This window comes from Flavobacterium ranwuense, assembly GCF_004349315.1.
Lineage (GTDB): Bacteria > Bacteroidota > Bacteroidia > Flavobacteriales > Flavobacteriaceae > Flavobacterium > Flavobacterium ranwuense.
This window is the reverse complement of sequence record NZ_SMLH01000005.1, coordinates 1-57671: the sequence shown is the minus strand read 5'-3', so window position 1 is coordinate 57671 and position 57671 is coordinate 1. Positions and strand designations below refer to the sequence as shown.

53 protein-coding genes and 1 tRNA gene (1 of these 54 running past the window's edge) are annotated in these 57671 nt (G+C 33.6%); 12 read left to right on the top strand and 42 right to left on the bottom strand.

Annotated elements, in window-relative coordinates:
• The 17 genes from E0I61_RS10135 to E0I61_RS10055 all read right to left on the bottom strand — a co-directional run.
• A protein-coding gene (locus E0I61_RS10135; protein WP_131994848.1) for an AMP-dependent synthetase/ligase crosses the window boundary here: on the bottom strand, positions 1–1747 show its 5' portion. 29 nt of this gene lie to the left of the window's left edge; 1747 of the gene's 1776 nt are visible here — the first part of the coding sequence; its start codon is at positions 1745–1747; the stop codon falls past the left edge of the window.
• A gap of 158 nt (positions 1748–1905) precedes the next feature.
• Positions 1906–2559 (bottom strand): hypothetical protein, encoded by a 654-nt coding sequence (locus E0I61_RS10130; protein ID WP_132071197.1) that lies wholly within the window; start codon positions 2557–2559, stop codon positions 1906–1908.
• Positions 2560–2582: 23 nt separating this feature from the next.
• A complete protein-coding gene (locus tag E0I61_RS10125; RefSeq protein WP_132071195.1) occupies positions 2583–2996 on the bottom strand; it encodes a hypothetical protein in 414 nt (137 codons plus the stop codon).
• Positions 2997–3910: 914 nt separating this feature from the next.
• The gene (locus tag E0I61_RS10120; protein ID WP_132071193.1) at positions 3911–4429 is read right to left on the bottom strand and encodes a hypothetical protein; all 519 of its coding nucleotides are present in this window, start codon (positions 4427–4429) and stop codon (positions 3911–3913) included.
• Between the two features lie 84 nt (positions 4430–4513).
• Positions 4514–4957 carry a hypothetical protein gene (locus E0I61_RS10115; RefSeq protein WP_131994860.1) on the bottom strand — a complete coding sequence of 148 codons (444 nt, stop codon included), beginning with the start codon at positions 4955–4957 and terminating at the stop codon, positions 4514–4516.
• Positions 4958–5001: 44 nt separating this feature from the next.
• Positions 5002–6030: a PEGA domain-containing protein gene (locus tag E0I61_RS10110; RefSeq protein ID WP_132071191.1), complete on the bottom strand. Its 1029-nt coding sequence runs from the start codon at positions 6028–6030 to the stop codon at positions 5002–5004.
• Between the two features lie 183 nt (positions 6031–6213).
• On the bottom strand, positions 6214–6747 hold the full coding sequence (locus tag E0I61_RS10105; RefSeq protein WP_131994865.1) for a hypothetical protein: 534 nt from the start codon (positions 6745–6747) through the stop codon (positions 6214–6216).
• A 112-nt stretch (positions 6748–6859) separates the two neighbouring features.
• The gene (locus E0I61_RS10100; RefSeq protein ID WP_132071189.1) at positions 6860–7303 is read right to left on the bottom strand and encodes a hypothetical protein; all 444 of its coding nucleotides are present in this window, start codon (positions 7301–7303) and stop codon (positions 6860–6862) included.
• A 173-nt stretch (positions 7304–7476) separates the two neighbouring features.
• Positions 7477–7995 carry a hypothetical protein gene (locus tag E0I61_RS10095; RefSeq protein WP_131994871.1) on the bottom strand — a complete coding sequence of 173 codons (519 nt, stop codon included), beginning with the start codon at positions 7993–7995 and terminating at the stop codon, positions 7477–7479.
• A 218-nt stretch (positions 7996–8213) separates the two neighbouring features.
• The gene (locus E0I61_RS10090; protein WP_131994874.1) at positions 8214–8585 is read right to left on the bottom strand and encodes a hypothetical protein; all 372 of its coding nucleotides are present in this window, start codon (positions 8583–8585) and stop codon (positions 8214–8216) included.
• Positions 8586–8698: 113 nt separating this feature from the next.
• A complete protein-coding gene (locus E0I61_RS10085) occupies positions 8699–9094 on the bottom strand; it encodes a hypothetical protein (protein WP_132071187.1) in 396 nt (131 codons plus the stop codon).
• Between the two features lie 9 nt (positions 9095–9103).
• On the bottom strand, positions 9104–9514 hold the full coding sequence (locus E0I61_RS10080) for a hypothetical protein (RefSeq protein ID WP_132071185.1): 411 nt from the start codon (positions 9512–9514) through the stop codon (positions 9104–9106).
• A 33-nt stretch (positions 9515–9547) separates the two neighbouring features.
• Positions 9548–10633 (bottom strand): outer membrane protein assembly factor BamB family protein, encoded by a 1086-nt coding sequence (locus E0I61_RS10075; protein ID WP_132071183.1) that lies wholly within the window; start codon positions 10631–10633, stop codon positions 9548–9550.
• A gap of 81 nt (positions 10634–10714) precedes the next feature.
• Positions 10715–11476, bottom strand: coding sequence for a LuxR C-terminal-related transcriptional regulator (locus E0I61_RS10070; RefSeq protein WP_132071181.1), 762 nt, complete (start codon positions 11474–11476; stop codon positions 10715–10717).
• Positions 11477–11841: 365 nt separating this feature from the next.
• Positions 11842–14136 carry a GH92 family glycosyl hydrolase gene (locus tag E0I61_RS10065; RefSeq protein WP_132071179.1) on the bottom strand — a complete coding sequence of 765 codons (2295 nt, stop codon included), beginning with the start codon at positions 14134–14136 and terminating at the stop codon, positions 11842–11844.
• A 220-nt stretch (positions 14137–14356) separates the two neighbouring features.
• Positions 14357–14941, bottom strand: coding sequence for an HD domain-containing protein (locus E0I61_RS10060; RefSeq protein ID WP_132071177.1), 585 nt, complete (start codon positions 14939–14941; stop codon positions 14357–14359).
• 87 nt (positions 14942–15028) lie between these two features.
• Positions 15029–15916, bottom strand: coding sequence for a YitT family protein (locus E0I61_RS10055; RefSeq protein WP_132071175.1), 888 nt, complete (start codon positions 15914–15916; stop codon positions 15029–15031).
• 175 nt (positions 15917–16091) lie between these two features.
• Here E0I61_RS10055 and E0I61_RS10050 point away from each other — a divergent pair, with 175 nt between their 5' ends.
• Positions 16092–16535, top strand: coding sequence for a hypothetical protein (locus E0I61_RS10050; RefSeq protein ID WP_131994901.1), 444 nt, complete (start codon positions 16092–16094; stop codon positions 16533–16535).
• Between the two features lie 101 nt (positions 16536–16636).
• Complete coding sequence (locus E0I61_RS10045) at positions 16637–18355, top strand: adenylate/guanylate cyclase domain-containing protein (RefSeq protein ID WP_235832103.1); 1719 nt, start codon at positions 16637–16639, stop codon at positions 18353–18355.
• A gap of 447 nt (positions 18356–18802) precedes the next feature.
• On the opposite strand, the gene E0I61_RS10040 is transcribed toward E0I61_RS10045, so the two are convergent.
• The 14 genes from E0I61_RS10040 to E0I61_RS09970 all read right to left on the bottom strand — a co-directional run bounded on the left by E0I61_RS10040 (position 18803) and on the right by E0I61_RS09970 (position 37183).
• Positions 18803–19330, bottom strand: a complete 528-nt coding sequence (locus tag E0I61_RS10040; protein WP_132071171.1) for a DinB family protein — start codon at positions 19328–19330, stop codon at positions 18803–18805.
• Between the two features lie 110 nt (positions 19331–19440).
• The gene (locus E0I61_RS10035; protein WP_205728755.1) at positions 19441–20019 is read right to left on the bottom strand and encodes a hypothetical protein; all 579 of its coding nucleotides are present in this window, start codon (positions 20017–20019) and stop codon (positions 19441–19443) included.
• A gap of 117 nt (positions 20020–20136) precedes the next feature.
• Complete coding sequence (locus E0I61_RS10030; RefSeq protein WP_132071169.1) at positions 20137–20379, bottom strand: two-component regulator propeller domain-containing protein; 243 nt, start codon at positions 20377–20379, stop codon at positions 20137–20139.
• A gap of 42 nt (positions 20380–20421) precedes the next feature.
• Entirely contained in the window at positions 20422–20679 is a 258-nt protein-coding gene (locus tag E0I61_RS10025) for a two-component regulator propeller domain-containing protein (RefSeq protein ID WP_132071167.1), read from the bottom strand.
• A 227-nt stretch (positions 20680–20906) separates the two neighbouring features.
• On the bottom strand, positions 20907–22022 hold the full coding sequence (locus tag E0I61_RS10020; protein WP_132071165.1) for an alpha/beta hydrolase family protein: 1116 nt from the start codon (positions 22020–22022) through the stop codon (positions 20907–20909).
• Positions 22023–22178: 156 nt separating this feature from the next.
• Positions 22179–23186, bottom strand: a complete 1008-nt coding sequence (locus E0I61_RS10015; protein ID WP_235832102.1) for a helix-turn-helix domain-containing protein — start codon at positions 23184–23186, stop codon at positions 22179–22181.
• Between the two features lie 515 nt (positions 23187–23701).
• Positions 23702–24268, bottom strand: coding sequence for a hypothetical protein (locus E0I61_RS10010; protein WP_131994925.1), 567 nt, complete (start codon positions 24266–24268; stop codon positions 23702–23704).
• 815 nt (positions 24269–25083) lie between these two features.
• Complete coding sequence (locus E0I61_RS10000; RefSeq protein ID WP_131994928.1) at positions 25084–26550, bottom strand: serine hydrolase domain-containing protein; 1467 nt, start codon at positions 26548–26550, stop codon at positions 25084–25086.
• 151 nt (positions 26551–26701) lie between these two features.
• The gene (locus tag E0I61_RS09995) at positions 26702–27841 is read right to left on the bottom strand and encodes a helix-turn-helix domain-containing protein (protein WP_131994931.1); all 1140 of its coding nucleotides are present in this window, start codon (positions 27839–27841) and stop codon (positions 26702–26704) included.
• 208 nt (positions 27842–28049) lie between these two features.
• A complete protein-coding gene (locus E0I61_RS09990; RefSeq protein ID WP_131994934.1) occupies positions 28050–28925 on the bottom strand; it encodes a hypothetical protein in 876 nt (291 codons plus the stop codon).
• 172 nt (positions 28926–29097) lie between these two features.
• A complete protein-coding gene (locus E0I61_RS09985; protein ID WP_132071161.1) occupies positions 29098–29601 on the bottom strand; it encodes a DUF6882 domain-containing protein in 504 nt (167 codons plus the stop codon).
• Between the two features lie 237 nt (positions 29602–29838).
• Positions 29839–33492 carry a phosphoribosylformylglycinamidine synthase gene (gene purL, locus E0I61_RS09980; protein WP_132071158.1) on the bottom strand — a complete coding sequence of 1218 codons (3654 nt, stop codon included), beginning with the start codon at positions 33490–33492 and terminating at the stop codon, positions 29839–29841.
• A 91-nt stretch (positions 33493–33583) separates the two neighbouring features.
• Complete coding sequence (locus E0I61_RS09975; protein WP_132071156.1) at positions 33584–35422, bottom strand: endonuclease; 1839 nt, start codon at positions 35420–35422, stop codon at positions 33584–33586.
• A 234-nt stretch (positions 35423–35656) separates the two neighbouring features.
• On the bottom strand, positions 35657–37183 hold the full coding sequence (locus E0I61_RS09970) for a hypothetical protein (protein ID WP_132071154.1): 1527 nt from the start codon (positions 37181–37183) through the stop codon (positions 35657–35659).
• Between the two features lie 137 nt (positions 37184–37320).
• Between E0I61_RS09970 and E0I61_RS09965 the strand changes: the two genes are divergently transcribed.
• The 5 genes from E0I61_RS09965 to E0I61_RS09945 all read left to right on the top strand — a co-directional run bounded on the left by E0I61_RS09965 (position 37321) and on the right by E0I61_RS09945 (position 41344).
• Positions 37321–37755 carry a PaaI family thioesterase gene (locus E0I61_RS09965; protein ID WP_131994949.1) on the top strand — a complete coding sequence of 145 codons (435 nt, stop codon included), beginning with the start codon at positions 37321–37323 and terminating at the stop codon, positions 37753–37755.
• 40 nt (positions 37756–37795) lie between these two features.
• Entirely contained in the window at positions 37796–38875 is a 1080-nt protein-coding gene (locus E0I61_RS09960) for an isochorismate synthase (protein WP_132071152.1), read from the top strand.
• A gap of 94 nt (positions 38876–38969) precedes the next feature.
• Positions 38970–39686 carry a bacillithiol biosynthesis deacetylase BshB1 gene (bshB1, locus tag E0I61_RS09955; RefSeq protein ID WP_132071150.1) on the top strand — a complete coding sequence of 239 codons (717 nt, stop codon included), beginning with the start codon at positions 38970–38972 and terminating at the stop codon, positions 39684–39686.
• Positions 39687–39760: 74 nt separating this feature from the next.
• Positions 39761–39836: transfer RNA gene (locus tag E0I61_RS09950), tRNA-His, on the top strand.
• Positions 39837–40147: 311 nt separating this feature from the next.
• Positions 40148–41344 (top strand): PAS domain-containing sensor histidine kinase, encoded by a 1197-nt coding sequence (locus E0I61_RS09945; protein WP_132071147.1) that lies wholly within the window; start codon positions 40148–40150, stop codon positions 41342–41344.
• A gap of 194 nt (positions 41345–41538) precedes the next feature.
• Here the strand turns inward: E0I61_RS09945 and E0I61_RS09940 are convergent, their stop codons facing one another.
• From E0I61_RS09940 to E0I61_RS09920, 5 genes are all read right to left on the bottom strand, one after another.
• Positions 41539–42552 (bottom strand): M28 family metallopeptidase, encoded by a 1014-nt coding sequence (locus E0I61_RS09940; protein ID WP_132071145.1) that lies wholly within the window; start codon positions 42550–42552, stop codon positions 41539–41541.
• Between the two features lie 5 nt (positions 42553–42557).
• The gene (locus E0I61_RS09935; RefSeq protein WP_132071143.1) at positions 42558–43571 is read right to left on the bottom strand and encodes a DUF3667 domain-containing protein; all 1014 of its coding nucleotides are present in this window, start codon (positions 43569–43571) and stop codon (positions 42558–42560) included.
• A gap of 101 nt (positions 43572–43672) precedes the next feature.
• Positions 43673–44443 carry a dienelactone hydrolase family protein gene (locus E0I61_RS09930; RefSeq protein ID WP_132071141.1) on the bottom strand — a complete coding sequence of 257 codons (771 nt, stop codon included), beginning with the start codon at positions 44441–44443 and terminating at the stop codon, positions 43673–43675.
• Positions 44444–44558: 115 nt separating this feature from the next.
• On the bottom strand, positions 44559–46760 hold the full coding sequence (locus tag E0I61_RS09925) for a penicillin acylase family protein (protein WP_235832101.1): 2202 nt from the start codon (positions 46758–46760) through the stop codon (positions 44559–44561).
• Positions 46761–46777: 17 nt separating this feature from the next.
• On the bottom strand, positions 46778–47230 hold the full coding sequence (locus E0I61_RS09920) for an Lrp/AsnC family transcriptional regulator (protein ID WP_131994970.1): 453 nt from the start codon (positions 47228–47230) through the stop codon (positions 46778–46780).
• Positions 47231–47460: 230 nt separating this feature from the next.
• Between E0I61_RS09920 and rocD the strand changes: the two genes are divergently transcribed.
• Positions 47461–48711 carry an ornithine--oxo-acid transaminase gene (gene rocD / locus E0I61_RS09915; RefSeq protein ID WP_131994972.1) on the top strand — a complete coding sequence of 417 codons (1251 nt, stop codon included), beginning with the start codon at positions 47461–47463 and terminating at the stop codon, positions 48709–48711.
• Between the two features lie 10 nt (positions 48712–48721).
• Positions 48722–49684: an arginase gene (locus tag E0I61_RS09910; protein ID WP_131994975.1), complete on the top strand. Its 963-nt coding sequence runs from the start codon at positions 48722–48724 to the stop codon at positions 49682–49684.
• Between the two features lie 172 nt (positions 49685–49856).
• Here the strand turns inward: E0I61_RS09910 and E0I61_RS09905 are convergent, their stop codons facing one another.
• On the bottom strand, positions 49857–50660 hold the full coding sequence (locus E0I61_RS09905) for a ferritin-like domain-containing protein (protein ID WP_131994978.1): 804 nt from the start codon (positions 50658–50660) through the stop codon (positions 49857–49859).
• A 29-nt stretch (positions 50661–50689) separates the two neighbouring features.
• A complete protein-coding gene (locus E0I61_RS09900) occupies positions 50690–51466 on the bottom strand; it encodes a ferritin-like domain-containing protein (RefSeq protein WP_131994981.1) in 777 nt (258 codons plus the stop codon).
• A 730-nt stretch (positions 51467–52196) separates the two neighbouring features.
• On the opposite strand from E0I61_RS09900, the gene E0I61_RS09895 reads away from it, so the two are divergent.
• Positions 52197–53492 carry a TIGR00341 family protein gene (locus E0I61_RS09895; RefSeq protein WP_132071139.1) on the top strand — a complete coding sequence of 432 codons (1296 nt, stop codon included), beginning with the start codon at positions 52197–52199 and terminating at the stop codon, positions 53490–53492.
• Positions 53493–53614: 122 nt separating this feature from the next.
• On the opposite strand, the gene arsB is transcribed toward E0I61_RS09895, so the two are convergent.
• The 4 genes from arsB to E0I61_RS09875 are packed head-to-tail and all read right to left on the bottom strand — an operon-like array spanning position 53615 to position 56162.
• Complete coding sequence (arsB, locus tag E0I61_RS09890) at positions 53615–54688, bottom strand: ACR3 family arsenite efflux transporter (RefSeq protein WP_132071137.1); 1074 nt, start codon at positions 54686–54688, stop codon at positions 53615–53617.
• Entirely contained in the window at positions 54688–55323 is a 636-nt protein-coding gene (locus E0I61_RS09885; RefSeq protein WP_205728754.1) for an arsenate-mycothiol transferase ArsC, read from the bottom strand. The genes arsB and E0I61_RS09885 overlap by 1 nt, the downstream gene beginning before the upstream one ends.
• 15 nt (positions 55324–55338) lie before the next feature.
• Positions 55339–55809, bottom strand: coding sequence for a DUF6428 family protein (locus tag E0I61_RS09880; RefSeq protein WP_131994990.1), 471 nt, complete (start codon positions 55807–55809; stop codon positions 55339–55341).
• 20 nt (positions 55810–55829) lie between these two features.
• Positions 55830–56162, bottom strand: coding sequence for an ArsR/SmtB family transcription factor (locus E0I61_RS09875; protein WP_131994992.1), 333 nt, complete (start codon positions 56160–56162; stop codon positions 55830–55832).
• Positions 56163–56682: 520 nt separating this feature from the next.
• Here E0I61_RS09875 and E0I61_RS09865 point away from each other — a divergent pair.
• Both E0I61_RS09865 and E0I61_RS09860 read left to right on the top strand, forming a co-directional pair.
• On the top strand, positions 56683–57048 hold the full coding sequence (locus tag E0I61_RS09865; protein WP_132071135.1) for a hypothetical protein: 366 nt from the start codon (positions 56683–56685) through the stop codon (positions 57046–57048).
• Between the two features lie 43 nt (positions 57049–57091).
• A partial coding sequence (locus E0I61_RS09860) for a DNA polymerase ligase N-terminal domain-containing protein (protein WP_317126170.1) occupies positions 57092–57671 on the top strand: 580 nt, incomplete at its 3' end.

Below are 57671 nucleotides of genomic sequence, written 5' to 3'. Positions count from 1 at the left end.
TGTATTTCTCCATCACTATTTTTCGTTTTAGTTTTAAAGTTGGAGTCAATTGTCCGCCTTCAATCGACCAAGCGTCCGGAGTCAATTCAAAACGTTTTATTTTCTCCCAATTTCCAAATTTTTCATTTAAGGTATCTATTTCTTCTTGAATTCTTGCAATAACTTTTTCATTTGCAATGATTTCTTCATTGCTTTTTCCAACATCAATCCCATGAATATTTGCCCATTCTTTAATGAAGTCAAAACTTGGCTGAATAATGGCTGCCGGCATTTTTTGTCCGTCACCAATCACCATTATTTGTTCAATGAAACGGGATTGTTTCATCGTGTTTTCGATTAACTGTGGTGCAATGTATTTTCCTCCAGATGTTTTGAACATTTCTTTCTTACGATCCGTAATTTTCAAGAAACCTTCTTCATCAAATATTCCGATATCACCCGTGTGGAAATAGCCATCTTGAAGTGCTTCCGCCGTTTTTTCGGGATCTTTGTAATATCCCATCATCACGTTAGGTCCTTTACAAAGAATTTCTCCGTCTTCGGCAATTTTTACTTCTACATTATCGATTACTTTCCCTACAGTTCCTATTTTGAAACCGTGATTTCTCGTGTCGTTTACAGATATTACAGGAGAAGTTTCGGTTAAGCCATAGCCTTCCATTACCGGAATTTCTGCGGCAGCGAAAATTCTGGCTAATCTAGGTTGTAAAGCGGCACTTCCTGAAACCATCAGATCTAAATTACCTCCCAAACCTTCTTTCCATTTGCTGAAAATCAATTTGCGGGCAATTTTGAGTTGGAACTCATACCAAAATCCATTTTTGCCATAAGGCTCATAGATTAATCCTAAATCAATGGCCCAAAAGAAAAGTTTCTTTTTGATGCCTGTTAATTCGGTACCTTTTGCATAGATTTTATCGTATACTTTTTCAAGAAGTCTGGGAACCGCAGTAATAACATTTGGTTGTACTTCTCTGATATTGTCACCAACTTTATCTATGGATTCGCCAAAATAGACGGCAACACCATAATATTGGTATAAATACAAAATCATTCTTTCAAAAATATGACAAATTGGAAGGAAGCTCAAGGCACGACTATTTCCTGCTTCAAAAGGAATTCTCGAAGCACTGTCCAAAACATTGGATACAATGTTTTTATGCGAAAGCATGACTCCTTTAGGTCTTCCTGTTGTTCCCGAAGTATAAATAATGGTTGCTAAATCTTCCGTTTTTACATTATTTTTACGCGCTTCAACTTCATTTTGATTGCTTTGGTCTTCGCCAAGGGTAAGCAATTCAGACCAGTTTTTACAACCTTCGATTTCGTTGAACGAATAGACTTCTTTCAAATTTGGAACATTATGTTTTATCAAATTTACTTTTCGTAATACTTCAGCATCCGAAACAAAACAATAAATGGCACCGGAATGATTCAGGATATATTCGTAATCTTCTTCGGAAATAGTAGGGTAAACAGGGACGTTTTGTGCACCAGTTTGCAAAATACCAATATCCATAATATTCCATTCGGTTCTATTATTAGAAGAAATAATGGCAATTTTATCGTCTTTTTGAACGTTCATTCTTAAGAACGCTCTCGAAATGGCATTGGCTTTGGCAATATATTCTTCGGTAGAAGTTTTTATCCAAACGCCATTTTGCTTTGTTGATAAAGCATCAGGAATTGAAGTATATTTATCTTGCTGATAATAAGGAAAATCAAAAAGTCTAGTTATTGGAGTCATTATTCGAATATTGAATTGACTCGCAAATTAGAAAAAAATCGCGGTATTTTTAATTTTTTTGAAATTAATTGGAAAAATTTAATTTCCTATTTGAAAATATTGTTATTTAAATAGACATTGTATGAATTTATAATAAACCTTGCAAGGTGCTTTTCGAATTAATCGAGATGATGCAATCTATATTGAACACATATTTCCAAGTCACCCATTTTAAAACCGGCATTTTTTGCGGCTTCGTGAATGCGTTTTTGATACATTTCCTGAAAATTGAGATGGAGGTTTCCGTCATCGCAAAGGCGTAGCGAAAGCGGTACTTCACCATTGGCTGTAATCAGGAAAATAACAGGAACGTCATATACGCCGGAAAAAAAGAACAACTGAATACCTTTGTGCAAATCAGAAACTTTTATTTGGTATCCCAGGTTTTCCGTTTTTCTTCCACCATATAATTTAAACAGGTTTCGTTTTCTGAAATTTTCGAATTCAAATTGGAACAGGTTTTTTTTATTAAAGTAGGTAAGATAAACATCCTGAATACCCAAATCCGTTAAAAACCTTTGCAAGACCAAGGGAAATGTTGCGATATAATCTTTTTTATTGTCGGCATCATACGCCAACACGCAATGACTGTTTATGGGCGGGTCAATGGGCTGGAAAGGTTTCAGGTGATCGTAATACTGTTTCAACATATAGGCTTCCTTTTTTACGGACAAATCAATGTCTGAAGTATAGCTTTGCTGAAATTCGGCAATTAAATTATCGGCAAATACCGAAGAGTTAAATATTTCTCGGCGTGTAATGGGTTTGAACATAACGTAATTGTTTTAATTCCATCTTAATTATTTTCGAGCCATTGGGCATAAATAAGAATGCCGCTCAATATAATATTATCTATATCTTTTGAACTTTTAGCCTTAAATTCATCGCCGGCAATCTCATATTTTTTTGTTTCGAAATCATAACTAAGCGAATTGCCACTTTTATCATCATCCTTTATATTGAGAGTCATGGTATCTTTTTCCATTTGCATAGTTGAAAACTTCTGATTTGCAATTTGTTCACCACTTTTTTCAATAGTATAGTTGCCAATATATTCTTTAACATTTTTTATTTCACCAAAAACATCTTGGGTGTAACTCCGTGATTTGATATTACTAATGGTGATGGTGTAATTACCGGAGGTAAGTTTTTGTGCGAATGTACTGCTAGTAATTAGGGCTAAAAGTACAATTAGTAAGTATTTTTTCATAATTTCAAGATTTTATTTTTATTAAAGATAGTGTTTTATTCGGGTCTTAAATCTTCAGTATCTCTGGCAATAGGAGCTCTATTCGACTCGAGAATCATAGCTTCTAAATGACTTTTTTTTGAAGGGTAGCAACGCTTACAATCATTTTACAACCATTTTTATATCCAGTAAAATCCCCGCTAGGCAAAATTATCTTTGTTTATTGTTGAAGTTCCCAGGAAATTACTTTTTTGTTATAGATTATTTAATTTGTGTTTTTATATATTGGATTATTTTAAATAAAATCAATTCTTTATTTAAGTGCTATTTCTTCTTTTCTACACAAAGTTGTCAGTTTGTCAAACTGTTCCTTCAGTTTGTATAAATTTGCTTTTTGAACACCTATAATTCTGCCAATAGTTTGGTTATTTCTATCTTTTAAATAGGTGTATGGAAATTAAATATCCCATTTTTTTATCGCAAACAAATCAAGGGTTCTTGTTGTTTTTTTAGGACAGCAATCAGGTAGAAGCTTATGCTTTTTGCCAGTTGTTGTATTTTCGGCTTTAGGGATGCTGTCTGTAAAGCTGATAATGCCTTTTCGGTTAAGCTGATTTTTTTTATAAAAGTATCATATTTTTTATTGTCTATATAATAAGCAAGAGGGTTTGCTTTGATAATAACATTGATACTATCGGCCGTTTTATAAAATTCTGATTTAGGATATTATGCAAATACCGATAGAGAAAAGAATAGTAAGCAACTGGCAATTTTCATTTTTTAGTTTTTAAATTATTCCCAAATTTCATCAATCAAACGATGAACAATATTTTAGATTCGTATCGTAATGTAAGTACTCAGTCAAATGAATTTATTTTCAAAGATTTAGATGGATCAAAGTTCATTAATCAAACAAAGGTTCAAGGATTATTGTCCTAATAGGTTTTTATCCGTTCTCCTAAAATATATATTTTGTTTTCATCGGTATGAACAGAAAACGATACCACGTCCCAAGCGTCTATTTCTCCAGATTCCCAGCTTGCTCCTTTGTGTTTTGCTTTTATTTGGTACCAAAGATTATACATAAAACCCCAATCGGCTTTAATTTTTTTGGGAGTGCCGTCCATGTCACACTCGATACCCCAAACCATAGGTGTTCTGGACATTTGATGATTTTGAAACAGGCCGGTTCCATCAGAATTGAGTTGTACTATAGGGTCTTTTTTGCTTTCAAACAAATAATCTCCCGTAATAGGATAACCGATTTCTTTTGTAAGGAAATAGGCTTCGTTTTTAATTTTTATTTCTTGAACATTTTTACCCAATTTTGGAGCTGCAGGTTTTGCAGCAACAGTTGTAGTTTTTTTTGGACTGTTTAAATTTGTCTTTTTTTGAGCCTGTGTGCTGGTAATAAAAAGACTTAAAACAATAATCATTAGATTTTCAGTTTTCATGGGTAGTTATTTATTAGTAATTGATCAGTGTATCGCCAATTCTGTATTCTTAATCTTGATATGGAATCAAGTTAATCTCATAAATTATTTTTTTGTTTTCAATTTTGTTACAATTTTTAATAAACCTTCCCTGTTTTTTGCTTCGTGATAAAATTTAGGCAGTTTTTCTAGTAAAGTAAAACCTGTTCGATCTTTATGTTCCCGCAAGGTGGCACCAATATAGCGTTCCAGATACTCCAGATGTTTGTCGTTGTACGCCCAAAAAACATCATTTTTGAAAGGCGCTTTTAGCCATAATTCCGACTCAAAATACCAATTTGCCGACATATCTACAGTGCCTTTTGGAATTAAGGCCGTGGTAGTTTCCTTGTTATAGCCGCAATGAGCACAAAGCAAGCGAGCTTTTTTAGCCTCAAAATTTACTGTGGCAATTGCTTTTTTGGCACAAGAAGGACACACAACCCAGACTTCTTTGTAAAAGTCGTAACGGGTTAAGTTTTCGTCTTGAAAGCGGTTGGGTTGGTTCATATTTGAGGTCTCATGTATTGTAATGACTAGTCATTTCCGGGAGCTTATTCCAAGGCTTCAAAAAATATAAAAAACTTTTTGTTGCTCACGGAAAATTTAACACGTACATCTTCGTCAGTAACCATAGCCCCTTCATTTCCAAAGGACCTGTTTTTTTCGGGAAAATTTTTAAGTTGTGCCACAATTTTATTGTAATGCTCGGTAACTTCAAGCTTGTTTTTTTTTGTAATATTAATGCTATATCCATAATTTACTAGTTCATCATTCTTGTCAAAACTAACTTGTGTTGGGGCATCAGCCTTTGCTGTTTTTGGATTAAAAGCAATCATCCCCAAAATCAAATTGCCTGCTAATTGTTGCTTTAAAAGACTTGAAGCTTGAGGATTGTAGTTTTTAAAATCCTCTTTTTTCATTTTTGGATTGAATTTGTATACCGTCGAAATACTATCAATAAAATGGGTTACTTTAATTTTTTCGTCAATGGTGTTTTTTGTTTTAAAATTGCCATTCATCATATTTACAAAAACATTGGTGGTTTCGCCTCCAATTATTTCAATGTTCTTTTTTATAATTTTTTTATTAAAAATAAACGTGACGTCAAGATTTCCGGCAGTAATGTTGTCAACTACCCATTCGTCTTTGGTTTTTGGACTGTTGGTTACACCTTCAATAGAGGGCATGGTAATTTTTATGTTTATGGGAACGGATTGAATTATTAGTTTCCCGGTTGACACGGCTGCTTTTTTTTCTGTTTCACCTGAGTTACCATTTTCGGTGATATAAACGGTGTTTTTGACAAAAGGTTTAACTTTATAAGAAAAAACCTCTCCTTTTTTTAGGGTTATTGTTTCTTCGAAAGCGATATATCCCTCTTTGACGATTTTGATCAGGTTTTTACCAGGGGTGACATTTTCAATGATACAGCCACCGTATTCGGCCGTTGTTTTTGCCTTGAATTTATTGTTTAAGAACACGGAGAGGTCAGGTTCTCCATTTACTTGTATATAAGCAGTTTGTCCTAATAGTATCGTGCTAGTCAACATTAGTAGGGAGAAAAGAATTGTTTTTTTCATTTTCAGGTAATTTTTAAATGAGAGATTTGGTGAATTATATTTATTAATAATTACGCAAGTTAAATAATGGTTATTTCATAATCAAAAAATATTTGATTCTTATTTTGGACACGGAATTTCTCAATTGCGACTCGTGAATCTTTGTTGTCATAAGCACTCCGGATTTTAACTATAACCTTGTTTTTAACGCTCAGCATTAAGGTGATAAGTGATACCTGCTTTTTCGTCATTTAGCGTTAAATCATATCCACCACCATATCCTTTATTTACTTTCAGGTCATAAACAAACACTTGTTTGGGGATTGTATTCAGGGTAATCTCATTTTCAGTTATTTCATATTTTTCCCCATCACTTTTAGCTTCTGCAGCCGATTTTTGTTCGGGAGTAATATACATATAAGCAGTACCGTCAGTTTTAAATACCCAGGATAATCCCGACCATTCGCGTGGCATAAAATTTCCCTCCTGATCTTTTTTAGTCATTTGTCCTAATGCCCATTCGCGGGAAGAAATAATTTGTTTAGACTCCGTAAGCGTAAGTGTTTTGGTTCCAAATATATTTTTAGCATCCTTACTAGACAATGAATAGATCGCTTTCTCTCGAGTAGTAATTTTATAGTTTTTATCATAATAGTAAATTTTTTCTTGGTCTTGACTAAATACGTCGCTTGCTGATGTGATAAGTATTAAAAGAACTAAAATTTTAAAAGTCTTCATATTATATTTGTTTGATTATTAATTAGCGTATAATTATAATTATTTTGGTTCGAAAGCATCAAATTTTCGCCCTGAAAGCGGTTGGGTCGTGTCGTTTTAAATTTCTAAATTATTAATCGCATTTGAATTTGGGATTTTGTTCAGAATATAAACGACATATAAACTGTAATTTATACAATTCCTTTCTGAGTGCTTGTCTTTCTTCTGGACTACCTAGGAAAATTGTGACTATTGTTTCTTGGTTTTGATCCAAAGCCTTAATCTCATCTTCTTTTATAACAAACGATTGTACCTTCAACAAATTGAAAATGAAGCCATTCTCTTTTGGGCCTAACCAGGTTGAGCTTTCGATACAAAACACATCTCCCTGCAGATTGGCATTTATTTTTGTGGGATAAAATAGAGCGTAATCCTGATGTGTAAAAGACGTATTTCTGTCTTGCTGCAGCATAACGTTGATGGTGTCTATCGTTTTTATCAAATTTGATTTATAAGATTGCGCTTCCGACGATAAGGTGAATAATATCAGTATGCAAAGGATTTGGATGGTTTTCATATTATAAATTATATATCAGAAATTTTGGCAATCAATTCAATTCCTTCATAATTATCGTAGCTCATGAATAGATAAGGCTAGTCTTTTAGGATATTTTGTTGCGCATTTTCGTATGCTTTTTTTTTGTTTTTTAGAATTTATTTTCCCATCGTCTGTTGGGAAAAAGCAAAAACCTATTTTATATAATCAGGGTGGATTGGGCTGATAAACATTAAGCGATGTATTTTTTCATCTGACCCATCAGTTCCAATCTGATATTTATAGGAACTTTTAGACCATAGTTTTCCATCCTCACTTTCATCTATAATTTTAAAATTTTCATCTTTCAATTGTATTTCACAAAAAACAGTATTTATGGCAGCTATTTGATTAAAAACACCTATTAAAGCTTTGTCTTTTTTATCATAACATGCCGCAATAGTATTTCCTATCGGCCCCTTAAATTCTAAATATACAACTTCTAAAAACGCATCATTTGGTAATTCTATTTCATTTTCATTCTCTTCTTGAAAAGAATAATTATTCTCCTTCATAAAACCTTTAATAGTTTTGTAGCTAGTGGTAAATGCAACTTTTTCCAGTATTGCCAGGTTTCTATCTTCGAAATTTATTTGTGCATAACTAGCCGTGTTTACTATGCAAAAAAAGATAACTAAAAACCAATATTTTTTTTTGTTCTTGCTGTTTTTCATGTTTTTTTTATATAGTTATTATTAATTATTACCCTCAAACCTCCTGCGGTTAAAAAACCTTCATAGTTAGATCTGCACCAGTATCAAAGGTTTTCTCTTATATTTCATTCATAATTCATGCGAGCACAAAGTCGGGAGACTTTGCACAGCACAAGCCGAATACATTTTGCAGTGCTGGAGATATGAGTTACAAAATACTACAATAGATAAAGGTGATTTTAGTCTTTGCATTTTTTATTAAATTCTTTTACATCCTTATTAAATCTACTAATTTTATCGGTTAACTCTTTTTGCAATGTGTTAGAGCGTTCAACGATTATGTCATATGCTTTACCAATTTTTTCATATCTATCCTTTAAATCCTGATACCCATAGCTATCGGTATGCATATTGCTAAGCTGCTTAGTTATAGAATTAACCTCACTTAATAGACTAGCACCCTTTTCATAGCTTTTATTATGGGCATCATGCAGTTCTTTTAGAGATGCTTCTTCTGTGTCAAGGTATTCACCTCTTTTATCACAGTCAAAGTTCTGTGAGTAAAGGTTACTAGTTAAAGTAATGATTAGTAATAATAATAGTCTTTTCATTTTTAAAATTTATTTAATTATTTTAATATACTCTGGGTCTTCTTTCTCCCTTTTGTACGTTTACTGAACAGATAACGAGTAGGATCGCTGCAACACTAATTTTTTTTAAAAAATTATTTATTCAATATTTTTTTTAAATCCTCTAATGCTTGATAAACAGTTGCCGCATTTTCTGAATAAAATGTGATGTCTATTCTAGGTGTAGCTTGATAGATTTGAATCCTGGAATCATTATCATATCTTATTGTTGCGTCTTTTATATAAAAAGTCACATTACATCCTTTTTCACTGCCTGAAATGGCTATTTCTCCAGTTTCTGAGATCGCTATTTTAGTCATATCATAACATGGCGGATCATACATTCCTCCAAGAAAAGGTTTTCCAACTAAATTTTTTTCGAGTGTGATTGCAATTTTTGAAAAATCATTAGTTTGTCCGTAGGTGATATGACTCAGTAAGCAAAAACTGGCTATAAGAAAGGCATTTCGGAATTTGTTTGCTTTTTTCATGGATTAAAATTAATGGATTAATGATTTACGTGAATAGGTAAAACCGCCACAGTTGAATGCAGATTTATCTTTATTCATCGTCATGGTTACATTACCTGAGGATTGCCAAGTGCTTGTTCCTTTTGAATAAGCCTGGTTTCCTGCATTCCAGGTATTGTCTCCATTGTGTGTAATGTTTTTGAACTTAAAATTATATTGAATAGAATTTGTTGGCCAGCCACTGTTTCCTACGGCAAATATCAAGGCTTTGCTACCTTCGGCAAATACAGCGGTACCATCAATACTGATTCGCACACCATCGTTACGTTCCCACATCCCATCCATATCTTTGGCCTTGAAAGTTTGAGCTTGGAGATTGTTGATGTTAATTACTCCCATAAGGAATACTAAAAGGGCCAAATACTTTTTTTTTGTTTTCATAATTATTTTAATTTATTGTTAGATATTGTTCAGTCAATATCTATTATCCAATTCCAACTTAACCAACTGCCCGTCATTCCTTGAAATCAACCATAAGTTGTTATCCTCTAAAATGGCTTGGTGTACATTCCATTGGATTAAATCAAAAGTTTTTACCGTTTTGTTTTTTTTTAAATCATAAATGACAAGAGTGTCTAAATAGATAAGCCAAACAGTATTCGCTTCTGCCTTTAGAATTTCAGTATAATTACTCACTCGATTTTCAGTAAGTGGAACGATTTCTTCCAGTTTTACTTCATTTTCTATTTTGTTCTTGTTGTTAATAATTAGCATTTTGTTTTCTCCTAAAACAATTGTCTTGTCTTTGGTGTATTTTAATTTTAAAACTTCGTCTATGTCAAAATAACTTACGGACAGTTCTTTTTGATTGTGGATCAAATGCCTGAAATTTCTTATACATTTTATGTCTTCGGCAAAAAGGGTTGCTTTGTGTTTGCATTTGGTATCCAGTAACTTACCGCTATAGTTCAGCTCAAACCAATTGTTTTCTTCGGCATTGGCAATGATTTTATCTTTCAAATAATAGGGTTGCTTGTCAACACCATGTGCTATAAATTTTTTCCAAATCACTGCATTTTTTTTTAGATCATACGCCAAAACAATGCCACCAGTTTCTGTATCAATAGCAGTGCAATACATTATATTACCTTTGAAAACGGGTTGGGTGTTTATTGACACTATGGATAATGTTTGAATCGTATCACCTGTTTTGACATTGAGTTGTATGCATTTATCTACATATTCACTAATATGTTTTTCTATAAAAACATTGTCTTGATATAATTTTGGAGCATTATTCGATTTGTTGGCCACATAATAGGACCAATTTAATGCCCCCGTTTTTTTATCGTAGGCATAAATTTTATAATCATTGGCATTAAGATAAACTTGAGAACTATCGATGCTAATGGAAGAATAAAAATTAGATAATTGATTTTCTGAAAAAGGGATTTTCGAATTGAAAAATTCGGTTTGTGCAACAGCGATATTGCCTAATAATAAACCAACACAAAAAACTAGTATGCTAACTGTTTGTGTAATGTTTTTTTGGTTATACATTTACTTTGGTTTAATTACGTTAACAAAATACGAATAATATATAGTGCAGTACAATACCCATAAATGGGTATTTTTATGAATTTATAATAAACCTTGTAAGGTGCTTTTTCGAATTAATTGGGCAGTATTTCTAGAGTTGGATTTTTTTAAAATATTTTTGCGATGCGTTTTTACAGTATCAACACTGATAAAAAGTTCATTGGCAATTTTATTGTTGTCAAAACCTTCTGCAATTAACTTAATAATATCAATTTCTCTTTTTGAAAATTCTGAAAAACAGTGCTCACCTTCAAAAATATCAATATTCATATAGGAAGGTTCCCCTTTTAGCCCAATCATGGAATATTGATAGGTATTGTTTTTGGTCAAATGATCAATTCTGGTATGAATATTCAATGATTTTCCAAATCCGCCTTTTGGATCTAATGTCAGTATTATGGCTTGATGATTGAGCATGCAATACTCCCCATTTTTCATTCGACTTCTAAAACTGTAATTCATTTTATAGTTAGTCAATTTTTCCGGACCTATATTCGTATAAAAAAAATTAAGTATTGAAGCTTCGGCTCTTGATATAAAGTCAATATCATCAGGATGTATCGTTCCAAGAATATCATTAAAACATACAGTGTCTGGATTAAATCCATGAATGTCAGCTATCGCTGGACTAATGTTTGATAAAGACATATCATAAAAATCAATAATATAAAAATAGAAAGGTCCAGTACTTATTATTGAACTGGCAATTTCATCAAACTTTATTTGTGGTAATAAAGTGTTTTCGTTGGCTTTTTTTTGAGTATCAATCCAAACCGAATGAAGTTTTTGTAGTTCTTGAATCATAAAAACTATTGTATTTTTAATTTGAAACGTTGTTAAAAATACAATAGTTTTTATGATTCAATGAATAACAAATAAAATTTGTTAAAAAAATGTAAAAACATACTAAAATTCTTAAATTTTAACAATATTAATTTTTATTTATCAATAATAAAAGCGCTCACCATAGGCGAACGCTTTTATGAAATCTATAGCAATCTAATTAATTTTTGTCCATCCATCTTCTGACATTGACAAAAGCTTCATGCCACTGAGAAACTTCATTGTCTCTGTATTTTGGATAATGTGCTCGGTTCCATTGGAAGGTGGAATGCTCCATATGGGACAACATCACTAAATGTATTTCAATGGGATTAAGTAAGATGGTTCTATTTAATCAAATATTTTTTGGGTTTTGAACCCATATAAAAAGTCAATTTCGAACCATTAGTGATAGCACTATGTTTTATAAATAAACTGTTTAAGGGCTTTCCATTAAGAAGCACTTTTTGTACATAAACATTTTTATCACTTTGGTTAATTGCTTCTATGGTAAAGTTTTTTCCGTTTTCTAAAGTTAGAGTTGCATTATTTACGAGTGGTGATCCTAAACTATATTCATCAGAACCAGGCGCTACAGGATAGAAACCTAAAGAGGAAAAAAGATACCAAGCACTCATTTGTCCGCAATCATCGTTTCCACCTAAACCATCGGGAGTTGGTTTGTATTGCATTTTCAGAATTTTACGTACTTGGGATTGGGTTTTCCAAGGCTCGTCAGTCCAATTGTAAAAATAAGCCACATGATGCGCCGGCTCATTGCCATGAACGTAGCCACCAATAATTCCTTCTCGGGTGATATCTTCTGTTTCTGCAAAAAAGGAATCTGGCAAATACATTGAAAACAGCGTGTCTAAGCGCGATGCAAAAGATTTTTTGCCTCCCATTTGAGTCACTAATTTAGTTGGGTCTTGCGGTACAAAAAAGCTGTAGTTCCAGCTATTACCTTCTATGAAACCTTGTCCGTGGGTGCTTAAAGCGTCAAATTCTTTTTTGAACGTTCCGTCGGCCAATTTTGGACGCATAAAACCAGTTGTTTTATCAAAATTGTTTTTCCAATTTTCGGAGCGTTTTATAAATTCATTGTATACATCAGTTCGGTTTAATTTTTTGGCTATTTGTGCAATACACCAATCGTCGTAAGCATATTCTAATGTGTTTGAAACAGAAATACCACTTTTTTCGGCAGGAATGTAACCTAAATCAATATAACTGCCAATACCTTCATAATTGCGGTGGTTTGCTGTTGTGATACAGGCTTCTAAAGCTTGGTTTTCATCTCCATTGTAAATTCCTTTTATAATCGCATCCGAAATCACGGAAACACTATGATAGCCACTCATGCACCAGTTATCATTGGAATAATGAGACCAAATGGGTAACATGTGCAAGGCACTTTGATTGTAATGTGCCAGCATGGACTTTACCATATCATTATTACGTGAGGGTTGGATTATATTGAAAAATGGATGCAATGCCCGATAGGTATCCCAAAGTGAAAAAGTGCTGTAATTGGTAAAGCCGTCAGCTTGATGTATTCCTTGATCCAGCCCTTTATATTGCCCGTTTACATCCGTGTAAGTCGTTGGATTTATGAAAGTATGATACATGGCGGTGTAAAAATTCACTTTAGTATCTTCTGATGCAGTGATATTAATTTTATTCAATTCTTTGTTCCAAATTGCCTGTGCTTGGTTTTTTACTTTTTCGAAATCCCAATCCTTAATTTCCGCCTGCATATTTTGTAATGCATTTTCTTGGCTAACCGAGGATAAAGAGAATTTTATTTTTATTTTTTCAGCTTCTTCTGTTTTGAAATCAAAATACATCCGTATTTTTTTTCCGGCTATTTCAGGAAAATTTTTGTTTTGGTCGAACTTGCCCCAAAATCCTCTATAAGGCTGTTTAGTATCATAATTCTTTTGACCATATTCTTTGAAAGGTTTCGAAAATGACATGGCAAAATAAACCGTTCGGGTTCTTGCCCAGCCATTCGTTTGTCGATAACCAGTAATCAAAGTGTCATTAATCACTCTTACATAGGTCCAAACGTCTTTTTGATCGTAATTATAAATTCCGGCCATTAAATCTAAAATAATGTGACTTTCATCCGATTTTGGAAAAGTATATTGATGCATACCAACCCGTGTTGTAGCAGTCATTTCGGCTAAAATACCATCATCATCCAGCTTGACTTTATAATAACCGGCTTCGGCTTTTTCGTTAGCATGAGAAAACGCTGAACGATACCCACTTTTTGGATTTGCAGCGGTTCCGGGATTCAATTGTAATTTCCCTTGTGTTGGCATAATTAGAAAATCCCCAAGATCAGAATGCCCTGTTCCGCTTAAATGGGTATGGCTAAAACCTACAATATTCTTGTCTTCATATTTATAGCCGGCGCAATACTTATACACTTCTCCATTGTATTTTCCATTAAGTTCGTATGAAATAGTATCTGTTTCCGGGCTTAGTTGTACTGCTCCAAAAGGAACTGTAGCTCCTGGATAAGTATGTCCCATTTTTTCGGTACCAATGATTGGCTTAACATATTTCACTAAATTTTGCTGTGCATGGGTAAAATAAAAACTGTAGAGTAGGGCAAAAAGGAATATTTTTTTCATGGAATAACTGCTAAATTAGTTTTGGAAGTTTCTGCGAATTTAGTATTGCATTCAAATCTAATTAATCGTAAGTTTTTAAGCAAATATTAGCACAGTTTTGACAACAAAAACTTCGTCAGCCAGTGATAAGATTCTTTCAGAATTGTTTTTAAACATGCATTTAAAATAAAATTACAGCCATTCATTTAGGAACTCCAACAAAGTCAATTTTTGCCCTTTTCTAATTTTTTCGTTTAATAAGTAGCTTAAGATTTTTTTCTTTTACTGCAGTTCTATTTTGAATGCAATAGTCGGTATGATAAAAGTGCGATTGAAGAAAATTAATTTGCATGTCGTTCCAATCCTCCAAGCTGAGATTTGGATTATAATGTTTTAGTTCCAGATAGAGTTTATTTCCTATGCGTTCAAAATTGTCGGTACCCAAGTATTCGACATCGGCATCAGCAAGGATACATTCTAGTTTGGTTTTTGGTTGCTGCGGTATTATAGTGGCTCTGATCATGCCGGCAATGATTTCAATTTCTTTTTTGGTGTATCCAAATTCCGGTAACTTTTTTTCAGCAAACCTAATGCTTTCTTCTTCATGTCCTTCATTGGTACCATTGATAAATCCGGCATCATGAAACAATGCTGCGGTTTTAATGAGCAGAATATCTTTCTTAGTTATATTTTCTTGCAGCGCAATATATTCTGCTGCTTCCAATACATGTTGCGTGTGTTTCCAATGGTGATAAATGAGAAAAGGAGACAATTGTGTTTTTAAACAATCCATGACATCAGTATACAAAAGATTCCAGTTTTTCATATTTTAAGCTACAATTAAATTTAAAAATAGGGTATACGCCATGAGAAGTTATCTTTTATGAGATTTTCATTTCATGGATTTTAGATACTAGTGTTTTTGTTTGTTTCTTAAAATTCCGCCGCTGGCTTCTTTGATGTATTGGATATACATAAAAGCATTAGGGTCTAATTTTCTTATCTCATCTTTGATTCTAAGCAATTCAAGTCGCGTTACTACAGTGACGATAATGTCACAGTCTGTTTTTAAATCGAAAGTATCAGGTAAATAACCCCGTTCCCCTTTAATTATTGTGATTCCTTTTCCGAATTTTTTCACAATTAAAGATTTAATAATTTCGCTTTTGGATGAAATGATATGTAAGGAAGTATATTGTTCTAAGCCGTGCGCTATATAATCGAGTGATTTTATGGCTGAAAAATAAGTGACTATAGAATACAATGCTGTGCCAATACCAAAAGACCATGCAGCTGCCAAAAACAATAGGGTATTCATGCCAAAGATAACTTCGGATACATTGAGCCCGATTTTTCGGGTAGTTAATAAAGCCAAAATTTCTACACCGTCAGCTGTTGATCCGCTTCGAATGCACAAACCCATCCCGATACCAATAAGGCAACCGCCAAATAAGGCAATTAAAAGTCGGTCTGTGGTAACAGCATCAATATGAATAAAAGTCATACTGGCGGCTAGTAATAAAAAAGTTATCAAACTTTGTATTGCAAATGTTTTTCCCAGCAACCTTTTCCCTAAAAGCAAGAACGGTATGTTTAAGCCCAAGACAAGAATTCCAAATGGCAGATGAGTGATTTCATGGATAAGTATCGAAATGCCGATAATACCGCCATCCAAAAATTTATTGGGTATCATGAATCCCTTTAATGCCAATGTAATGAATACTACGCCCACTAAATTTAAAATAATATTTTTTGGATGAAATATTTCTTTCCAGTCAATCGGTAGATGATCAATATTCATAGGAATGAATTTGGATTAAAATCCATTAAATATACTACTTTATTTTAAAAAATAAATATTATATTTACCTAATAATTAGGTTGTTACCTCAAATATCGATTCTTTGGTTTCCCCAGCCATTTTTAAATTAATAGTTTTCTGAATCAGAATTTATTAACCTTTAAATATAGTAATCATGGCAAAGCCTGTAGTAATCACATTGACTGTTCAAACCGCTAACCTTTATGGAATGAATATTCCATCACAAACTCAAGTTGATGGTTGTTGCGCATTATCGGATGATAATTCCGGAAGTTCTCCAAATGGAACTTTAGAGGATTTTCAATCAAATGTATTTATTAATAATAATGTAAGGTGGGTTGGTGTTTCAAATGACTCAGGATATTCAGTGGCAATCGACAGTATTGTTTACGAACCCGAATCCAATGATGTGAATTTTTTTGACAATGCGACCATTAATGGAACTGGTGGAAGATCTGGAAACGCATCAGCAAATGTCAAAAATGATCCTAATTTGGTCAACCAGTCCGATATTTACACAATCAATTTTAGTGTTTATAACTCTGGTAATTCGTATAAAGCGTTTAGTATTGATCCAAAATTAGCCATAAATCCATAATGGAATTAAGTTGTTTTAAATATTCTTTTAAAGTCTCTCTTTTTGTTTTTTTTGTGCACTTAAGTATTTTATCCCAGGAGCAAAAAGTCGCGGACAGCCTTGTGAAAATTTATCAGAAAGGGAATATTGAAAATTTTGAAAAATTAGAATTACTTAGGAATTTATCTTTTAATGAAGTGAATAATCTCCGATTATCGCTAAGATATGCTGAGGAACTTATTACGTTGTCAAAGTTAGAAAACAACAATTTATACCTGCACAGAGGGTATTTTCAAAAAGGAAATAAACTCAGACTTATAGGAGATTTGAATAAATCCTTAGATGCTTTTTTTAAAAGCGCAGCGGCAGCAAGCAAAGCAAAATATAGTGTTGGTCAAGGAACCACATATTCCTCTATTGCCGATGTATATTCGGTTATGGGGAATTCTAAAAATGCCTATGTATATTACAACAAAGCCATCAAATTATTAAGAAAAACGGATAATTCCATAGGGTTAGCGTCAGCTTTATTAAATGCTGGAGATGAATATTTTAAAAATAAGAAATATGATTTAGCATTAAGGAATTTTAAAGAGTCCGGTGAAATTTTCAAGAAAGCCGATTACTTAATTGGCACTGCCTATAACTTAGGAAACATAGGAATGGTCTATGCTGAGCAGGGAAAGGATGTCTTAGCCATGAAATATATAAGTAAATCCATAAAAATTCTGGAAGAACTAAAGGATTATTATGCGATTTCAGATTACCTGACCTACATGTCAGCTATTTATTTGAAACAAAATAATCAGACTACTGCGCTCAACTATGCGCTGCGAAGTCTTGAATTAGCTCAAAAATATGGATTGAAAGACCAAATCAGTAACTCAAATCTGAAACTTTCAGAACTGCATCAAAAAATAGGGAATACTGCTGAATCCTTTAAATATTATAAGAACCATATAGCGTATAGGGATAGCGTTACTAATCTTAAATCGGTCCAGCAAATGGCAGATTTGCGAACTGATTATGAAGTTTCACAGAAACAGGCCGAAGTCGATTTACTCAACCAAGGAAAAAAAAATCAACAGATTATTGCCATCTCATCCGCTATTTCATCGGGACTTGTTTTTTTACTCGCTTTTGGAATGTTTAGGCGCTATAAATTTATAAAGAAAACCAATGTCATTATTGAAGAAGAAAAGAATCGGTCAAACAGCTTGTTACTTAATATTCTTCCTGAGGAAACGGCTCTTGAGTTAAAACAAAATGGTAAAGTACGAGCCAAAAAGTTCGAATCGGTCACTGTTTTATTTGCTGATTTTGAAGGATTTACCCAGTACGCAGAAATACTATCACCAGAAAAATTGGTAGAAAGTGTGGATTACTATTTCTCTAAATTTGATGAAATTATGGAAAAGTATAACTTAGAAAAAATCAAAACAGTAGGTGATTGTTATATGTGCGCGGGAGGTTTGCCTTTTTCAACAGAAGATCATGCTTTTAAAATGATACAAGCCGCTTTTGAAATTGCCACATTTGTTAGAGTCTCAAAAAATAATAATCCTCTAAATGATACCCGTTTTGAAATTCGCATCGGAATTAATTCCGGTCCGGTGGTGGCTGGAGTTGTTGGAACCAAAAAATTTGCTTATGACATTTGGGGAGATACCGTAAATATTGCTTCCCGCATGGAATCTAATTCAGAGCCCGGGAAAATTAATGTATCCGAAAACACGTATGAATTGATTAAAGACACTTTTGATTGTGATTATAGAGGTGAAATTGAAGTTAAAAATAGAGGGATGATGAAAATGTATTTTGTAAATAATCCTACAGCATAAAGTAAAGGGGGATTGTTTAAGTGAGAAATCCAGTTACTCAATATATCGTATTTTTGTAATATATAAATTCTGTTTAGTAGTATTGTTACTAGTTTGATAGGTTGGCGCAATGGCATCAAATACATAGAGGTTTTCCAACCTTCCGTCTATGACCAACGAAAAGGTACACGAGTTTGATACCCATTGATTAGTTTATAAAAAGGTATTCCTAAACAGAATTTTGTTGTTTTATCAAAATAATGCCAACTTCAATTCGAGCCGCTAACACATTCCTTCACAATAAATTTTCTTGACTTTGTGGGTACGTAATGCAATTCTGTGATATTTGGCGTTATTCAAAATGGCACACAACAGTATTACGCTTGGTGAGTAATAGTAGAGTATTTTCTAAAGAATAACAGAATTAAGCCATTGATGCAAACCGTTTTTGTGCGTTCGTTGTTTTCTTTATAGATATTTTTCTTTGACAAAGTTTATATGATGAAGTTCATGTCCAGCGATGTGATAAGCCAATGCTCTAACTGTTGCGTCATTTCCTGTTCCTGTTCCGTGCCCCATCCTGTCAAATGATTCTTCAGGAAGACCATTAAAAAGGGCAATTGTAGAATTTCTTACCGCCTCATATTCTTCAAAAATAGTGTCCAAATTTCTTTTGTCGGCTTCTGAATAAGTGGCATAAGAGTCTTGGTCAAATCCAATTAAATTTAATTTTTCATTTCGTGCAAATCTTAGAGCTCTGTATGAGAAAATACGTTCGTCATCAATTATATGAACTAATATTTCTTTTATACTCCATTTTCCTTTTTCATAACGATAAAATAATTTTTCTTCTGGTAAAGAATATATTAATTTTTTTACCATTAAAAAGTTGTCCTTAAGATGATTTAAAATCAAACCGTCGTCAGGTAATAATTTCATATACATTTCAGCATATTCAGGGTAGTCATCTTTTTTTGCTTTGGCAATTATTCTCATTTTTTTACATAGAATGTCTAAGTTATTCAAATCTTCATATTTCTTCAAATGACGCACAACGCTGCCTTGCTACAAGAAGTTCGGGACTAAATTAAGTTTTATTTTTCTGTTTATCCTGCTGACACAATAATTGTCATATAGTAATTTATGCAGTGCAATATTGTAAGTAATAATAATTCCTTTTTATCAAAGTTGTCAAAATTTTTGGTTGTTTCAATATTATAGTCATAGTTAAGTTTATCCCATTTAAAATCAGTTTCAGCGACCAGTAACTCATTTTTTTCTGTGTCAATTAGAACAAACTTACTACTCAAAAGTCCGTTCAGTTTCAGTAAAAAAGTATCTTCTGTGTTGTCGAAAAAGGATTTGATAATTATTCCTTTCCAACCCATTTTAAATTCTAGTAAAGTTTTTGTGTCGTCTTTCAATTCGATTTTAGAGTCCCAAAATCCTTTGGGTTCAAGTTGATATTTTGTACCGTCAGACATTAGAATTTCAGCGTTGAAAGAACACCATTTTTTATAAATTAATTCTCCAATTTTTTGATTATCAAAAGTTAAATTGAAATTTTGAGAATTTGTTGAGTTTGCTTTGTATTGTCCCATTGATGTTACTTGATTAAATTGTTGAGTTCTGTTTACCTGACCACCAACGGTCCGGGGGGGTGCGATGGCGGGGTGTTTTAGCACTAAACTTCATTCGGAGCACTGAACTTCCACCTACTACAAATGTGTCTGCGAAACACGGAAACCCCCGCTATCGGAAACCCCTTGTTAGCGGCTGCCATATTTTTAGGTCGTTTTGGTCTATTGCGAGAAAGTAGTAAATATTTTTCCATCATAGCGATATAGTCCACAGTTTCGTGTTCCAATCCAAATGTTGCCGTTGCTGTCTGCAAGCATACTACAAACAAAATATTTACTCAAACCGTCATTAGTGTTATAGTTTTTAAATGTCTTTCCATCGTAGCACCAAATTCCTCTTTCACTTTCTACTGTTAAGATTTTTTCTTCTCCAGTAAACCAAATATTGCCTAATTTATCTGCCAAAATAGGATTTCCAATTCCAACCTTTTCTGTAAACTGGGTAAATTATTTTCCATCAAAGCGATAAACACCTTCGCCTGTTGTGCCAAACCAAAGGTTGCCATTTTTGTCTTGTAGGCTACAATGTACGTTTTGATGTTCTGTTGTGCCTTGCGTTTTTGTCAGCTTTGTATTTTTACTTGTAAATGATTGTTGTTCAACTATGGTATTATTTGGTTGATTTGTTTTTGTCTGTCCGTTACAAGATGTAAAAATTATAGACGCTAACAGTAAAGAGAAGATTGAATTTTTAAGATTATACATTGTCAAATTATTTCTGTTAGTATTTTTAAGTCGTTTTGAGTTTACACGCTGTCGTCAATGGTTTGAGCTAACGTCTTGATGTTACAAGTGGCTTGGGACTAAATTAGCGTTATTTTTCGGTTCAACCAAATTCTTACAAATACAAACCAATTTCCAAATTAAGCCTAAAACCCCATTTTCCCCAAACGGCCGTTGTAGTCAGTACTTGATTTTTTTCGGTTTTTAATTTACAAAGTTTTTATGCTTCTAAATATTTTATATTGTGTTTCTACAACAGATTTATTAAAACCATGAGCTGCTTTTGGTAACAAATAATATTCTTTTTTAGGTGCTTTAATTTCATCGAAATATTTTTTTGAATTTTCTTTTGGTGTCAAAATATCTTCATTACCCTGTATTAAATATACAGGAATTTTAAAATCTAAATTATCTCTCATTAAGTTAATGGTTGCAGTCATAGATTGCACTCCCAATTTATCATCTCCAACAAAATTTACAAACGAATAGTCGTCTCCATCTTCTCTGTTTTTATTATCTGTGTTGTTATCGTAAGCAGGAGAAAGTTGAAACCAATTCTCTGGAGCAGGTGTTGAATTTGCTCTTTCATATTTTTTTACAATTCTAAATAACAAGCCTACATTTTTTGCGCTGCTATAAGGAGGTTTACCTATAGAATTTAATATTTCCAGAGCCTCTTTGTCATTTTTGCCCTCGGCCATTTTATAAATTTTAGTGTAAGCTTCTATATCAATAGTAGGATTAACAATTTGAGAATGTCCAACATAAGCATAAAAAAGGTCTGGTCGTTTTGTAGCTATTTTTACTCCAAGTGCTGAACCCCAAGATGTACCAGAAAGTATCATTTTTTGTTTTCCTAAATATTCCAAAAGATATTTTGACACCTCAACTCCGTCGCTAGTCATTTGTTCCAGTGTTAAAGGATTTGCTTTTAAATATTCAGGAGTTAATTCCTCAGGAGGCGTGTTGCGTCCATAAGTTCTTCCAGTTCCTCGTTGATCCCATTGAACTATAATAAAATCCTTTTCTAAATCTTTATATAAAACGTCAATGTAAGGACTTATTGGGCTACCTGGTCCTCCGTGAATAAACAATATAATAGGTTTTGAACTATTTCCTTTTATTGTAACCCATTGTTCAATACCATTTATTACAACGTATTTTTCTTCAAATATTTGATTTTTTAGGGCGGAATCATTTAGGGTAATTTTAGTTTGTGCATTTCCAAATGCCAAGTGAGTATTACTGTCTTTTGCGGTTTCTTTTAATTGTGCCAAACATAAAAAAGGGAATAAGAATAAAATAAATAAGGATGTAATTTTCATAATTTCAAATTTTTAATTGTTAGTATTAATTTGAAGCAAAATTGCATGATACGTTTAACGTTGGCGACCGAATGAATAAAGTCGAACCAATTTGAAGTAATTAAATTGGTTCGACTTTATTTTAGTAACGTTCGACTTTTTACAAAGCCTTTATAATTAGGAGTTTCTGAATTCTGTAGGTGTTTTATTGGTGTGTTTTTTGAAAGCCGTATTAAAAGATGATTTCGAATTAAAACCTACTTCATAAAGAATTTCTAAAATAGTAAGCTTACTTTTAGAAGGGTTTTTTAAAATTTGCATTGCTTTTTGTATTCGATATTCATTTATAAAATCAAAAAAATGTTGGTTTATATGATGATTAATCAAAATAGATAAATCACGAACAGGCATATTAACTTGTTTAGATAATTCTTGTATCGTTAATGATGGTTCGAGATAAGGTTCGTTTTCTAAAACATATTTTTCTAAAAGTTCGATTTGCGAAGCGATTTCTGTCGATTTTGGAGCCTGAAATGATTCTTTTTCTGTTGAAATAACTGCTTCATTTACCAATAGCATATTTGAATCAACACCTTTAAAAAGGCCAGGGTTGTTTAAGGCTTTTAATACAAACCAACAACTTATAATTAGTGCAATCGTTCCAATAATTACATTTGATGTGTTAAGAAAGGCATTATAATCAGTATATCTTATAAACGATTTAAAGAAAACAATACAATGAGCAATTAGAAAAAACACAGTCATTTGAAACAACCATTTGTACGATGAGTTATTCGTATTGGTATAATTCTCTAAGTAAATTTCTTTGTATTTTTTTAAAATTATAAAAACCAAAACAATATAAAAAGCATATTGTAGCTCAGCTAGAATATAAAAAAAGCGTACTTCTAACATTTGCTTAAAATGCTCATAAATGTAAATGCTTTCTATAGTGGTTGCTAAATAAAACCGTGGAATAAACACTAAAGTTGTAATTACAAACGGAATTATTAGTGTTAAATGTTTTGGTTTTAATCGAAAATCTGAATGACAAACTGCTTTTACATACAAATAGAATATAGGCATAATTAGCAAACTAATTGTCATTCTAAAAATCTCAAAATTTAAATTGGTCTCATAATATTTATCGGTAAAAAAACTACTCAAATCGAATGCCGTAATCATAAGAAAACTTGCAAAAAGTCTATTTGAAAGTTTATTTTTTGTATTTACTGTTAACAAAAAAAATGCAAGAAGTAACATTATAAAAATAGTAATTGAACTAATACTATTTAAAAAGATGGGTTTATCCATTTAGTTTTTTTTTGCTATCATTACAATCTATAATAAAATTCGAAAATTGTTTAATTTCATCATTATTGAATATCAGTAACTATTATAAATAAGTTTATTGTTTTATTAATCAAAATTAGTTATTCCTCTCATTTCGCACTGCCTACAACGTTCCGCCGCTTCTGGTCAGTTGCGGCTGCGGAACTGCGGACTTTCTACTAAGATAAAAATTAATGCGGAAACTGAACGTGAATTTACCACAAAATTCGCAATTGCGAGAAACGGCTGTTGGCGGTTCGTTGTTTTTTCTCGCTTCTCACGCAGTAGCTAATTATCTCCCTCTTTACTTTTAAAGTCCGTGATGGTCAACAAAGCATATATGTGAATGTATTTCATAATTTATTTACTTAGCAACCGCCTTTGCGAGGTGCACGTTTATAAATTATTTTACTATCTCGTTCTACATAGTCGCCTGCTACTATTGGATATGAATACTTGGGCGCCTGCGATACACTATGGCTTCTTATAATTATTTTGTCGTTAACTTTCAGGCTATGTAATTGCTCAAATTCATTGTTAAAATTCAAAACATTCTTGCCAGACTTTTCTGGTCCAAAAGCAAGAATATAATCGTCACCATTAATCCTTACCATCACTCCGAAACCTAATCTTGAGCCTGGCGGAAGAGAAAGAGAGGTTACAACTCCCTCCATATTGGTATAATCCCTAATGGACTTCCTTATTTTAGCAGTACCGGCATGCACTTTTTTACCTGCAGGAGATGCTTCCCATTTTTTGTACATTATACCATCAGGGGTAGCCTCCCATTTTTTCAATACAGCTTTCCTTTCAGCAGCAGAGAGATGCTTTGGGATTGACTTTTTAGAAGTTTCATTTTTAATTTCATGATTTGCAAATACCAGTCCGATTACCACAACCAGCGGTAAGATCAGCGCATATATGATTTTTTTCATATTTTTTGTATGTTTAGTTAATAATATAGTTTTATCTTCTTTTAAAGTTTATGCAGCAAAATTACTTTAATAGTCTTCATTGCAACCGAAAAGCAGAAGTCCAAATGTTAAAGTCGTCAGTTTAATTTGTTTCATTTCTAATGTATGTTCGATCTCTAAGTAACGTCCTATAATGACCGCTGAGGTTCCGCTGCTTGGCGCAGTAGCGGCTCTGTGGAACGATTATTCTCTTGCTAATATAAGATTTTCCAGCGGAAAATCGGCTTGTGGTTTAAGGCAAAAGTAGCTATTGTGCTAAACTGCTGTTATAGGCAGTTCTATTAATTATTTCGTATAAATGCTAGAATTCAAAACAATTTCGAGTTTACCAATTTTTAACAAGTCTTCAATACATTCTCTAGTCAATTCTTTTACAAATAAGTCTGGAGGAATTTCATACATTCCACTGAGATTTTCTCCATTTTCTTTAGCAAAATTAACTGCAGTTTCTAAAAATTTAAAAGTCCATACATTGATTCCGTATTCTCTTCCGTCATCTAATTTACCCGAATATTGCAGAAATCATTTTCTATATTCGAAGTATTTGGATCAGCATCTTCGAATTCTAACCACAAAGTAAACTTTGGAAGTTCTGGTATATTCTTCATTTATTTTTAACGATTTTTGTGTAGATAATTGGCTAAAACGTCCCTTTTTACAAGAGGTTGGGTACTAAATTAAGATTTACTTTCGGTTTAACACTGATTCTCCAAGTACAAAACCATCTTTAAATTAAGCCTAAACCCGCCATATTGCCAAACGACGGTTGGCAATAGTTATTTTTCTTTATCAATTAGTTGGACTTTAGTATTCAGATTATCTCTTGTTAAGATTACAGAATTTAGTTTTCCATTGCTGAAATGGAATTGTAACAAGTTAGGATAATCTATAATTTTAAATGATCCATTTTTCAGATAGACTAATTCATTATCATTTTTCCCTTTAAAATGTTCCAAAATTGGAGATTCGACATAGAGACGGTTATTCTTTTCTACTATTTTGGTTTGCACTCCTTGCCCATAAAGGAAATCGTCATAAGTTCCAATTAGTTTTTCTTTTAGACTTAAAGGTATTTCTTGAATGTCTTCATTAGGTGTTTTGTTCCAGTTCATCACTGCCAGAATTTTATTTCGAGTATGGTTCATCACAGGAAAACGATTCGGTTTTTCTCCATTGGCAAGATATACTAATCCGTTACCATCTGTCATCGTAGCCAAAATGTTACCACCAACTCCAGTATTGGAACCATTACATGAAAACCAATCATAGCTATTGTAACCAAAAGACTTTTGCCATCCATAACTCCAGCCACCCACAGCATTTTTTAAAGCGGTAACTTCCGTTACTTTTTTTGCAATACTATGAGATATAACTTTGTTGTTTTTATTGCGTAAAGCATTTTGTATCTCAATGGAAATTTTAGCTAAATCACTCGGTGTAGACCATAGTCCAGATGGTCCAACTTGTGGCGTGATTGGCAAACCTGTTTTTATCACTTTTCCATCTTCATCGTGAACCAAAGCAACATTGGTCAGAAATCCATTTTCATTAGGTTGTATCATTGTTGTATTTTTCAAGCCAAGGGGCGAAAAAATATATTCATCTGCAAGTGCTGCAATAGGTTTATTCAAAGTGTCTTCTAATGCCATTTGTATAATTACATAACCACCACCGCTATATTGCCAATTGGTTCCTGGTGTGAACAAAAAATCAATTTCTTTATCGTATCTGGGTATCTGTCCTAAAAGACTTTGTTTTAGTGTTGGAATCGTTTCTCCTTCATAATGATCTGCAAACCCATCTTGAGTTGTGCCGGCGGTATGATTAAGGAATTGTTTCCAAGTTGGACTATTATTTTCAGTAAACTTACTTTTTGGTAAATGCCAGCGTTTTAGATAATTGTCTATTGGCTCGTCTAAATTAATTAATCCTTTCTCTTCAAAGATATGACAAAGAAGTGCCGTTATTGGTTTTGCAATTGATGCTGTAGAAAAAGCAGTGTTTTCATCCATCTTTTCTTTTGAATTTATAGATTTCACACCAAATTGGTTGGAATAGACAATCTCGTAGTTTTCAAAAACAACAAGACTAAATCCTGCAAGTTTGTATTTTTCTAATTGTTGTTCAATGTTTAAACTGTCCGTAAGAAAGCTATAGTCTCTTTTTTTTGACACTATTTTATTGCTTGTTTGACAACTCGAAATTACTCCTATAAGAATTAGTAAATAAATAATGCTTTTCATTGTATCGTTTTTTATATTAAAATTATTTCGATACAAATATGTGGAGGAAATAAAGGCTGTACGACCGAATGCAAGTATTCGAACGCATTTGTTTAGAAAAATAAGTATGAGTAGTTAAAAAAACAAGTACGAGTAATTACAAAATGTTGTTTTACAAAGAATTACGATATGCAGTAGGTGTGTTACCTGTGTGTTTTTTAAAAGCAGTATTAAAAGAAGATTTCGAATTAAAACCTACATCGTATAGAATTTCTAAAATAGTTACCTTACTTTTTGTAGCATCTTTTAAAATATCCATAGCATCCTCTACACGATAGGTATTAACGAAATCGTAAAAATGCTGCTCTAATTTATGATTAATTAAAAGAGATAAGTCTCGAACAGGAATTTCAATAGCATTAGAAATATCTTGAATTGTTACGGAAGGATTAAGAAAGGGCTTTTCTTCAATCATATACTGCTGTAATTTCAATAACTCTTCATTGTACTGTTTTTCATTTACAGCTAATGGCGCATCATTTTTTTCTTCAGAAATAATATCGGAAACCAATTTTAATTTTGAATCGATATTTCTAAACAAACCGGGATTGTTTAATGCTTTAAATAAGTACCAACAAATAATTAGTAGCTGAAACGATAGGAGCCCAATTTTTATCCATTCAGAGATGTATGGATAATCAGAAAATTTAAAAATGTTTTTTACAAGGGCAATCAAATATAAAATAGTCAGTACAACCGTAAACTGAAACAACCAATTATAGGAATTAATACTTGTACCTGCATAATTTTCGAGATATAGTTTTTTTGCTTTTCTTAATACCATAAAAACTGCAATAATATAGATAACTACTTGAATATGTATGAGAATATGATTGAACTGTAGCTCTATCATACTTTGATAATTTTTAATAAAATTAATTTTAGAAGCAACATCTACCGTATAAAAACGGGGTAATAAAATTACATTCGCAATTAAAAATGGAAGCAGATGTAGTATATATTTGGGTTTAAGCTTAAAATCGGAATAACAAACAGATAATATATAGAGATAAAAAACAGGAATTTGTAAGAAAGCAAATATATTTCTTAGCATTCCCAGATTTGAAGGACTATTAACCATTAAGTTAAATAGAGTTTCACTAACATCTATTGCTGTTATTATTAGAAAAACAGCAAAAAGAGAATTACTTATCTTGTGTTTTGTTTTAACTGTCACCAGAAAAAATGCAAGAAAAAATGAAATAAACAAGGAGATTACAGTCACAATAATTAATAAATTAATCTTATCCATTCTTTATCTTCTTTTCGTATTATTGCGGTTCATAATTATTGCCACGTTCTGGTACTCCAGCAGGTTTGAGACTAAATTAAACTCATTCTTCGGATTTGCCACCCGAGCGATAGCGAACAGGCGAAGCAAATCATCCCAAATACAAAACCGTTTCTAAATTATGCCTAAAACCCAAATCTTGCTAAACCGCTGTTGTGCGCTGTGATTATCATCCTTTAAATTTTACATCATTTTTAATTTCATTTCGGATATATGATTTTATCTTTTCTTCATTTTGTAATTCAGCTTTTCTCCAAATAGTTATGTTGTGAGCATTGTTCAAATATTCCAAATTTAAGTTGCCAGATTTCAAAAACGCGAACTTGATTTGAGATTTTCTGTTCTTGCTTAAAAATTTATATCGGTTAATGTTCATAAAAATTTGTTCATATTTTGAGTAAGCGACTACCAAAAATACAAATGGAATAAATAAGATTGTTAACAATGGAGAGAGGAAGAATGACTTTAAATTTTTAACTGTGAAAAGTTCTGATGGAGATTTGATTAGTCTATATAGTACATAACCAAAAATTGCAAAACCAATGTAAGATAAAATTAGATTTAAAAATTTTATTACTTTTTCATTTTCATTTTTTTTCTGTTGAGCTACTATTACTAAAATCGAAATAAGTGTTGCAAATGGGATTAATAACATTTCTTTTATCAATGAAAAGTTATAATTACCTGCAATGAATTCCAAGATAATATTTACTGTGAGTAGTTTTAAAAGAATATTTTTAAAATCATTATTACTTTTAAGCTTATTAAAACTAAGAAGCATAACAAATCCTGATGTCAAAAGCCAAAAAAGAAAATCTTTAAATAAGGATGTTTCCCACAATCCTATTGAATACAAGAAATATATAATAACACTTAAATATAGCGCCATTGTACAGTAAATATATGTTAGTTGTTTTGCAAAAAAAGATTTAATTAAATGTGTTGAAGCTGAAATATTCACAAAAAACATTGCAACAACAATTAACAATGTCCAAAAGACAATGGATATTTCTCTGTTAGAAAAAGATTCTAAAAATTCTGTCATTTGATAACTGTTTATTCGTCATGCATCATAGCGCACAACGTCCAGCTATTACAGCGGGTTTGGGACTAAATTAAGCCCTATTTTCGGATTTGCCAAATCATCCCAAATACAAAACCAACTTTCCATCAAGCCAATTGGCCAAATCCGTTGTAGTAGCTGTTACCAGCAGTATTTATTTTCTCAGGTCATTTATTTCTTTGTAGATAACAAATGTAAAAGTGTTTTCTAATGGTAATCTGTAAGCTCCTTTTGCTTTCATTAAATAAGCTGAAATTGCGGTCATTTCCCATCCATCATATTCTTCTCCAAACCATTTTTTCTTTGTTAAAGATTCTAAATTATTCACTTCGCCAAAGCTTTTCACAGCTTCAATTTCGGTTTTTATTTTTGGCTCTAAATGTGGGTTTGCCCAACTCCAAAGCCAAGTTCCACTAACTTTAGAAATACTTCCAACTTCTTCGTATTGTATTTCTACAATTTTATTTTTAGTTGCTGAATTTGAAAAAGTAAGTATTCCAGTTTCTTGGTCGTAAAACCAATTTTCATAACTATGAATTTCAAAAATTTCTTCAACGATTTTTTGCTGTTCGTTTAAATACTTATAAGCTTTTTTACTAAGCGATTCAAATTCTGAAGTTCTGTTTGGCGTTTCTAAATTTATATTTTCAATACTCATATTTTTCGAATACTTTTTGCAGTTTAGTTCAGCTATTATTGCTGGTAACTTGTATATAGCCGCTACAAAATAGCGCATATACATCTTATTTTGGGTGGATAGCCGCTACTGCGTAGCGTATTACTTTCAAATATACACTTTAATTATTATCTTACAAATCATCAAAAAGGCTTTTAAATTAATTTCATAAAAAAAGCGCTCCTTTTCAGGAACGCTTTCAATATAGTAATCAAAAAATTATTTTTTATCCATCCATTTTCTGGCGTTGACAAAGGCTTCATGCCAAGGAGAAACTTCATCGTTTCGGTCTTTTGGATAATGTGCCCAGTTCCATTGGAACGTAGAACGCTCAATGTGAGGCATCATAACCAAGTGACGTCCTGTTTTGTCGCAAAGCATCGCAACGTCAAAATGAGAACCGTTTGGATTAGCTGGATAGCCTTCATAGGCATATTTAGAAACAATATTATAATTTTCTTCACCCATTGGTAAGTTAAATTTCCCTTCACCATGGGAAACCCAAACTCCAAGTGTACTTCCTGCTAATGAAGAAAGCATCACTGAATTGTTTTCCTGTACGGTTACCGATGTAAAAATACTTTCGTGTTTGTTACTTTCGTTGTGCAGCATTTTTCCGTGTACATCATGCTCCGGATTAATCACTTCCAATTCCATAAACAATTGACAACCGTTACAGATTCCAACAGATAACGTATCTTCTCTTTTGAAGAAATTGTCTAAAGCTGTTTTTGCTTTTTCGTTGTATAAAAAAGCTCCAGCCCAACCTTTGGCAGAACCCAATACATCTGAATTCGAGAATCCTCCCACAGCACCAATAAACTGAATGTCTTCTAAAGTTTCACGACCTGAAATTAAATCGGTCATGTGAACGTCTTTTACATCAAAACCGGCTAAGTACATCGCATTTGCCATTTCACGCTCTGAGTTACTTCCTTTTTCCCGGATAATAGCTGCTTTGGGTCTTGGTTTAGAATTATCGATAACTGGTTTTTTTCCTGTAAAATGTGTTGGAAAAGTATAGTGTAACGCTTGGTTTTTGTAATTGTCAAAACGCTGCTGTGCTGTTCCGTTCTTCGATTGTTTTTGGTCTAATAAAAATGATGTTTTATACCAAATATCTCTGTATTTTGCAATGTCTAATGTACAAGGACCAAAATCTAAAGTCGCTTCAGTAGTTGCTGATCCTAATTTGTAGAAAGAAACGGTATTGGCGTTTAATTTAGATTCCACTTCAGCATCCGATTTTGCTTGGAAAACAATTCCAATATTTTCAGCAAAAAGGTATTTGATGATGTCTTTTTCTTCGAAAACAGAGAAATCTATTTTAGCTCCCAAATTCACATCGGCAAAACACATTTCCAATAAAGTAGTAATCAATCCACCACTTCCAATGTCATGTCCTGCAAGGATATTATTATCTAAAATTAATTCTTGAATTGTATTGAAGGCTCTTTTGAAAAATGCAGCGTCTTTAATCGTCGGCACTTCTTTTCCAATGGTGTTCAACGTTTGTGCAAACGAAGAACCACCTAATTTGAAATCATCTTGTGACAAATTGATGTAATAAATAGAACCGCCATCTCTTTGTAAAACGGGTTCTACTACTTTTCTAATGTCAGTGCAATTCCCACCTGCTGAAATAATAACCGTTCCCGGTGCAATTACTTCTTCATTTGGATATTTTTGTTTCATGGAAAGGGAATCTTTTCCGGTTGGAATATTGATTCCCAATTCGATTGCAAAATCAGAACAACCTTGCACTGCTGCGTATAAACGAGCATCTTCTCCTTCGTTTTTACACGCCCACATCCAGTTGGCAGACAATGAAAGTCCATCTAAACCATCTTTTATTGGCGCCCAAACAATGTTAGACAATGCTTCTGCAATAGCTGTTCTACTTCCCGCAACAGGATCAATTAATGCTGCAACAGGAGAGTGACCAATCGAAGTGGCAACTCCTTCTATTCCTTGATAATCTAAGGCCATTACACCACAATTATTCAATGGCAATTGCAAGGGTCCGGCACATTGTTGTTTGGCAACTTTACCACCGACACAACGGTCTACTTTGTTTGTTAACCAGTCTTTACAAGCTACTGCTTCCAGTTGAAGCACTTGCTCTAGATACGTGGAGATATTTTTTACTGAATAGTCTAAATCTGCATAGTTTCTTTCGATTGTTTTGTCCGTCATCACCACTTTTGGAGAACTTCCAAAAAAGTCTTCCAAGGCAAAATCCATTGGTTTGGCACCAGTTGATTTTGATTCGAAAGTAAAACGGTGGTCTCCGGTTACGTCACCTACTTGATACATTGGGGAACGCTCGCGGTCGGCAATTTTTTGTAATAAATCGATATTTTCCTTCGCGATAACCAATCCCATTCTTTCTTGAGATTCGTTCCCGATTATTTCTTTTGCCGAAAGGGTAGGATCTCCCACAGGCAATTTATCTAAATCAATTAATCCACCGGTATCTTCCACTAATTCCGAAAGACAGTTTAAATGTCCGCCCGCTCCGTGATCGTGAATAGAGACAATTGGATTGATATCACTTTCTACCAAACCACGAATGGCATTGGCAGCACGTTTTTGCATTTCTGGGTTCGAACGTTGGATGGCATTCAATTCAATTCCTGAACTGAAAGCACCGGTATCTGCTGAAGAAACTGCAGCTCCACCCATTCCGATTCTATAATTTTCACCCCCAAGGATAACAATTTTATCGCCTGTTTGTGGTTTTTTCTTAATCGCTTGATCTAATTTTCCGTAACCAATTCCACCCGCTTGCATAATCACTTTGTCGAAACCTAGCTTGCGCGCGTCTTCTTCGTGTTCGAAAGTCAGGATAGAACCTGTAATTAACGGTTGCCCAAACTTATTTCCAAAATCAGAAGCTCCGTTGGATGCTTTGATCAAAATATCCATTGGGGTTTGATACAACCATTTTCTTTCGGTCATACCGTTTTCCCATGGTCTGTTTTCGGCTAAACGAGAGTAAGAAGTCATGTAAACTGCCGTTCCTGCCATTGGCAAAGAACCTTGTCCACCTGCTAAACGATCCCGGATTTCTCCACCAGAACCCGTTGCAGCTCCGTTGAAAGGCTCTACCGTTGTTGGGAAATTATGTGTTTCTGCTTTTAATGAAATAACCGAATCAAATTCTTTTATTTCATAAAAATCAGGTTTGTCAGCGCTTTTTGGAGCAAATTGTTGCACACGTGGCCCTTTTACAAAAGCAACGTTGTCTTTATAAGCCGAAACAATATCGTTAGGGTTTTCCTGGGACGTTTTCTTGATTAATTTGAACAAAGAAGATTCCTTTTCTTCGCCATCAATTATAAATTTTCCGTTAAAAATCTTGTGACGACAGTGTTCTGAATTGGCTTGTGAGAAACCGAAAATTTCAGAATCCGTTAGTTTTCGTCCTAATTTAATCGCTAAGTTATCCAAATATTCTACTTCATCGGGACTTAAAGACAACCCTTCTTTTTGGTTATAGGTTGCAATATCATCGATATCCAAAATAGCTTCCGGAAGTACGTTGATAGTGAAAATATCTTGATTTAGCTCGGCATATTTTTGCGAAAGCATGGGGTCAAAATCAGAAAAATCAGCTGTTGCTTTCTGAAATTCTTCGATTCGAATGATTCCTGTAATCCCCATGTTTTGGGTGATCTCAACGGCATTCGTGCTCCAAGGCGTTATCATTGTGGCGCGAGGACCAACAAAAAAATCCGTCAGAACGGATTTTTCTATTTTATTTGAATCGGCAAAAAGCCAGTTAAGTTTTGAAATGTCTTGAGCCGAAATTTCGTTTTGCGTTTGTACTGCAAAAACAGTTTTGCTTTGGTTTTCAAAGAAATGGATCATTGTTATGTAGTTTGTTGTATTGCGGTGCAAATTTAGTCAATTAAGATTAAATTTTGGGTAAAAAAAAAGCGGCAATTTGCCGCTTTTCTAATTAGTTGATTATTAATTTCTTTATGACCGAATTTGAATCGATGGTTACTCGAACTAAGTACGTTCCTTTTGCACTATTTGGCAGCGTAATTTCTGATTTGGTACTGTTCTCTTCACTGAAAATTTTCTGACCAATAATGGAATAAATTTCGATAGAATATATTTTATTCGAATTGTTGATTGAGAAATTTCCATTCGATGGATTTGGATAGAGAGCAATATCATTTATATCTAAAGTGACACTGGTTTTTGGTGTTTTTTCAACCATACGACTTCCTAAATTATTACAAGTATCCGAAGTGTAAGAATCCCATTGGGTTGTTTTATTGAAAGTAGTCGTTGGAGACGTAACGGTAGCTTTTCTTCTGATTGTTTCGTCAGCGGCAAAGTTTGCAGTTCCGCCGTTAAAAGTTCCAATGATGTCAATTAGGACTCCATTTTTGAATAAACCTACGGCATCATTTCCATTAAAAGTCATTTCAGTTGCTGAGGTAGATAGGTTTGCAGAACTTATAGGATAACAGCTAGAAGCCATTGAGCTATTTACAATAGTGAATTTACTGCCATTATTCAAAGTTCCTGTTAGGGCTAACCCTGTACTCCAAGCACCGGCTCCATTCGTTTGTTTTTTGATGCGATAAATAGAGAGGCTGATTGCTGCACCCGTTGCATTTGAAATCTCCAACGCTTTATTGTTTGATGAGCCTTCAATATATTCTGAAAACAATAAATCGGTTGCTGTTGCCCCCCCGCCTGTGGCACTAGTTGTCACATTTACCGTGTTACTTGCTCCAGAAATATTCCCTGCAGTATCTTTAGCCTTCACCGAGAAAGTATAGGCTGTTGAAGCTGTTAATCCAGTGATAGTAGTTGTTGTTCCGGTTACTGTTGTTTTTAAAACACTGTTCATGTACACATTGTATCCAGTTACTCCAATATTATCAGAGGAAGCATTCCAACTTAATGAAACGGAATTTGATGTAGTTGCAGAAGCTACTAAACTCGTTGGGGTAGAGGGTGCTTGTGAATCAGCCGTTGGATTCCAAATAGACTGTACATATTCAGGATGATCTATGTAAGGATTTCTATTGTTTTGAGAGGCATAAATAGCATTGTTGCGGTCAATTTCTCTAACACTTACCGGATCTTGATTGTGCCATGTTATAAGCAGGTTCAAGAATGCAGTTGAAAATACTTGGTTACTGGTTCCATTGAACATAGCATAAGAATAACCCGAAACAGTATTTTCATAACGGGTAGCAAAATAAAAATACATTCGAGCAATATCACCTTTAAATTCATTGATTGGTTCGAAAACTGTTCCAGAGTATCCAGCAGTAGTACTCGCTCCAAGTTTACCTCCATTTAAGGACGTCCAAGTTGGAGAAGCTACCGTTCCGTGCGGATAATTAGAACGTTGTCCGTTTACTTTCCCGTCTGTAGGGGTTATAAAATGAGCATCTGAGACCATTGGAGCTGCGGAACCAAAAGTAGACTGCGGAATGATATGTTCTCTATTGTAGCAATCACCTTCGGTACTATAACTACCACATCGTTGGGTGGTACCGGCTGAATAATTGTAAGGATCCGTTCCTGTGGGATTTTCAGAATACATATCTAATATAGTAGCATCATTTTCAAAGTAATAATCCCTGTCTGAGGTCTGGTAAATAGTATACAAGCCCGAATATCCGTTATCGGTATGTCCTTTGATGATGTTGTATAATTGTGTTTTTAAGGTGTAGCCCGTTCCGGAAGCACTCGTGTAATAGCCATTTGGTATTTGTGCAATACCAGCAGTGAAGAATAGCAATAATAATACAGAGTAGATTTTTTTCATAATTTAAAGTTGTTTTGGGTTATTGGGGTTGTTACAATTTTAAAAACTTGATTTCCAAATCTTAAAATACTGAAGACACGCAAATTTATAACTTTTTTGACGGTTTATGTTAAGGAATTATGAATATAATTATGATTTTCTTAACATAATTATAAACGTATTGTGATGTCATAAACCAATTTTATTATTTGAATAAACTGTTTAATGACGTGATATGGCGTAATGCAGAGCGGTTTATTTTGGGAACACTTTGTTTTGGTAAGCGCCCAAATCTGGAGGTAAAGTCCTCGTGTTTCCTAAAATATCTAATGGAATCAGATACGCCGTGTTTCCTTTAGCGAAAGCGGCAGAAGTTTCGTCAATATTGAATTTGTTCTGTGACACATTTAGAAATTTTGGGTCCTTATTCAAAATTATGACATTGTAATGTGTTGGATCTGTATTGAATTGATAATTAGGATTCGTTGTAAATAGGTTGGATACGTTATCAAATTTAAGCAAACAATTGTTGAATTGGTATTCGAAAGCAGCGCCTGTTTTTTTGCTTAAACTCATTTCGTTTGAGTACGACCCATAGATGATGCAGTTGTTGAATGTTGCTGCTGTCAGATCTTTTACTTCCGGAACTACTCCCAAAATATAATTACTGACAAAAACTGCCACTTGCTGTGAACTGTTCCAGTTATTATTGAAGGTACAATGTGTAAACGAATAATTCCCTCCATAAGAACAGGCTAAACTCGCTTGTCCGGCATTATTGATAACTAAATTTTCTCCGTTAATTTTTGCGGTCTGCGCCAAAATTCCGTAGTTACTGCTATTGTAAATTTGGGTGTTTTTGATAGAAACGGTTGTGCCATCATTGTTTTGAATCAATAATCCAATAGTAGCATTTTTAATGGTGAGGTGATTCAACTTATTATTGGTACTGCCATCGGTAAGCCAAATGGTACCCCATTGTCCCGGTACATCCGAAAAATCAGGTTCTAATCGGTCACCTTCAAAAATGACTTCATTTTCTAGTTTATCGGTTGTTGACAGTGTTCCATTAATATTTACAGAGGCATTATTGGCTACAATAAGTCCAGAATTAGCATGGAAATGAACTCTGGTTCCTGCTTCAAAAGTGGCCGTTTTATTAGAAGCAACAGCTGCGTAGCCATAAATCACATACGGTTTATCATTGGTAAACAGTAATTCATTTCCATTTACGGGATCATTTTCATCAAGATAAAATCCATCGATTTTTTCGTCTCCAATAGGAAGTGTTTCAGTCGTTCCATCGGCAAAACGTTTTGGATAAAGGAAAATAGCGTCTTGTATAAGTGTTACCAGCTCTACATTTTGGAGGTTTTCGCCACTGTCAAACTGAATTTGATCGGTGTATAAAAAATCACTTGCGTTTGCATCAGTGATATTAGCAGTGGTTTCTATAAAAATATACAAACTGTCTTTCGCTAAAAGATTGATATTATTGAAAATTTTTCCGTTTGTTCCCTGCATTCCATCAACAGTCATTCGGTATTTTGAGTTTAATCCTTTACCTAATTTAATGCTTGGAATAGTGATGTCCTTTTTACTTTTGTTGTACACTTTGAGTCGGTATGTACTGGAACCTATGTTGGTAAAAACGGTATCTAAATATATTGTGTCTTTCGAAAATTTCAAATCGCCAGTGCTTGCTACAGTCTCAAAATCGGAACGACAGGAAAAAATAGAAAGCAATATTCCAATAAAAAACAGTAATGTGATGGGACGCATTTAGTTGTATTTTTTGTAAAAATAGGAAAAATCTAATAGTATTGGGAATGATTTTAAAATTGAATTTAGAATAACAATTGCATTTACTATTTTGTGACTTATCTTTTAATTATTTTTACATTTTAAAAAGCTACTCTATGACATTAGATAAAGATAAAATGCTTGAATACTGTAATCAGTTTTCAAAAAACACGTTGATGGAAACTTTAAATATTGAATATATAGACGCTGGCGAAGGTTTTTTAGTGGCTAAAATGCCTGTAAACTCATCTGTTCATCAACCCATGGGATTGTTGCATGGTGGTGCTTCGGTGGCTTTGGCCGAAAGTGTGGGAAGTGCCGCTTCTCATTTTTTTATTAATGACAAAGAGCAGGAGGTACGCGGAATCGAAATTTCGGCGAATCATTTAAAAAGTATTCGTGAAGGATTTGTTTTTGGAACGGCACGAATTATTCACAAAGGAAGAAGCCTGCACCTTTGGGAAATTAAAATCACGGATGAAGAAGGAAATTTGGTGTCGCTTTGCAAATTGACGAATATGGTTTTGACCAAAGAAAAAAATAAAAATTGACTGTAGTTTTTCATTGATATCCATTTAAAAAATTTAGTATATGATTGATTTTTTTATAAAAGTAAAACAGCAAAAAGCTCAAAATTTACCTTTTGTATTATACAGAAAACCAAATGATATCAAGTTAGTTGGTTTTTTTCAAAATAATGACCATTTATATTTTGCTGAAAATTTTGAAGAAACAGGTTTTGTTTTTGCTCCTTTTGAAGGCAGCCAAATGATACTTATCCCTAAAAATCAGTCTGTAAAATGGGAAGCCCTGATTACTTCTTTTAAAGAAAATGAGGATTCTAATTTCACAGATTCAGAAGATAGGCTAGCTAAAGAACATTTTGAAAAGCTTGTTCAAAAAGGGATTGATGCTATTGCAAAAGGGACTTTGAAAAAAGTGGTTCTATCCAGGAAAGAAATCGTTGATTTATCAAATTTTGATTTAGTTTCAATTTTTGAAAAATTAATCCAAAGTTATCCAACTGCTTTTTGCTATTGCTGGTTTCATCCAAAAATAGGATTGTGGTTGGGCGCTACACCTGAGCGATTGCTGAAGGCCAATAATAATACGTTTGATACGATGGCATTAGCCGGAACGCAAAAACTACAAGGTGCGAAAGAAGTAGTGTGGGAGAAAAAAGAAATGGAAGAACAACAGTTTGTTACCGATTTTATTTTGAATAATCTAAAGAACCTGACTTCTGAGGTGGCGGTTTCCAGCCCATATACGTTACAAGCGGGAACTTTAGCGCACATTAAAACAGATATTGAAGGGGTCATAAATGAGAATTCAAGTTTGAAACAAGTAGTTTCCGTTTTGCATCCAACACCCGCCGTATGCGGATTGCCAAAAGAGGCCGCTAAAGTCTTTATTTTAGAAAATGAGGGTTATGACAGAGAATATTATACTGGTTTTTTAGGCGAATTAAACAAGGAAGGATTTAACAAAGAAGAATTAAAATCCGATTTGTATGTCAATTTGCGCTGTATGCAAATCAAGATTGCTTCGAATCTCGCAATGACACAAGCACATTTGTATATGGGGTGCGGTATTACAAAGGACAGTATTCCAGAAAATGAATGGAAGGAAAGTATCAATAAATCGGCGACAATGAAAAGGGTATTGTAGGAGGAGTGAATAGTGAGAAGTGAATGTTAATAATAAGATATTGTGATTCAATAATGATAGCAATAAGTAATAAAGAGTAATAAAGAGTAATAAAATGAAATTAGATATATTGGCTTTTGGTGCGCATCCTGATGATGTGGAATTGGGTTGCGCAGGAACCATTTTAAAAGAAATCTCCTTGGGAAAAACGGTTGGGATTATAGATTTGACTCGTGGCGAACTGGGAACGCGCGGTTCAGCTGAAATCAGAGATCAGGAAGCGAATGCTGCTGCCAAAATTCTGGGTGTTTCAGCACGTGAAAATTTAGAAATGCGAGATGGGTTTTTTGTAAATGATGAAAAGCACCAACTGGAAATCATAAAAATGATTCGAAAGTATAAACCGGAAATTGTTTTGTGTAATGCGATTGATGACCGTCATATTGATCATAAAAAGGGAAGTAAATTGGTTTCGGATGCTTGTTTTTTATCTGGATTGATGAAAATTGAAACTACATTAGAAGGGGAGAAACAAACTGCTTGGAGACCAAAATTAGTCTACCATTACATACAGTGGAAAAATATAGAGCCGGATTTTGTGGTTGATATTACAGGTTTCACCGATAAAAAAATAGAATCTATTTTGGCTTACGGTTCTCAGTTTTATGATGCCAATTCCAATGAACCGGAGTCACCAATAACCAGTAAAAACTTCTTAGAAAGCCTGAATTACCGTTCCAGAGATTTAGGAAGGCTCACTGGAGTCGATCATGCGGAAGGTTTTACTGTAGAAAGATATTTGGCAGTCAATAGCTTAGGAGATTTGATATAAATTTCATGTAATTTTTTAAAAAAAATATTTGCAGAAGTAAACTTATGTCGTATATTTGCCACCGCTAAGCAAATGGTGGTTGTAGCTCAGTTGGTTAGAGCATCGGTTTGTGGTACCGAGGGTCGCGGGTTCGAGCCCCGTCTCCCACCCAGAAAGCAAAAGCTTCGAAGAAATTCGAGGCTTTTTTTGTGGGATAAAGTTTCGTGAGATTATAAGTGATATTTTATTGGCTTGAATATTGTAAAAGGAAATAGTATCACAGTGCAATCATAGAAGTCATGTAGGATTTCATTATCAAATAAATTAAGATAATAGCTTTTAGGCCGTACATTCTCCCGTTAAGGGTTATATTCTGTGTTTTACAGAAATCGTATTTTCTTTTGTGTATCTTTGAAAGCATTGTGTAGTTAAATCAACCGAAAATAAGCTTTCAAAATTTTAAATATTATTTACATCATTTAATGGAAAACGAGAAAATTAATTCTAAAATTCTTAAAAGTAATTACATTCCAACAGCTGAGTTTTACAGCCAAATAATAGATAGTTTACAAGATTATTCGATTTTTACTCTTGACAATGAATTTATAATTAATAGCTGGAGTTCCGGAGCATCAAAAATCTTTGGTTATGAATCAGATGAAATTATAGGAGAACATTTTGATATAATTTTTAGAGAAGAAGACAAACAAAATGGTATTCCTAAAAATGAAATTGAAACGGCGTTAAAAGAAGGAAGAGCAACAGATAACAGATGGCATATTTGTAAAGACAAGAGTGAGTTTTATGCTTATGGTTTGGTTTTTCCACTTACAGGAATAGATGGAGCGCTATTAGGATATGTTAAAATCCTTCGCGACTTAACCGAAAGAAAGAAATCTGAAGATGCCATAAAAAAATATGTAAAAGATCTGGAAGATCTAAATACACATAAAGAAAGTGTTCTTGCTATACTTTCGCATGATTTGAGAAGTCCATTATCCAGTATTATTGCTACAACAGGATATTTGAAATCAAATTTCGAAAGGATGAAGCCGGATACAATTAAAGAAATGCTCGAGCTTCTTTACAAAGGATCAGTAGATGAGTTAAATATGTTAGACTACTTAGTCGAGTGGGCGAGAATAAAATACGCGGCAGAAGTGTTTTCTCCACGGAAAATTGAGCTTGTTGAGTATGTACAAAAAGTTTTTGATACACTAAATGATACTGCTTCTTTAAATACAATAAATCTGCATCATGATATTAAAGAGAATACCAGCGTTTTTGCAGATGGAAAAATGTTACTCTCTGTTATCCAAAATATAGTTTCTAATGCTATTAAGCATTCACTACCAGGAGGAGAAGTTGCCGTTTCTGCAAAAATTAATGATGATAAAATAATAGTTCAAATAAAGGATTCCGGTGTAGGTATGTCTAAGGAAATCCAAGACAAACTTTTTACACCACAAGTGAATATACTTTCAAAAGCAAGGATAGAAAACAAAGGTGCCGGGATAGGATTATTATTAGTGAAAGGATTTTTAGAAAAAAACGGTGGTGAAATATGGGTTGAAAGTATTGAAGGAATAGGCTCTTCTTTTTATTTTACGTTGCCTCTTGAGGAACCTTTAAATAAAATTGATTGTGCAGATAAAATAGAATTTGACGAAAGAGTTTAAAAAATAATTGACCAAAAAAAAGAGCTTTGAAGTGATTCAAAGCTCTTTTTTTATTGGGTTTGCACAAGGGATAGCAGTGGAAATCCTTTTCTATCCTTTCAGGGTTTTACCCTGAAGGGATAGAAAAGATTGTAACGAATAGCCTGACCACGCTGAAACGCTAGTGAAAGCGTGGATGTGCCCAAATGCTCAATCTATTTTTTATCTACGATAGGTCTTTCGGTACGGTTTGCCAGTTCCCAAGCGGTTACAAATGCAAATTGAGCTCTTTTTGTTAACGCGTCGTATTCAATTTTGTCCGGACTGTCCGTTGGTTTGTGATAATCAGCATGCACACCATTAAAAAGGAATACAGAAGGAACTCCGTTTTTAGCAAAGTTGTAATGATCAGAGCGCTCATAGAAATGGTTTGGATCTTTTGGATCATTGTATTTGTAATCTAAAACCAAATTTGTGTATTTAGCGTTTGCAAGGGTACAAATGTTATCTAAATCAGTTGATAATCGGTTTGCGCCAATAACGTATACGTAATTATTGCTGTCAGCATGTGCTTCATCACGACGGCCTATCATGTCAATATTGATATCTGTAATAGTGTTCGCTAAAGGAAACAAAGGATTTTCTGAGTAATATCGGGAGCCATGCAAGCCATGTTCTTCTCCGGTAACGTGAAGGAACAGCACGGAGCGTTTTGGACCGTGTCCTTCTTTTTTAGCGATTTGAAATGCTTGGGCAATTTCAAGTAAAGCAACTGTTCCTGAACCATCATCATCAGCGCCGTTATAAATCTCTCCATTTTTTGCGCCTACGTGATCGTAATGGGCAGAAATCACAAGCACTTCATTTGGTTTCTCAGAACCTTCAATATAGGCCCAAATGTTTTCGGAATCCGGTAAGTTTTCATTGCGTTTTGCATTTAAGAAAGCAGCCGGAATTTTTTGGTAATAGTCAGAAGCACCAGTAGGAAAGGGAACGGAGTTTTTCTTATATTGATCGATGAGGTAAACACCTGCTTTCTTTTGTCCCACAGATCCTGTCTCACGTCCTTCCATTTCATCTGAAGCTACAATGTAAAGGTGTGTTTTTAATTCGTCAGCGGTAATTGTATTCATGTATTTTGTAGGGTCGGTATTTGCTGTACTAATTTTTTGAGTGGTACAGCTTATGGTCAAAACTACCAGTAGACCTAATAAAGGGATTTTTTTCATATTGTTTAATGTAAATTGATAAATGTATAAATGGCAAAAAGTGATACTATAATTATGATTAGTATGAAGTTAATGAAAAACAGCAGGCTGCTTTTTATAAATGAAATGAAGCGTGTCTCACCATAAAAACGATGGTGTGCCGGAAAGAAATAATAAATCATCCATCCGATTCCTATGAAATTACTGATTATCTGTATGAAAGAAACAAGGCTTAATTCTGCAAATGGTGACAATCCTTTGTTAATTAGGAACAATACCAAAAAGATCAATAATAAAAAAGAAAAGTAATGTAATGTAAAAATACCATGATCAAAGTAATACCAGCGTTTCTTGTTGTGGAAAAGCCACAGAAAAAAGGCAAATATAGGCATGAAAACAAAAAGGACTTTTGGTAAATTATGGGTAAAGGAGCTTATGAATTTTTCAATAATTTCGCTTTGTGTATTTTTTTCTTTAACTATTTGGATTTTTTTATTAATCCAATAGTTAAAATCGGACATCTTTTCTGATTTGGGTGCATTTTTTTGAATAGAGTCCAATTGTTCCACGGAATCATATCCAAACTTTATTAACTCGCCATCCTCTTTTGAAGCAGTTTGGCTTTTTTTAAGTGAATCATTTTGGGATATGGTATTCTGAAATGATTTGTTTTTAGTGGTAATGGTAGATTCCTTTTCGAGGTTTTTTTCTGGTGAATTGATTTCACTGGGGAAAATGGCAATTAATAGGAACGTGATAAAACTTATAAAGATGTACAATCTAACTGGAGCCAAATAAGACAATCGTTTTCCGGAAAGGTATTCCTTAGTCAGCGCTGAAGGTTTGAATAAAAGATTTTTTATGGTTCTCCAAAAAGCATTTTCATAGTGAGTTAAATCCTCAAAAAAATGAATAAAGAGGTGATGAAACGTCTTTCGGGTGTCAGTATTTTCTTGTCCACAATTAGGACAGAATCTATTTTCTACCACATATCTGCAATTGAGACAGGTTTTGTCGTTTCTGATTTTACTTTTTGACATAAAAAAACAGTATGAATTCTAGACTTTTTATTGAATTTCAATCTATAAAACTAACAAAAAAACCGAACTTATACTGTTTTTAAAAAATTATATTTAATAAATTATTTCAAAACTTCTTTTAAGAAAGAATTCATGCGTTCCCAAGAGCGTTTAGCTGCTTTTTCGTTGTAAGCTGCTCCTTTAGAATTATCGTTTCCTGCTTCAGGATCTGTAAAAGCATGAACTGAATTAGCGTAATAAATCATTTCCCAATCTGCTTTTGTATCTCTCATTTCTTGTTGAAAAGCGGCTACTTCTGCAGCTGGAACATAAGTGTCATCTGCGCCGTGAAGCACTAAAATTTTTGCAGCGATAGGAATGTTTACTCTTGAAGCATCACGTCCTAAACCACCGTGAAAAGAAACTGCTCCTCGAATTTTCATTCCTGCTCTTGCTGCTTCGAGAACACCAGTTCCGCCAAAACAGTAGCCTATCACAACAATATTATCTGGATTTGCACCTGCTTTTACTAATTGATCTAAAGAGAGTTGAATGCGTCTTTGATAATCTGCTACATTGTTTTTGTAAAAACCGGCTTGCTTTCCAGCTTCTTGAGTGTTTGTTGGGTAGTTTCCTTCGCCATAAATATCAGCTACAAATGCATAATATCCCAAGCTTGACAATTTCTCAGCTGATTGTTTTGCGTGTATATCGATTCCTTTCCAAGCCGGAAGTATAAGAATTCCAGGTTTAGTTTTGCTGCCTTTTTTTGGAACAATGGATAAGCCATTTAATTTTTGAACACCATCAGTGTATTTAACGGATTTCAATTGTGCAAATGAGCCATTGGAAAACAATAGAAATCCTAAAAGGAAAAAGAAAATATTTTTCATATTTGTTTTGTTTATGTTACACAAATATCTTAAATAATTTGCCATAAAGGGGGTACTATAATTTTTTTTCTTTTATAACGGAATACTTAATTTTGATTGTTAAGGCATAAAATAACTATTCACCGGGATGATAGGTCTTTTCGGCATTTTTTTGAACATCATCTTTATAGAATAATACATCTTTGAATTGTCCTTTTCTATACATTTCAGCTTGATCGTAAAAATGTTTTGATGTTGGATCTCCGCTGTTTCCGCCTGCCAGTAATGATTTTGCTTTTATTTTTGTTCCAAATTCTACCGCGCACACAAAACTGTTTCCGTTAGTTCCGTAGCGCTTTTTGGTGTCTTTTTGATAATTACTTTTAAAAGCCGGTAAACTACCCCAAAGCGCCGGCCCATAACTAATAGGTAAACTTTCCAAGGCATCATTGTATATCATAGTAATGTCACCGGAAGTTCTCTGGAAACGGTTGATTTCTCCCCAAGGAATTTGCCAGGTTCCAAATTTGCTTTTCAATTCGTTTATCACCATTTGTAGTTGAGGCACCAATTGGTCTGGTGTAGCGATTTTTGCAAAATTTAGGGTGTTTTCAACTTGATCCATATCGCCTTCATCGATGTACACTTTTTGAATAATTGGGTCTAATTTATATCCCCATTCTACAGCTAGTGTTGTGGCCACAGAATTTTCTTGTGCATAATAATCCCAATTTTTCAATAAGGTTATTGGTCCCAATAATTCGGAATAAAGGACATTGTCTTTACTGATGTTTTTTTCGAAACTGGCAACCAAGGATGGAATTAAAAACTCAAAGGCTGTCAGTTTTGTGTCATAACCATCGGCAATTACTTTGTCTAATGTATAGGTATTGCCTTTGCTTAATAATCGAATAGCATTTAGGCCTCTGAAACTTTCTCCATCGGGAGCCATGTAAGGCAAGTAGTTTTCCTCTTTTGGACTATTATCACCAGCTACTGTATAAGGTGTAGAATTACAATTTTGCAGCCAGCCGTTTGTGGGATTGTAGGAATGAACCGTTTCAGAAACTTCATGTAATCCTTTCCACTGCGTTACCGACGTTGTGCCGTCCATCACTTTTGACCAATTCAGTTTTTTGTCTCGAATGGGAATAAAGTTTCCATGCCAGTATGCGATGTTCCCTTCTTTATCGGCATAAACGGTATTGTTTGAGGTATTGGCTTTTAAATCCATTGCCTTTTTATAATCCTCAAATCCTTTTGATTTTGTTCTTACCCAACTTTGTTCCAGACTTTTCATCGAACGATTATTCGATTTTAAGCTAATCCATTTTCCGTCTCTTTTGGCCATAATTGGTCCGTGGTTGGTGTAATAGGTATTGAATGTTTTAGGAATTAGTTTTCCGTTTTCTAGGTACTTGATGGTTATTTTTTTTTCGATAACGGGAACTAATTTATTGTCGTATTCATAAAATAGTTTGTTGTTTTTGGTCACGATTTTCTCAGCATAGATATCTGCGACATCGACATTTGATGAGGTATGCATCCAACCACAGTTTTCGTTAAACCCTTGGTAAATAAAAAATTGACCCCAAGTTACCGCTCCATATGCACTCAATCCTTCTTCACTGCTCATTTGTATTTCAGGTCGGAAATAAAACGTAGTGTGCGGGTTGATGTACAAAATAGCATTTCCCGAAGCAGTTTTTGAAGGTGCAATTGCAAATCCGTTAGAGCCTGTTTGCACGTCTTTTTCTCGTTCAATGTAGGCCACTTTATCTGTGTTTCCGGAATAAAAAGCTTTCAATTCTCCTGTAGTAAGTCCGGCGGTGCTTATGGCGCCAATACTGCCGTCCGTCCAAAGTAATGGATACCAAGGTTCAAAATGAGTCAATAAAGCGGGTTTGACCTCGGGGTGATTGTGCAGGTAAAAGTTGATTCCGTCGGCATAACTGTTTAATAATTTTTTCAACCAAGGCGCTGCTTTTTTATAATCAGCTTTCGCTTCATTGGTATCAATCAAAAGTTTAATTTCTAAATCATTATACAAAACAGATTGTCCTTTGATTTCGGAAAGTCTTCCCAATTTTTCGATATAATTCATTTCTATCCGTTTGAAATCGTCTTCACATTGCGCATATAGCATTCCAAAAACGGCATCAGCATCGGTTTTACCATATACGTGTGCAATCCCCCAATTGTCTCTGATGATGGTCACTTGTTGCGCCAGTTTTTTAAGCCTATCTATTGCTGCAGCTGTCGTGTTTTGTGAGAACATTGGAAAACTAAAGCAAAAAATTAAAACTGCCAGTGGTAAATGGTTCTTGAAGTGTTTCATTTTTATGGAATATTATGTTAGAGACTTACATTTCGTTTAAAAGCACAACCGAGTTCAATTATAGAATCGGTTTTGGCAATTCCAGGAATATTGTCTATTTTTTCATAAAGAACTTTTCGCATGTGTTCATGATCTTTGGCAATGATTTTTATATAAAGGGTAAAAGATCCGGTGATGTAATAGCATTCCGTTATTTCCGGAATATTTTTCAATTCTTCAATAATTCGGTCAGAATCTTGATCTTTATTTAAGGTAATTCCAGTAAAAGATCCCCAATCATAACCTATTTTCTTTTCATTAATCACGGGTTTTATTCCGGTAAGTATTCCTTGTTCCGTTAATCTATTGATGCGCTGATGCACCATCGTGTTTGATATTTTCAGATTGGCTGCGATGGCAGAATAAGCCATTCTTCCGTCTTTCTCTAATTCCTTGATAATATTGATATCAAATTCGTCTAATATATCCATATTGTTTTAATTATAAATGATGCTTTTGTGTTCGTATAAAAGTACTTATTTTTATTTATTTCGAAATGCAGCTGTAAATCGAATTAATTATTTAAAAATGACTTATTTTTAATCAAAATTAAAGTAATATTTTTAAATAATATCTTTTTAAAAGTCAAAATATTTATTTTTATTGGTAAATTAAAAAAAAATAGTAATTTTGTGCTTTATTATATTAAAATAGAAACACCATGACACATACAGAACAAAACCTTTCTTCAAAATCTGAAGCGCTGATAGCAAAAGAGAATCAATATGGAGCTCACAATTACCATCCTTTACCTGTAGTTTTAGAAAGAGGCGAAGGTGTTTATGTTTGGGATGTAGACGGAAAAAAATATTATGATTTTTTATCGGCTTATTCTGCCGTAAATCAGGGACATTGTCACCCAAAAATTGTTGGCGCCATGGTAAAACAAGCGCAAACATTGACATTGACTTCACGTGCTTTTCATAATGATCAACTGGGACCGTATGAAGAATATGTGACCAAGTATTTTGGTTTCGATAAAGTGTTACCCATGAATACTGGTGCTGAAGCGGTTGAAACAGCTTTGAAATTATGTCGAAAATGGGCGTATGAGATAAAAGGCATCCCTGAAAATGAAGCACAAATTATCGTTTGTGAAAACAATTTTCACGGAAGAACAACAACAATTATTTCATTTTCGAATGATGAAAGTGCCCGTAAAAACTTTGGACCTTTTACAGCCGGATTTATCAAAATTCCATATGATGATGTTGAAGCATTAGAAAACGTATTAAAAACGAACAAAAATATTGCAGGATTTTTAGTGGAACCAATTCAGGGAGAAGCGGGGGTTTATGTTCCTGCCGAAGGATATTTAGCAAAAACTAAAGCGCTTTGTGAAGCACATAATGTTTTATTTATTGCTGATGAAGTGCAAACAGGAATTGCACGTACAGGAAAATTATTAGCCGTAAATCATGAAAATGTACAACCGGATATTTTAATTTTAGGAAAAGCGATTTCGGGAGGTGTTTATCCGGTTTCGGCTGTTTTGACTAATGATCACATTATGAATGTCATTAAGCCTGGGCAACACGGTTCTACTTTTGGAGGAAATCCTATTGCTGCTGCTGTCGCTATTGCTGCGCTTGAAGTTGTAAAAGAGGAAGATTTGGCACAAAATGCCGCTTACTTAGGGGAAGTTTTAAGAACCGGACTTAACGAGATTGCTTCTAGAAATTCATTAATCACATTGGTTAGAGGTAAAGGATTATTGAATGCGATTGTGATTAATTGTGATGAAGAATCTGATTTGGCTTGGAATATTTGTATGAAATTCAGCGAATATGGATTGTTGGCAAAACCAACACATGGTAATAAAATCCGTTTAGCTCCACCATTAGTAATTACAGAATCTCAAATTCAGGAATGTTTGGATATTATCGAAAGAGCATTAAACGATTTCAGATAATTTAAGTACAATGGGAAAAGCAATAAAATTAATAAAGAACAGATCCGATATTGGAGCTGGGACACGAGGCTCTGATTTGGGAATTGATGCTATCGAAATTGCTGCAATCAATAAGAGCAGCGATTATTTTAATCAATTTGAATTTGAAGATGTAAAAACGCACAACGAATCCATATACGATAAAAACCGAAGTTCTTCTGCTAAAAGAATTGAGCATGTTGTGGAGCAATGCACCAGAGTTTGTAATGCGGTAAAGAAAAACTTAACGGATAATTTTTTTCCAATTGTATTGTCAGGAGATCATTCTTCGGCATTAGGAACAATAAGTGGTATAAAAGCGGCTTATCCAGAACAAAATGTAGGAGTAATTTGGATTGATGCCCATGCTGATTTGCATTCGCCTTACACTTCGCCATCGGGAAATATTCATGGAATGCCTTTGTCAGCGGCTCTTGCTGATGATAATTTGAGTTGCCAGAATAATGAAGTGGCTCCGGAAACCCAACAACATTGGGAGGAGATGAAAAATATAGGATATAAAGGGCCAAAAGTTTTAGCTGAAAATCTGATTTATTTTGGTGTCCGCGATACGGAAGCAGCAGAGGACAAGCAAATTGAAAAGTTGCAGATCAAAAACTATAAAGTTGATGAGGTACGTTTCAGAGGATTGCAAACGTGTGTCGCCGAAGCTTTATCAAAATTAACGCATTGTGAAGTTTTGTATATCTCTTTTGATGTGGATTCCATGGATTGCGATATGATTTCTTATGGGACAGGTACTCCGGTTCCCAAAGGATTTGATCAGTACGAAATAATTGCAATTATCAATCAAATTATTCAAACCAAAAAGGTTGTTTGTATTGAATTTGTGGAGGTGAATCCATTATTGGACACCAAAGGAAACAAGATGGCTGAAACTGCTTTTGAGGTTTTGGAAGCCATTACTTCAACACTTCTTCTTCCTATTGAATAAATTTATCTGAGTATTAAGTTTGCAAAGAAGCCCAAAATCTACAATTAGATTTTGGGCTTCTTATTTGAATGGATAAAATTTAAAGTAATATCAGTTCCAAAAAATTATACTATGATCTTTTCAATACAGAAATATTAGGCTATCAATTAGTATTTTTAGGAGGTTCAAATATTTACACAATAAATAATCCCGCAATAGCAACTGCTTGATCCGTAGTCAGGGGTTCATCATAGGATTCTGATCCTGCTTCTGCACCAAATAATGATGATGTGTCATAACCTGCTTGAATGATATTTTCCTCACCATTGTAGACTGCTTGCGTTGCCTCAGGCATTCCTGCACCTCTTTGATTTAATGTAATCCATCCTCTTAAACCACGTAATCTTCTTACTTCGGAGGCGTGGCGTGCTTCAACAGAATGAATCTGTAATGCGGCGGTCAACAAATCTGGGGCAGATATTAAATTACCGGCCTGACCCTTATAAGCTCTAACACCTGTATCTTCAAAAGCCTGAGCTAAAGCTAAAAATGTAGGATAATGATTAAACGGGTCAAAAGCGCCACCAACAGTAAAGTCAAATGTTGGTTTCTCAACAAAATTTGGACTTCCCACGCCTCCTAAACCATTAATTAAAAAGGTAACGTGATCGGTTTCATGGTCTGAGATCTGCATAAAAACTTTTTCATCTCTTCCTCCGGTAGGAATTACGCCAGATTCTAATCCCATGATATAATATTCTTTTTCAAGATATTCCAATGTCAGTGCTAGCTGTAATGCTCCTATAGGGTTGCTTGGTGTAGGTTTTATTTTTCCAGCATAAGCTACATTTGTTAGTGATGAAAGCCCAAATGGAATTGAGGCAAGGGCTAAATTTTTTCCCAGTTGACTTATTTTCCCAAAACTATCTCTTCTTGATCCTTTACTTTGCATTAATTCTTCATTAGTAAAAGACTCTATAAATTTTAATATGTTCATAATTTCTAATTTTTTTTAAATGTTATGTATTACGGTAAGTATAAAGCGGTAAAAGTTGTTGTGATAAACCCACTTGCAATTGCAATCACTTCTGATGGATTTTTCTTTACATCAAGTCCTGTTGTAGTATCAACAACATCATCTCCTGCAAAATCTTTAGAATTTGGATTTATTAAACTCCTAATCGCAGATGCATGTCTTGCTTCAACCGAAACTATTTTACCTGCTAGAAGTAAATAATCGGGATTGCTAATTAATCTTCCAGCACCATTGTAAGCTGCTACACCTGTATCTTCTAATGCTTTGGCAGTAGCTAATACCTGTGAACGACTACTGAAATTTAAACTTCCATAATCAAATTCTAAATTAGGGAGTAATTGTTTTTTTGGATTAGGAAGAGCTCCAGTCAAGGCTGTTTTAAAGAATTCGCGGTGAATTACTTCATGATGGTATAAATCCACCAATACCTGTTGATCCTCAGCGGTAAAATTGCTTGTGAATCCACTTGCATTTACAACTTTAGTATAAAAATCTGCTTCTAATTGTTCCAGAGCATACGCATAAGTCAATACACCTAAGTCTCCTGCACCTAAATCAAACACACCATCTTTGGTTCCTGGAAAATGACCTTGTCCATATTTAGCTGTAAGGTTGTTACTATTTGGACTAAGAATTAAATCGTCGTCATTGTTACAACTAGATAATAATAAACCGCTGCCCAAAACGGTAAGTCCGCTAATTTTAAGGAATTCCCTCCTGTTTTTGATAGAAGAATTTACTTCTTTAATCTGTACTACATTTTTCATAATTTAAACATTTAAAAAGTTATTAATTGTGTTAATAAATGATTTAGTAGGTGTATTATATTTGAGAATATTTTCTGATAGGGGTATTTTATACAGGTTTTATTTAATAGTTATAATGTAATTTCGATAAACATAATTATTAATCGGGGTAAGTATACTAATTCAGTCGTTTAGGTAGGCTGACTTTTTTAAAACTGCTATTTTTTTTGAGGGATATAAAAATAATAAAAAAAACTAATAAAATAAAATTAAGTAACTAAAAATCAAAAACTTACTGTTATTTTAAAGAAAAAACTCACCTATTGATTAATCCTTTTTTATGCTTTTATTTTTGGATTAAAATATACTTAAGTAATGCTGTTTTCAATAGAAATTGTCTTCGATAATGATATTATTGTATATCAAAGTTTGAGATGGTGAAGGTGCCTGTTTATTTTTACGTGAAATTGATGGAATAGATTATTGGTGTTTTGTGTTAACATAAAAAAAACCAAAATCTAAATTGATTTTGGGTTTTTTATCTTTTATAAGAATTATGCGGAATCAATTGTGATGTGGTAGTAAGTGATTTTGATTTAAAATGTAAATTGTTATTATGTAATTGATTTTTGAGACTAATAAAATCCTAAATTATTTCTAAATGGGCTATCTTGCTAAGTATTATTGATGGCAGTTACAATTTTGCCTCTGATTTTTAAAGTAATGTTGAAATAAGAAATAAAAAAAAGTAATGAATAAAGTAGTTAATTTTATTGATCTACATAGCGGAGAAGAAGACAAGAAAAAAGTATTAGATAATGTAAAGTCAAACATTTCTTTCCGAGGTTCCAATTTATGGATTTTAGCTTGTGCAATTGTAGTGGCTTCGGTTGGCTTGAATGTAAATTCAACTGCCGTAATCATTGGAGCGATGCTTATTTCGCCTTTAATGGGGCCAATTATTGGAGCTGGCTTTGGTTTAGGGATTTATGATTTTAATTTACTCAAAAGATCACTTAAGAATCTTCTTATTGCCACTGTTGTAAGTTTGGTGGTTTCTACGATTTACTTTTTTTTAAGTCCTTTTAAAGATACACAATCAGAACTTTTAGCAAGAACATCACCTAATATTTATGATATTTTCATCGCATTTTTTGGAGGACTTGTTGGAGTAATAGCCATGACTAGGGTAGAAAAAGGGAATCCTATTCCAGGAGTTGCCATCGCAACGGCGTTGATGCCTCCTTTGTGTACGGCGGGTTATGGCTTAGCTTTGGGCAATTTTAAATTCTTTTTCGGCGCTATGTATTTGTATACTATTAATTGTGTTTTTATTTGTATTGCAACCTTTATAATTGTAAAATATTTAGAATACCCAATTGTTAAACAAACGAATTTAAAGGCTGAAAAGAGAGTTAAGTATATGATTTCTTTTTTGACTTTAGCTTTGATAGTACCGAGTATCTTTTTTGCGTATCAGCTTTTCCAAGAAAAAAAATATAAACAAAAAGTAGAACTCTTTTTAAAAGTAGAGTTTATTGATAAGGGATTTACGGTTCTGTATAAAAAAACGCAGTTTACTTCAAACCCAAAAAAAATAGATATTGCTTTTTTAAGAAAGAGACTTGATAAGAATGAAATAAAAGAACTTAACGGAAAATTGAAAACGTATGAATTGAACAATACGGTATTAAATATTATTCAAGATACGACCGACTTAAAGCAGGATATTCTGAATGAAATTACTTTTAACAATAAAACCATGAGTCAGAAAGATTTGATTATTGCCAAGCTGCAAAGTCAAATTACTTCTTTAAAATTCGATAATAATGCTATTTTGAATGAAACAAAAATACTGTTTCCTGAAATTGAAAATATTGCCATTGCAAATCATATATTTAATGAAAACCAGTCAACCAAAAAAGTGATTACTGTAGTGCTATATGAAAGTAAAAATGAGCTGAATACTGCCGAAAAACAAAAACTGAGAGCATGGCTAAAGAACAAATTCAAGACTGATGTTGTAGAAATTTATAAAAGACAATAATGTTTTTAGTCTAATTAAAATACATCAACACTGATTCACAGACTTTAATACTCTGAAAGTCAGTGTTGATTTTGTCAGTCCATTAGGCTTTAAGTCTACAGGGCAAATTTATGGGTTTCAATCTATAGAGGTTTAGTTTCTGTTCTTAATCCAGATTTAGTATAATATTTTTTCTTCAACCAAAAAGCGACGTTTACCAAGATTATCAAAGCCGGGACTTCTACTAATGGTCCAATAACACCTGCAAATGCTTGTCCGCTATTGATGCCAAAAACGCCAATGGAAACAGCAATTGCCAATTCGAAATTATTTCCAGATGCAGTGAATGATAGTGCAACGGCATCTCTATAATTGGCACCTATTTTTTTTGAAACAAAAAACATCAGGAAAAACATAATGGTGAAGAAAATGACAAGCGGAATAGCAATTCTAATGACATCCAGTGGCAAATCAACAATCATTTCACCTTTTAAACTGAACATGACTACAATTGTAAATAGTAAAGCAACTAAAGTAATGGGAGAAACAAAAGGAATAAATTTTTGATTGAACCATTTGTCACCAATGAATTTCTTTATTACATAACGGCTAATTACTGCTAATGCAAATGGAATTCCTAAATAAATTCCGACAGTTGTAGCAATTTCAGCAATGGTAATATTTAATTCCAATCCTTTTATTCCAAATAAAGGCAACATGATTTCCAAGTAAAAATACGCATACAAACTAAAAAAGAACACTTGGAGCAAACTATTAATCCCGATTAAGCCAGCTGTTAATTCCCTATTTCCCTCGGCTAATTCGTTCCAGACAATCACCATTGCAATGCAAGGCGCAATCCCAATTATAATTAAACCCATCATGTATTCCGGATAATCTTTCAAAAAGAATGTTGCCAATGAAAACATTAAAAACGGACCAACAATCCATGTGATTAAAAAAGAGGCGGTCAGTAGTTTTGGCTTTTCAAACATTAAAGGAATTTTTGAAAAATCAATTTTAGTCAATGGCGGATACATCATCAATATTAATCCGATTGCCAGAGGAACATTGGTCGTTCCGCTTGAAAAGGAATTGATAAAACTACTGCTGGACGGTATAAAATAGCCAATAGAAACGCCAATTATCATTGCTAGAAATATCCAAAGTGTAAGGTAGCTATCGAGAAAGTTTAATCTTTTTTTATGTAATCCCATTAGTATGATTTGATTTGGGAGAATATATAAAACATTTCGGTTGCAATTTGCAAACTGCGTTCCTGATATTTTTCTGCTTGTTGTGGTGTATTGTCAAATGCTTTCGGGTCTTCAAATGTGATTGGAATACGCTTTTCAGCACCTGCAATAAATGGGCAACCTCCATCAGCTTGTGAGCAAGTCAATATTGCTGCAAATTCACTTTTAGGATTGAAATCGTCATCATAGGTTTTAGAAAAACCAATAATGGAATGCTCATTTTCAGCATATTTTATGACATAAATTGGATTGTTTCCTGCTGCAATGGTTTTGATTTTAAACCCCGACTGCTCTAATGTTTTTGCAACCATAGGGAACAAAGCGGTTGCTTCGGTACCACCAGAATAGCAAAATACATTTTTTATATTGAAATGTGACGCTGCTGTTTGTGTCCAAACTTGTGATAAATGACTTCTTCTGGAATTATGCGTGCAAATAAAGTTTAGCCTAACTTCTTGATGGTTGGTAACTTTATTTTGAATAAAATCAATAAGCGGTTGCAAAGTTGTTTTACGTTCTGTAGCTATGCTTTCAAAATCAAAAGCACGGATTGCTTTTTCGATTGCTGGAAACAGGATGGTTTTGGTTAAGGCCATTTTATAGTATTAAAATTAGCAACAGTTTCCTCCAGGAGCACAGCTATTAGGCTGACCTGATATTTCGGATAATTTCACTTTTTGTTTTTCTGCTGGAATGCCACATTGATCTTGGGCTAAGCAAGCCGTTTGTTTGTTTAATAAAGTGAACGCTGTTCCGTTGAAACCAATGTCGTATTTACCAATAGTTTCAGCTTGATATTCTACTTCAATTTCATAATCTTCAATTCCCAATATTTTTTCTGAAAGAGCGATGATGTTCAAAAGTTTTTGTGGTTTTAAGCGGTGTTCAAAGTCATTGGCATCCCATAATTGGAAATTTACAACGGTTTCTTTTCGAACTTTTCCACCGCAGTCAATAAAGTTTTTGGTGATTAAACCCACCTCAGTTACGTGAAAATGTTCTGGAACATAAGTCCCGTTTGGCAATACAAAAGCAACGTTATCTAGTGTGTTCAACTGTTTTTTAATTTCTGATAATTTCATGATTCTTTTTTATTTGAAAATTAACAACATTGATTTTTTCTGTTTTCTAAATGAGTATTTACTTGTTGAAAAAAGCCTTTTATTTTATTGAAACCCTCTTCGTTGAGGCAATAACAAATGGAATTTCCTTCAAAATTGCCTTTTATAAGTCCGGCATTTTTTAATTCTTTTAAGTGCTGCGAAACGGTAGGTTGGGCTAGAGGCAATTCGTTTACAATATCGCCGCACACACAACTGTTTACTTTTATGAGATGTTGGATAATTGCAATACGGGCAGGATGACCAATGGCTTTCGCTAATATTGCCAATTCATTTTGCTCGTCTGTGAAATGTTCTGTTTTAGTAATCCCCATCGCTATATTTTTATATAGCAATATTACGATATATATATGTAACAAACAAATTTTAATGTTTTTTTAGGAGAAAACTATATTGTAGGCAGTTTTAAAATTAATTTATGAAAATTAAAGCTCAAATAAATCTTTTAGAATGCCTTTAAAGCCCATTGATTTCACTTTGTTTTCAATAGCATTGATCAATACTATTTGGATGTTAGAACCGTGAATTCTAGTGGAAAGATTTCTATATTCAACAACATATATGGTATTCTATCTAACTCCAATATGCTGGATTTAATTTCTATCAAATCTGCTTCTTACATAGGATTTGTTCCAAAAACCCGACCATGATTCCCCAGTATTACATTGTTTTTTAATGAGTTATGTTTTTATTGTTTTAAATTAGTAATAGGGTTGGTGACTGGTTAAGTTATTTAAAGTTAGTCGTTTATGCGGAATAATTTATGGTATTTAAGTCAGTTTTATTTAAAAATGTTTAACTTAGTGTATTGAAAATCAATTAAATAAATGTAAAATGAATAATAGAGACGATAAATTGAATTTTGACAAAAGAAAACCGTGTAAGAAAGATAAAAATGCAATCCCGGATTCTCTTTTATATCCTCCAAGCGAAGATATATATAGCCAATTCCATAAAGAAATGGAAATAGACCCAGAAGATCTTTCTAAAAAGAAGGTACCTGTTGAAATAAATAATATCCGGGAATTGAATGAAAAAAATTTCGAAGAGGATGTTTCTGGCGGGGATTTAGACATTCCTGGCTCAGAATTAGATGATGAAATGGAAAACTCGGGAAATGAAGATGAAGAAAATAACCATTATAGTATAGGTGGTGATAATCATAGTAATTTAGATGAGAATTCTGGAGATAAAATTTAGTGAGTGGATTTGTCGTAAGTTTTAAATACTAATCTTATTGATCATGTCTTTGAGTGAATACAATCAAAAGCGTAATTTTAATTCCACAGCCGAGCCCGAAGGGAAAATTAAGCAATCAACTACCGAATTGATTTTCGTAGTGCAAAAACATGCGGCCTCTCATTTGCATTATGATTTTCGATTGGAAATGGATGGTGCGCTAAAAAGTTGGGCCATACCCAAAGGACCGTCTATGAATCCGGCTGATAAAAGATTGGCAATTATGGTGGAAGACCATCCTTACAGTTATAAAGATTTTGAAGGCACTATTCCAGAGGGAAATTACGGCGCAGGGAATGTTATCGTTTGGGATAATGGAACGTATACTTTGACTGATGAAGATGGATTAGATAAAGTTGAAAATAAATTACAATCCGATTTACAAAAAGGACATCTTAGTTTTATTCTTAATGGAAAAAAACTGAAAGGCGAATTCGCATTGGTAAAACTAGAGACGAAACAGGAAAATACCTGGCTTTTGATAAAGTCAAAAGATCAATATGCAAATGATGAAGATGTTTTGCAGCAAGACAAATCTATACTTTCTAATATGACATTAGAGAGTATGGAAAAGAAGGACGGTT

Coding starts and splice junctions, on each gene's coding strand:
- E0I61_RS10130 (WP_132071197.1), bottom strand. CDS start 2,559: ATGTTCAAACCCATTACACGCCGAGAAATATTTAACTCTTCGGTATTT.
- E0I61_RS10125 (WP_132071195.1), bottom strand. CDS start 2,996: ATGAAAAAATACTTACTAATTGTACTTTTAGCCCTAATTACTAGCAGT.
- E0I61_RS10120 (WP_132071193.1), bottom strand. CDS start 4,429: ATGAAAACTGAAAATCTAATGATTATTGTTTTAAGTCTTTTTATTACC.
- E0I61_RS10115 (WP_131994860.1), bottom strand. CDS start 4,957: ATGAACCAACCCAACCGCTTTCAAGACGAAAACTTAACCCGTTACGAC.
- E0I61_RS10110 (WP_132071191.1), bottom strand. CDS start 6,030: ATGAAAAAAACAATTCTTTTCTCCCTACTAATGTTGACTAGCACGATA.
- E0I61_RS10105 (WP_131994865.1), bottom strand. CDS start 6,747: ATGAAGACTTTTAAAATTTTAGTTCTTTTAATACTTATCACATCAGCA.
- E0I61_RS10100 (WP_132071189.1), bottom strand. CDS start 7,303: ATGAAAACCATCCAAATCCTTTGCATACTGATATTATTCACCTTATCG.
- E0I61_RS10095 (WP_131994871.1), bottom strand. CDS start 7,995: ATGAAAAACAGCAAGAACAAAAAAAAATATTGGTTTTTAGTTATCTTT.
- E0I61_RS10090 (WP_131994874.1), bottom strand. CDS start 8,585: ATGAAAAGACTATTATTATTACTAATCATTACTTTAACTAGTAACCTT.
- E0I61_RS10085 (WP_132071187.1), bottom strand. CDS start 9,094: ATGAAAAAAGCAAACAAATTCCGAAATGCCTTTCTTATAGCCAGTTTT.
- E0I61_RS10080 (WP_132071185.1), bottom strand. CDS start 9,514: ATGAAAACAAAAAAAAAGTATTTGGCCCTTTTAGTATTCCTTATGGGA.
- E0I61_RS10075 (WP_132071183.1), bottom strand. CDS start 10,633: ATGTATAACCAAAAAAACATTACACAAACAGTTAGCATACTAGTTTTT.
- E0I61_RS10070 (WP_132071181.1), bottom strand. CDS start 11,476: ATGATTCAAGAACTACAAAAACTTCATTCGGTTTGGATTGATACTCAA.
- E0I61_RS10065 (WP_132071179.1), bottom strand. CDS start 14,136: ATGAAAAAAATATTCCTTTTTGCCCTACTCTACAGTTTTTATTTTACC.
- E0I61_RS10060 (WP_132071177.1), bottom strand. CDS start 14,941: ATGAAAAACTGGAATCTTTTGTATACTGATGTCATGGATTGTTTAAAA.
- E0I61_RS10055 (WP_132071175.1), bottom strand. CDS start 15,916: ATGAATATTGATCATCTACCGATTGACTGGAAAGAAATATTTCATCCA.
- E0I61_RS10050 (WP_131994901.1), top strand. CDS start 16,092: ATGGCAAAGCCTGTAGTAATCACATTGACTGTTCAAACCGCTAACCTT.
- E0I61_RS10040 (WP_132071171.1), bottom strand. CDS start 19,330: ATGAGAATAATTGCCAAAGCAAAAAAAGATGACTACCCTGAATATGCT.
- E0I61_RS10025 (WP_132071167.1), bottom strand. CDS start 20,679: ATGTATAATCTTAAAAATTCAATCTTCTCTTTACTGTTAGCGTCTATA.
- E0I61_RS10020 (WP_132071165.1), bottom strand. CDS start 22,022: ATGAAAATTACATCCTTATTTATTTTATTCTTATTCCCTTTTTTATGT.
- E0I61_RS10015 (WP_235832102.1), bottom strand. CDS start 23,186: ATGATTACGGCATTCGATTTGAGTAGTTTTTTTACCGATAAATATTAT.
- E0I61_RS10010 (WP_131994925.1), bottom strand. CDS start 24,268: ATGAAAAAAATCATATATGCGCTGATCTTACCGCTGGTTGTGGTAATC.
- E0I61_RS10000 (WP_131994928.1), bottom strand. CDS start 26,550: ATGAAAAGCATTATTTATTTACTAATTCTTATAGGAGTAATTTCGAGT.
- E0I61_RS09995 (WP_131994931.1), bottom strand. CDS start 27,841: ATGGATAAGATTAATTTATTAATTATTGTGACTGTAATCTCCTTGTTT.
- E0I61_RS09990 (WP_131994934.1), bottom strand. CDS start 28,925: ATGACAGAATTTTTAGAATCTTTTTCTAACAGAGAAATATCCATTGTC.
- E0I61_RS09985 (WP_132071161.1), bottom strand. CDS start 29,601: ATGAGTATTGAAAATATAAATTTAGAAACGCCAAACAGAACTTCAGAA.
- purL (WP_132071158.1), bottom strand. CDS start 33,492: ATGATCCATTTCTTTGAAAACCAAAGCAAAACTGTTTTTGCAGTACAA.
- E0I61_RS09975 (WP_132071156.1), bottom strand. CDS start 35,422: ATGAAAAAAATCTACTCTGTATTATTATTGCTATTCTTCACTGCTGGT.
- E0I61_RS09970 (WP_132071154.1), bottom strand. CDS start 37,183: ATGCGTCCCATCACATTACTGTTTTTTATTGGAATATTGCTTTCTATT.
- E0I61_RS09965 (WP_131994949.1), top strand. CDS start 37,321: ATGACATTAGATAAAGATAAAATGCTTGAATACTGTAATCAGTTTTCA.
- E0I61_RS09960 (WP_132071152.1), top strand. CDS start 37,796: ATGATTGATTTTTTTATAAAAGTAAAACAGCAAAAAGCTCAAAATTTA.
- bshB1 (WP_132071150.1), top strand. CDS start 38,970: ATGAAATTAGATATATTGGCTTTTGGTGCGCATCCTGATGATGTGGAA.
- E0I61_RS09945 (WP_132071147.1), top strand. CDS start 40,148: ATGGAAAACGAGAAAATTAATTCTAAAATTCTTAAAAGTAATTACATT.
- E0I61_RS09940 (WP_132071145.1), bottom strand. CDS start 42,552: ATGAAAAAAATCCCTTTATTAGGTCTACTGGTAGTTTTGACCATAAGC.
- E0I61_RS09935 (WP_132071143.1), bottom strand. CDS start 43,571: ATGTCAAAAAGTAAAATCAGAAACGACAAAACCTGTCTCAATTGCAGA.
- E0I61_RS09930 (WP_132071141.1), bottom strand. CDS start 44,443: ATGAAAAATATTTTCTTTTTCCTTTTAGGATTTCTATTGTTTTCCAAT.
- E0I61_RS09925 (WP_235832101.1), bottom strand. CDS start 46,760: ATGAAACACTTCAAGAACCATTTACCACTGGCAGTTTTAATTTTTTGC.
- E0I61_RS09920 (WP_131994970.1), bottom strand. CDS start 47,230: ATGGATATATTAGACGAATTTGATATCAATATTATCAAGGAATTAGAG.
- rocD (WP_131994972.1), top strand. CDS start 47,461: ATGACACATACAGAACAAAACCTTTCTTCAAAATCTGAAGCGCTGATA.
- E0I61_RS09910 (WP_131994975.1), top strand. CDS start 48,722: ATGGGAAAAGCAATAAAATTAATAAAGAACAGATCCGATATTGGAGCT.
- E0I61_RS09905 (WP_131994978.1), bottom strand. CDS start 50,660: ATGAACATATTAAAATTTATAGAGTCTTTTACTAATGAAGAATTAATG.
- E0I61_RS09900 (WP_131994981.1), bottom strand. CDS start 51,466: ATGAAAAATGTAGTACAGATTAAAGAAGTAAATTCTTCTATCAAAAAC.
- E0I61_RS09895 (WP_132071139.1), top strand. CDS start 52,197: ATGAATAAAGTAGTTAATTTTATTGATCTACATAGCGGAGAAGAAGAC.
- arsB (WP_132071137.1), bottom strand. CDS start 54,688: ATGGGATTACATAAAAAAAGATTAAACTTTCTCGATAGCTACCTTACA.
- E0I61_RS09885 (WP_205728754.1), bottom strand. CDS start 55,323: ATGGCCTTAACCAAAACCATCCTGTTTCCAGCAATCGAAAAAGCAATC.
- E0I61_RS09880 (WP_131994990.1), bottom strand. CDS start 55,809: ATGAAATTATCAGAAATTAAAAAACAGTTGAACACACTAGATAACGTT.
- E0I61_RS09875 (WP_131994992.1), bottom strand. CDS start 56,162: ATGGGGATTACTAAAACAGAACATTTCACAGACGAGCAAAATGAATTG.
- E0I61_RS09865 (WP_132071135.1), top strand. CDS start 56,683: ATGAATAATAGAGACGATAAATTGAATTTTGACAAAAGAAAACCGTGT.